This window comes from Embleya sp. NPDC001921, assembly GCF_053594475.1.
This window is the reverse complement of record NZ_JBSFEO010000012.1, coordinates 115,343-172,330: the sequence shown is the minus strand read 5'-3', so window position 1 is coordinate 172,330 and position 56,988 is coordinate 115,343. Positions and strand designations below refer to the sequence as shown.

Genomic DNA, 56,988 nt, shown 5'->3' with positions numbered 1-56,988 from the left:
TGCGCACCGCGCCCACCTCCGGCCGCAGGAACGTCGCGACGAGGGCCTCCGCACCGGGTGTGCCCGGCCCCCCGCCGAAGGTCGCCTCGGCGTCCGACGACGCGGTGGTCGGCGGCCGAGTCGACTGGGGCAGGCTCGTCGCCGGGAGCGGAGTGCCGTCCGTCCCGACCGGGGACGGGCTCAGGGACGCCTCGCGCGAGTCGAGCGGCCCCGGCGACCCGTCGGCGGGATCGGATCCGTTCCGGAGCGGAGTGCGGTGCGCCGAGGCGGATGCGCCCGCGTTCGTGGCCATGCCCCGCGGGCCGGCCGAATCCGCCGGCGGGGGCAGCAGGGTGCCGCCGCCGATCACGGCGACGACAGCGGCGCCGGTCCCGACCGAGGCCAGCACGCGCCGGCGCCGACGCCGGATCCGGGCCGCCTCGCGAAAGACCTCGTCCACCCCGGCAGCCCCGGGGAGGCTCGGTGGGCCCAGGCCGCGGACCGCCTCCTCCAGCAGTCCCCTCATATCGCGCTCCCTCACAGCCGTGCCTCCTCCGGTAGCGCCGCGCGAATGCCGGTCGCGGGCAGTGCGTCGCCGAGGGCGACCCGCAACGTGCTCAGCCCGCGCGCGCTCTGACTCTTCACCGTGCCGGCACTGACCCCGAGGATCCGGGCGGTCTCGTCGACGCTCAGGTCCTCCCAGAAACGCAGCACCAGCACCGCGCGTTGGCGCGGGGACACCGCGGCCAGCGCGGCGCGCACCGCCAGTCCCAACTCCGTGTCGGGGCCGCCGACCGCGGCCTGATCGGGCAGCACGTCGTGCGGATGCTCGCGGCGCCAACGCCGGCGGCGCGAGGAGATGAACACGCTCATCAGCGTGCGCCGGGTGTACGCCTCGATGTTGTCGATCCGGTCCAGGCGTCGACCCGCGAGCACGACCTTCACCAGCGTCGACTGCACGAGGTCCTCGGCCTCGTGCGCGTCACCGCACAGCAGGTACGCGCTGCGCAGCAGCGGCCCGCGCCGCGCGGCGATGAACTCCCGGAGCGGTTCGTCCGCAGGTGCCAACTCCCACCCCTCTCACCCGCACGGCTCGCACCGAACGGCCCTCGTCTACGAAGAGACTCGGCACCGCTCGGGGGTTGCACGCCCGGGTGAGATTTCCGGAGGGCGCGCCACCGGGGGGCTGGGGCGGCGGGCGGTGTCGGCGGGCCTTACGCGTCCGCACCGGGGGGCGGCGTCGACGGGCGGCGTCGGCGGGCGGCGTCGACGGGCGGCGTCGACGGGCCTTACGCGTCCGCCGGTGAATCACCCAGGGTGATCGGGAGTTCACCGTAGCCGCGCAGCAGGAGGCGATCGTGCCGGGTCGCGCCCGGCGCCCGGGTCAGGGCCGGGAACCGGTCGAGCAGGCGCTCGAAGGCCACCTCGGCCTCCAGCCGGGCGAGCATCGCGCCGACGCAATAGTGGATGCCCGCCCCGAAGCTCAGCGGCCCGTTCTCGACCCGCCACGGATCGAACCGCTGCGGTTCGTGATAGCGCGCGGGATCGCGGTTGGCCGCGCCGATCAGCACGAGCACCTCGCCGTGGCGCGGCAGCGCCCGGCCGCCGACCGCCAGGCCGTCCGTGAGCGCGATCCGCGAGGTGAGCTGGATCGGCGAGTCGTGGCGCAGCACCTCCTCGACGAAGGAGGCCATCGGCAGCGCGCGTCGGGCCAGCGCGGTGCGTACCCCCGGGTGCGCGTCCAGCAGCGCGAGGCCGTTGCCGAGCAGGTTGGTGGTGGTCTCGAATCCGGCCACCAGCAACAGCACCAGGTTGGCGATCAGTTCGGCGTCGGTGATCGCCTGCTCCGGGTCCTCGTCGCGCAGCCGCACCAGCGCGCCGATCAGGTCCTCGCGCGGCACGGCCCGGCGCTCGGCGACCAGGTCCTCGAAGTATCCGGCGAGTTCGTGCGCGGCCCGGTCCGCCGCACTCAGGTCGAGTTCACCGGACATGAACTCCAGCGCCTCGGTGAGATCATGGGCCGGGCCCCGGAGGCGGAAGCGGTCCGCCTCCGGGACGCCGAGCAGTTCGCAGATCACCCCGACCGGCAGCGCGAAGGCGAACCGGTCCATGAAGTCGACGGGCGCGCCGTCCCGCCCCGCGTCGGCCATCCCGGCCAGGAGTCGGTCCACGGCGCTCTCGACGGCCGGTCGCAGCGCGGCGATTCGGCGCGCGGTGAACACGGCCGCGATCGGCTTGCGCAACCTGGTGTGCACGGGCGGGTTGCTCTGCAGGATCGAGCGGCCGAGCAGTCCCCAGGACGGCGGTTCCTCGGTCCCGCCGAACACGGCCGCGGTCAGTTCGCGGTCGAGTACGCCGAAGTCCCGGTCGCGCAGCACCCGATCGGCCTCGGCGTGGCCGGTCACCACGACGAACGTGTCGCTCACCCACAGCACGGGGCCGAGCCGGTGGGCCTGTTCGTACAGCGGGTAGGGGTCCGCCCGGGTGTCCGGTGCGGTGAGTTGAGCCACGATTGCGGATGCGTCCACGAGCAGGCCTCTCGTCCCCGTCGCCGGCCGGCCCCGAGTCCGGGGCCGGCCGCCTGTCATCGGGTCAACCGTGCGGAACGGGCCCGGAGTTCCCGTCCCGCACGGGCGAATCACGCGGCGTGCCGAGGGGCACTGCTCAGGCGGTCGATCGGTCCGCCTCCACGCCCAGGACGAACTCCCGTATCGCCGCGCCGATCTCGTGCGGCGAGTCCTCTTGGACGTAGTGGCTGCCGGCGACCGTGACCTCGCGCTGATGGGGCCAGCTTCGGGCGAACTCCAGGGCACGGCCGACCAGGATGGCCCCGGGTTCGGCGGAGATCAGCAACTTGGGGATCGGGCTGTGCGCGAGCCACCTCCCGTATTCCTCCACCGTGTTCGCGACATCGGCGGGGGTTCCGTCGATGGGCAGTTCGCGGGGGAAGACCAGGGTGGGCACGCGGGACTCGCGGGTGCGGAACGGCGCACGGTAGGCATCCATCTCGGCCTCGTCGAGCGTGCGCAGGATGCTCTTGGGCAAGACCGTCTCGATGAAGAAGTTCTGGTCCAGGACGAGTTGTTCGCCTTGGTCCGAACGCATCGCGCGGAACAGGGTGTCCCGCCCCGGCGGGAAGTCCGACCACAGCCGGGGCTGCACGATCGCCTCCATATAGGCGATGGCACGCACCCGGTCGGCGTGCCGGCGGGCCCAGTCGAAGCCGAGCGCGGAGCCCCAGTCGTGCAGCACGAGGGTGACCGGGCCGGCGGGCAGTACGGCGTCGAACCAGGCGTCGAGTCGGCGGCCGTGGTCGGCGTATCGATAGGCGCCGTCGGGTGCGGCGTCCGAGGCGCCCATGCCGATCAGGTCGGGTGCCAGGCAGCGTCGTCGGTCGGCGAGGTGCGGGATCACATTGCGCCAGAGGTAGGACGAGGTCGGGTTGCCGTGCAGGAAGACCACGGGGCCGGGGCCGGTGTTCGGGTCGTCGTCGGCCTTGCCGGTGTCGGCGCTCGGGCCGGTGTCGACGTAGGACATGTAGGCGTCGAGTACCCGGATCCGGCGGCGCGGGTGCGGGTCGCGCGCGGCGATCGCGGGGAGGGTGGTCGACTCGACGTGGGAATGGGACATGGCTGACTCCGATTCCGCTCGGTGGGGCCGAGCGCGCCATGGGTGGGTGGTGGGTAGTGGTGGGTGATGTGGGCCGGGTCCGGACGGGGGCGGGGCCGGGCCGTCGGGCGCGGCGTACCCGTCAGCCCGCGGCGGGGGCGGAGGCGAGCACGGTGGCGAATGTGACGGCCTTGAAGCGCTCCAACGGCGCGGGGTCGCGCTCGACCTTCATCCGCAACATCGCGCCGTGCCAGGACGCGAGCAGGTAGTCGGCCAGGTCGAGCGGCGGCAGCCCGGTACGGATCTCGCCGGCCGCTTCGGCCTCGGCGAGGCACCGCGCGAACGGCTCGCGCCATTCGGCGAAGATTGCCACCAGGCGCTCGCGGATCACCTCGCTGTGCTCGGTCGAATCCACGCTGGTGTTCCCGATCAGGCACCCGTCCCGCCACTCGCGGCCGGCCAACCTCTCGGTGACGACGTCGAAGTACGCGCGCAACCGCTCGATCGGCGGCCGACTCCCGTCCTCCAGCGTCGCCGCCACGATCGTCCGCACGTCCGCGAAGTAGCGATCCAGCACGGCCAGGCCGAACGCCTCCTTGGAGGCGAAGTGGTTGGAGAACGACCCCAGCGGCACGCCCGCACCACCGGTGATGTCCCGCACACTCGCCCCGACCAGCCCCAACCGACGCACGGTCTCGGTCCCCGCGTCCAGAATCTGTTCCTTCTTCGATGCCCTCGCCATGACTCCAATATGGACGACCATATTGCTCCTGTCAACGCCTTCCGACCCACACGCCCCACAACACTCGCCGCGGCCGGGGTGGGCGGCACGGGCGGCCCCGGTGGGCTGGGCGAAATGGGCGGCCCGCGCGGGTAGACGGCACGGACGGCAGGGGCGGTGCCGGTGGGGTGGGCGGAATGGGCCGTGCGGGCGGGGTGGGCGGCGGCAGTTGGCGGAGCGGGGCAGCAGGTGGGCGTGCGGTGCAAGCCACGCAGACGGTCGGGGTGGGCAGGCGGGGTCGGCGGTGAGCACTGCGGAGCAGCACGGGGCGGGGCGGGCGACACGGGCGGTGCCCAATCGGTGGGCGGGTGGCACCGCCGACACAAACGGGCGGTACGGACGGCCGGCACCGTTGCCTGGGCGACTTGGGTGGTCGGCGCGCGGCGTGACGGCACATGGCGCGGGTGGTCGGCGCATCGGCGGGCGCGGGCGAGCGGCGGGCGCACGCGAGCGGCGGGCGCAGGCAGCGTGCCGGGCGGGAGCGGACACGCACCGAGCGGCGAGCGGCAGGCTCGACGTGGGCGGTCGGCACAGACGCACGGGCAACGCGGACAGTTGACCCGGCCACACGGGCAGCGTGCCCGGTCGGTGCCGTGGCACGGGCGGCGCGGGCGGGCGGCGCGGGGGAGCTGGAGACGCTCGGGGTGGTAGGGATTGGCGCGCCCGGGTGGGTGGTCGGCGCGCGGCGCGGCGGCACATGGCGCGGGTGGTCGGCGCATCGACGGGCGCACGCGAGCGGCGGGCGCAGGCAGCGTGCCGGGCGGGAGCGGACACGCACCGAGCGGCGAGCGGCAGGCTCGACGTGGGCGGTCGGCACAGACGCACGGGCAACGCGGACAGTTGACCCGGCCACACGGGCAGCGTGCCCGGTCGGCGCACTGGGATGAGTGGTCGACGCGGCGACACAAGAGGTGTGGCGGACGGCGGGCTCGGTATCGGCGGTTGGCACGGGCGGCGTGGGCGGCACAGACGGCGTGGGCGGGCGGCGGGCTCGGTATCGGTTGGCACAGCGGCATGGGCGGCGCGGGCGGCGCGGGGGATGTGGACACCCTCGGGGTGGTGGCGGTTGGCGCACTCGGTGTCGGTGGTTGACGCGCGCGGCGCGACGACACTTGGCGCGGGTGGTCGGTGCATCGGCGGGCGGCGCGCTGGGGTCAGTGGTCGGCGCCGCGGCATGGGCGGCGTAGGCGAATGGCGGGCTCAGCGGCGCGGGCGGGTGGCGTGCTGGAGTGGGAGTGGACCCGCACCGAGCAGGGGTGGCAGGCTCGGCGTGGGCGGGCGGCGCGGTGGCACGCGACGCGGGTGGCACGCGGCGCGGGCCGGCGGCGGGCTTCGGGGCGGTTGGTGTGCGCGCTCGTGGGTAACTCGCACGTTCGCGGGTGATTCGGTCTCGGTCCGGGCGTGCCCGGGATCTCCAGCCGGTGGGTCGTGGCGCACAAGGCGGGGCTGCCGAGCGCGGAGGGCGCGGCTGACGCGGCGTTACCACTCGGGCGCCTCGGCGAAGGTGGTGTCGGTGGCGGGCCTGGTGGTGGGGATGCCGCGCCGCGCGGATCCGCGACGGTGGCGGGTCCGCGACGGTGGCGGGTCCGCGACGGTGGCGGATCCGCGGCGGTGGCCGCGGGCGGAGCAGCCGTGGTCGCGATGTGGTCAACTCGCGGTTCGTACCCGGGAGACCCGGGCTGCGGCGGCTGGGGCCACGTGTTCGGTGAAGAGTTTGGCGACCAGCTCGCCGCGGCTGGCGACGCCGACCTTGGCCAGGACGGACTTGATGTGGTCGCGCACCGTGTGCTTGGAGATGTGCAGTCGGCGGGCTATCTCGTCGGTGGCCAGGCCGCCCGCCACCAGGCGGGTGATCTCGGCCTCGCGCCCGGTCAGTTCGTACGCCTCGACGATGATCGCGGCCACTTCGGAGGCCGGGGCCGCCTCGATCATCACCACCGTGAAGGGGTCGTCGCCGCTCAGCCGGGACGCGTGGCACACCAGCCAGCGGCCGGCCCGGGTCCGCACCCGCACCCGACCGGTCCCGGCCGCCGCCAGCGTGGCGATCCACATCGGCATCGTGGTGTCCGGGGCCTCGCCGGCCACACTCGCGATTCGCTCGCGGGCCTGCTCGTTGGCCGAAATCAGGCGTCCGGCGCGGTCGAAGAGCAGTACGCCGGTCGCCTCGTCGGCGCCGGCCACTGCCTCGACGGTGACCTCACCCGGTCGCAGGAAGCCGCGCAGCCGCCCGGCGAGCGGCGCCGACAGGCCCGCGACCAATTCGGTGTCGGCGGCGGTGAAGGCCGGCCGATCCCGGTCCCGGAACAGGCTCACGCTGCCCCACGGCCGACCGGCCGTCCGCAGCACCGCACGCAGTTCGTCGCCGAACCGGCGCGGGCGCAGGTACGCGTCGTAGAGCGGACTGGCCTCGGGCCGATCACCCGTGCTCTCGCGCAGCGCCGCCGCCGGAACCCGGGCGTCCACGAGGGTACGGAACGCGTTGATCGTGTCCGGGTCGGCCTCGCTGGTCCAAAACGCCGCGCAGCCACCCGCGTCGATGTTCTCCACCCGGATCGGCGCGGCGATCAGCCCGGTGAGCGGATCGGTCGCGCGCCACACGGCGGCGTCGAACGGAACCAGGCGCCGCAGCCGCACCGACGCGGTCGCGAACAGCGTGAGCGCGTCGGGCGCCTCGGCGGCGCGGGCGAGCAGTTCGTCCCGCTTCCAGCCGTCGGTGTCGGGTCGGCGGGTCATCGGCGGTTCCGTTCACTGTCGGGTACATCGGGCGGAGGCGGCGAAGGCCCGGGGAGGGGTACGAAGGCCAACGCCGCCATCGGGTCGGTAGGTCGGTGCGCGCCTGTGCGCTGCGGGTCCGGCGGGTCGATGGGTCGGTAGGTCGGTGCGCGCCTGTGCGCTGCGGGTCCGGCGGGTCGGTAGGTCGGCACGCCGGCGGGGTCACCCCTTGGCGAAGGCGTCAACCCCGGGAATCAGCAGAAGCTTCCCCGTCGTTCGGCGGCTCTCCAGGTCCTCGTGCGCGCGGCGCGCCTGCGCCAACGGGTAGCGGCCGCCCACGTGCGGCCGCAGCGCGCCGGACAGCGTGCGCTCGAACACGTCGCGTGCCCGGGCGAGCAGTTCCGCGCGGTCGCGGAGGTAGTCGGCGATGCCGGGCCGGGTCAGGTACAACGAGCCCGCGCCGAGCAGGCGGCCGGTGTCGAAGTCCCGTACCGGCCCGCTGGCCCCGCCGAGCAGCACCATGGTGCCGCGGGTACGCAGGCTCGCCAGGCCGCCGTCGAAGGTCGCCGCGCCGACTCCGTCGTACACCACGTCCGCGCCCCGCCCGTCGGTGGCCTCGCGGACCCGCTCGGCGAACCCGTCGTAACCGAACACGAGATCGGCACCGGCCGCGCGCGCCCGGGCGTGCTTGGCCGGGTCGGACACCGTCGCGATCACCCGCGCGCCCCGGGCGACCGCGTACTGGGTGAGCAGTCCGCCCAGGCCGCCCGCCGCCGCGTGCACCACGACGGTCTCGCCCTGGCGCACCCGGTGGGTGTCGTGGGTGAGGTAGTGCGCGGTCATCCCGTGCATCAACACCGAGGCGGCCGATTCGGCGTCCAGCCCGTCCGGGATCGGCACCACACGATCCGCGGAGACGACGACGCGCTGCGCGTAGCCGCCGTACGCGGTGGTCACCGAGCCGTCCATGGCCCAGGCCACCCGGTCGCCGACGGCGACGCCGGTCACGTCGGGACCGAGTTCGGCGACCGTGCCGGCGCCCTCGACGCCGGGGACGAACGGCGTGGGTACGGCGAACACGCCGCGGCGCTGGCTGATGTCGATGAAGTTGACCCCGCTCGCGGCCACGTTCACCAGCACCTGCCCGGGGCCGGGACGCGGTTCGGGGTGGGTGTGGACGGCGGTCAGTACCTCGGGGCCACCGTATTCGGTGGCGATGACGGCTTGCATGGCGCGTACTCCTCGGCCGGGTCGATGCGGACGTCGTCGATCCTGCGCGTCCCGGCCGCGCGCGCCCATCCCCCAGGTGAGGGATGTGCGGTGGCTGGGCGCGGGCGGAGAGTGGCCCGGGTCGATGCCCGGGGCTCGATGGTCGAGTACACCCCGGCGGCAGCGCGGACGAGGAGCACGGTCGTGACGACGAAGCAGGCGACGCCGCACGGGAGTCCCGGGGACGCGGGGCCGGTGCCGGTGCCGGTGCCGGTCCGGACGGCAGCGGAGCCCGGTGCGATTCGCGGGGAGGGGATTCGGCTCGGACTGCTGGGCGGACCCTCGGTGTTCGGGGTCACCTCGGCCGGGGTCGCGCTGCCGGACGTGGGTCGCGCGCTGGACGCCGGGCCGACGACCGTCGGCTGGGTGCTCACCGCGCACGCGCTCGCGCTCGGCATGGGGACGGCCGTGTTCGGCCGGCTCGCGGACGCGCGCGGCGTGCGGTTCTCGCTGTCGGCGGGCGGCGCGCTGCTCGGGCTGGGCATGGCGGTGTGCCTGGGCGCGCCGAACCTCGGTGTCCTGGTCGCCGGTCGGGTCCTGGCGGCGGCCGGTTCGGGGGCGATGGTCTCCGCGGCGCTGGCGCTCGCGGTGGCCGCCGATCCGGCCCGGCGGGCCCGGATCCTGGGCGGCTTCGGCGGCACGATGGCGGTCTTCGGGGCCGGCGCCACCCTGATCGGTGGCGTGGTGACCGAGTGGATCGGCTGGCGGGCCACGCTCGTACTGCCCGCGCTGTCCCTGCCGGTGATCGCCCTGTGCCTGCCGCTGATCCGCCGCGCCGGAACCGGTTCGCGCCGTGCGGTGGACGCGGTGGGTGCCGGGCTGGTCGCGGTCACGGCCACCGCATCGCTGGTGCTGATCCAGTCCCCCACGCTGTCCCTGGGCACGCCGGCGGTGTCGGCCCTGGGCGCCGGCGCGGCGCTCGCCCTGGGCACGCTGACCTGGTGGACCCGGCGCCGACCGCACGGTTTCGTGCCGCGCGCGCTGATCGGCGACCGCACGATCGTGCTCACGGCGGTGATGGGGATCGGCGTGTTCGGCGCGCTGTTCTCGGTGATGTACGCGGCGCCGCAACTGCTGGTCCGGGAGTACGGGTGGAGCGTGCTCCAGGTCGGCGCGGCGCTGCTGCCCGGCGGCCTGATCGGCTTCGTGCTCGCCCGTCGGGCGGTGGGATCACACGGGCGCGGGTTGTTCGCGGCGACCACGGCGGCGGCCTCGGCGGGCCTGCTCGCGGTGGGCCTGAGCTCGGGCGCGGCGGTGATCGTGGTGGCCGCGTCGCTGTGCATCGTGGCCTTCGCGGTGAGCCAGGTCGTCACCACCGGGCGGGTCGCCACCCTGGTGGACCCCGCCGTGCGCGGCGGCGCGGTCGGACTGCTCAACCAGGTCTACTTCGTCGGCGGCGGGATGGGCGCGGCGGCGGTCGGCGCGCTGTCCGAGACGATGCACCCGGCGCGGGCCCTGGCCCTCGTCGCCCTGCTGCCACCACTCGCGGCGAGCGCGGCGCTGTGGCCGACGGGGAAGACCGGGCGCGCGGCCTCGGGAGGATGACGCATGCCCCGGCAACGACCAACCCGAAGGGGTTGTTTCGCCACAACCGGGATTCGGGCCACGACGAACACTCGGTCCACCGCGACGGATTCGGGCCCCGAGCCCAGCTCGGACCACCGATCGGCCTTGACCGGCCGACGGGCCGACGGGCCGACGGGCCGACGGGCGTACCGCCGTTGCCTCGCGTCAGCGGGCCGGTGCCACGTTGCGTGTGAAGGAACCCGTCACATTGCCCGGGGCCTGCCAGTTGACCACGATGTACGTCTCGTACCATTTCGAGCCGCGACCGGCGGAGCGGGCCGCGCCGATCCTGGTGCTGCCCTTCCAGACCAACTGGGTGAAGTTGCCCGTGGCGCCGCTGAATCGGCCCGCCTCGAAGTCGTACGCGGCGACCTCGTCGTACCAGGCCTGCGCCGCCGCTCGGGCCGAGACCGGGCCCGGCGCGGTGCCGCCGCCCCAATAGAGCGTCTCGCCCGTGTCGGGGTCCAGCCCGCGATGTTCCTCCGAGAGTCCCTCGAAGGCCGAGATCTGCGCCGCGCGCTGCTTCGCGTAGGCGTTCAGCTCCGGATCGAACCGCGCGGCCGGCGCGCCGTGCCGACTCCGGTAGGTGTTGATCGCGGTCAACATCTCGTTCAGGTAGGCACCGTCGGTGGCGTCCGGCAGCGCGGGCCGGGCGTGCGCGGGCACGGCCGCGGCCACCACCAACAACGCCGCCGCGACCATGACTCCGAAGCGTTTGCGCACGCGTGCCCCCTCGATCCCGACCGCCGATTGCGACCGCAGGCTCAGCATGGGGTCGGGCACGGGACGGCACGGGCGACTCGAAGTGGGTTCACCCGTCCGGAGCAGGGTGAACGTGCCGGTCGGCGTGGGATCGCAAGCGGATCGGAGGCAGGTCGAAGCGGGTCGGAAGCGGGTCGGAAGCGGGTCGGAAGCGGGCTTCGGTCGCCCCCCGAGGCCCGAGAGCACGCGCGGGCGACGTCAGGTCGTCGGGGTCGTGTCGACCAGCGGCGGGACGTCGGCCGCGTTGGCCAGGGTCGACTCCCGACTGATCCGGAGTGCTCCGCGGAGCGTCGCATCCGGGCCCAACACGCCTGTGACGATGGCGGGTTGCAGGCGTGGCGTGAGCGCGCGGCGGCCGGCCAGTGTGGCGTCGACGCCGGGGGTCAGCCAGGCCTGCCACGTCGCCAGGTAGCCGCCCAGGATCACCTCGCCCGGATCCACGAGTCCCGAGATCGCCAGCACCGCCGCGCCCACCGCGCGGCCCGCGACGGCGAGCGCGTCGACCGCCCGCGCGTCGCCGGCGTGCAGTCGGCGGTCGAGTTCGGCCAGGGCGGCGTCGATCCCGTCCCGTGCGGCGAGGTCGGCGAGCCCGGCGGCGGTGGTCAGCGGCTCGGGCCCGACGTACATCGCCAGGCACCCGCGCGCGCCGCACGGGCAGTCGGGGCCGTCGAACGCGAGCGGGATATGGCCCACTTCGCCGGCCGTGCCGTGCGTACCGGTGTGGATCCGGCCGTCCACCACCAAGCCGCCGCCGACACCGGTGTCGGCCTTGATGTACGCGACGGCGTACGGGAGTTCGCCGCCCTGTTCGGCCCGGGCGTGGTACTCGGCCAGGGCCGCGACGTTCGCGTCGTTGACCACGTCGAGCGGGCAGGCGAGGTCGGGCAGGTGCGCCAGCACCAACGCGCGCAGGTCGGTCCGGGACCAGCCGAAGTCGATCGCGGCGGCAACGGTGTGGCCGGGTCCGGTCACCGGCCCCGCCATCGCGATCACCACCCGGGCGAGATGCACGTCGGGCCGGGCGCGCACCACCGCCTCGGCCCGGCCGATCTCGCGCGCGAGCACGGCGGCCGGCGGTTCGGGATCGCCGAACGGCGCGTGATGCGGCACGGACGTGCGGTGCACCACGGTGCCGGCCAGGTCCGCGGCCATCACCTCGACCCGCTCCAGGGTCACCTGTACCGCGATCGCCACCACCCGCCCCGGCACCAGGCGCAACAACCGGCGCGGCCGACCCCGCCCCCCGGTGGACGCGGAGCCGACCTCGGCCACCAGCCCGCGCCCGATCAGGTCGGCGGCCAGGCCGGTGACCGAGGCGGGCACGAGGCCGGTGGCCGTCGCGACCTCGGTTCGCGCACAGGGGCCGTGCGCGGCGATCTCGCGCGACACGAGGGCGAGATTGTGACGCCGAACCGCGGCGGTGTCGGTGGGGGCGGGGGTGTTCACCCGACCGATTCTGCCCCAGTCGAATCCGGACGCTTCCGGTCGACATCGGGCCGGTCGACATCGGGCCGGTCGACATCGGCATCGGGCGGCACCGAGGCCAAGCGGCACCGAAGCCGGCCGGCACCGTGCCTCGGCGCCACCGCGGCTTCGAGGCCGCATGGACCGACACTAATTAATTCAAGTCTTGTAATATTTACAAGCCGGGGTCGATACTCAGCCATGGACCGCTCGGGACTCGCCCCCGCGTGGGCCGCTCGACCCCTCCGCGCAAAGGATGAACCCGTGTCCAACCAGCCGCTCGTCACCACCACCCTCGGCCCCGTCCGCGGTTCGTGGCAGGGCCGGTCCGCCCGCTTCCTGGGCATTCCGTACGCCAAGCCCCCCGTCGGCGACCTGCGCTTCGCCGCGCCCGAGGCCCCCGAAGCGTGGACCGAGCCGCTGGACGCCACCGCGTACGGCCCCACCGCCCAGCGCCGCAGCTTCGGCGACGGGCCGACGATCATTCCGGAGCCCTCGATCCCCGGTGACGACGTACTCAGCGTCAACGTGTTCACCCCAAACCCGAGCGCGAACCCGAACCCGAACCCGGGCACGGACCCGGGCACGGGCACGGGCACGGGCACGGACCCGAACCCGGGCACGGACACGGGCACGAACCCGGACCGGGACACGGACAGCGACGCGAACGCCGGGCTGCCGGTCCTGGTCTGGATCCACGGCGGTGGCTTCGTCGCCGGTTCCGCCGCCAGCCCCTGGTACGAGGGCAGCGCGTTCAACCGGGACGGCGTCGTCCTGGTCTCGCTCGGCTACCGGCTGGGCATCGAGGGATTCCTGCACCTGGAGGGCGCCCCCGACAACCGCGGCGTCCTGGACTGGATCGCCGCGCTGCGCTGGGTCCGGGACAACATCGCGGCCTTCGGCGGCGACCCGGCCAAGGTCACCATCGCCGGTCAGTCGGCGGGCGGCGGCGCGGTACAGACGCTGATGGTCACCCCGTCCGCGCACGACCTCTTCCGAGCCGCGATCTCGGTCTCCGGCGCCGTGATGGAGCCGCAGAGCCGCGCGGCCGGCCTCGCCGTGTCCGAACTCTTCACCGCCCGCACCGGTCTGCCCGCGACCGCCGCCGCGCTGCGCGAAGTCTCGCACGACGAGATGCAGCGGCTCCAAGACCTGGTCACCGCGCCCGAGGAGGGTTCCCCGGCGCTGCCCGGACTGCTCCTGGCGCCGTTCACCGACGGCGCGTTGGTCCCCGAGGACGTACACGCGGCCTTCCGCGACGGTTCGGCCACACCCGCGCCGCTGATGCTCGGCGCGACCCACCACGAGTTCAACGCCGCCGCCGAGTTCGGCATGCCGGACGCCCCGATCGAGGCCGCCATGGGCATCCTCGGCTCGGTCGGCCTGCCGCCCGAGGGCATCGAGGCCTATCTCGCCCTGCACGAGGGCGCGACCCCCGCCCAGGTGATCGGCCAGGCGCTCACCGACACGCTGTTCCGGGGCGCCGCCGTCTCGATCGCCGAGGCCCGCGCGGGTCAGGAGCGGCCGACCTGGCTGTACACGTTCGAATGGCTGTCCACCGCGCCGATGTTCGGCGGCAAGGCGTTCCACTGCCTCGACCTGCCGTTCGCCTTCGACCTGCTCGCCGCCGAGGGCGCGGAGAACGCGACCGGCCCCGACGCCCCGCAGAAGCTGGCCGACGCGATGCACGGGGCCTGGGTCGCCTTCATCCGCGACCTCGACCCGGGTGCCCAGTGGCCGCGCTACACCCACGAGCACCGCGACACGATGGTGTGGGACACCATCCCGCGCGTCGTCCGCGACCCCCAGGGCGCCGAACGCGAGATCTGGAACACCCGCCGGGCACCCGCCGCCTGAGCCGAGCGACCCGACGGCCGAGCACCGCAGACCCGACGACCCGACGACCCGGGCACCCCTGCCCGACCGGCGGGTCGTCGGCGACCCACCCACTCGATACGTCGAACCCCAGGCCCCGCGCGTCCCGCGCCGGGCCCGGGCCCACGCCCGTTCCCACACCCGCCCGAGAGCGGGCTCACGCCCGGGCGTCGAGCCAGTCCGCGTAGGTCGGGCCGGCGAGCCGGGCGTGCGGGCCGGGCAGCAGGCCGCCGTTCTCGAACAGGTCGCGGTCCGGGTTGGCCGGGTCGCTCACCTCTTCGATCCGTACGTCCCGACCGCGCCGCGCCAACACCAGCTTCGCCATCTCGGCGAGGTTCTCCTCGCGCGGACCGGCGATCTCCGGGAACGGCGCCCCGGCCCGCGCCGCCGTCGGCTCGGGGTCGGTGGCCAGGTCCACCAGGCTCTCCGCGACGGCGCGCGCGGCCACCAGTTGGGTGCGCATCCTCGGCACGAAGCACACGTCGCCCTGGAGCCCCCAGTTCGCCAACTCCTCCACGAATTCGTGGAACTGGGCCGCGCGCAGGATCCGCACCGGGACCGGACCGTCCTGCACCGCCTGCTCGTGGGCCAGCTTGGCCGCGTTGTAGCCCGCGACCGACGCGTCGATGCCGATGATCGAGGCCACCACCATCCGGCGCACGCCCGCCTTGGCACCCGCCTCCTGCAGGTTGCGGGCCGAGGTGGTGAAGAACTCGGTGGCCTCGCGCTGCTCCGGCGACGGCGTGCTGGACACGTCGATGACGCACTCGACACCGGCCAACGCCGCTTCCAGACCGTCACCGCTGATCACGTCCACGCCGACCGACCGGGAGATCGGGACGACCTCGCGGCCCCGCTCGCGAAGGACCTCGACGACGTGCCGCCCGGCCCGCCCGGTCGCTCCGACGACGGCGATCCTCGAACGAGTCTCCATGGTTGTCTCCCTCTGTGAAGTCCGGCTTCCGGCTGCCCCGGTGTGCTCGACACAGCCTTGACGGACCCCGCCGGGAAAGTGTGACGGCCCTTCGGCACACGAATCGGGAAACGCGGATCGGGAAACACGGATCGAGGGCGCCCCGGGGCGATCCCGACGGGTCGGCAAAGGCCCGAGCGTGTCGGGTGATTCGGGTACGGCGGCGGGCTCGCGACCCTCGAAGGCGCACTCTCGGCTCGAAGGCGCACTCTCGGCTCGGCACCGCCGGGTCGGGGTGCGCCGGTCGGGGCAGAGCCCACGACCCCCGGCGCGAGGGGTCAGGCCGCGATCCGTCTCCCGAACAGCCCCTCGGTCTCGGTCAGTACCAACAGCCGTGCCACCACCGGGGTAACGCCGTACAGGACCAGGGTCGTACCGACCCCTCGCGCGCGCAGCCGAGCCCGCAGCAGGGCGTTCAAGCCGGCGCAGTCGCAGAACCGCACCGCGCTCAGGTCCAGCCGAAGAGCACCGGGCCGCTGGTCGAGGCATCGATCGAGGGCGAATGCGAGTTCGGGTACGGCGTCCACGTCGATCTCGCCGATCACGGTGACCACGGCCGACGAGTCGGTCAGGACGGTGGTGACGGTGAAACTCGGGCACGAGTACATCGGAGCCCTTCCTGACACTGCGAGGGCATGCGGACTTGCGGGCGCCGAGGCCCCAAGGCCCCAAGGGCGCGGCCGTGGACGACTGCGCACGGTTGTACACGCGGGCGACGTGGCCCGACGCGCAGGCGTGACCCGCGACCGCCAACCAGCGGAACGCCGTTCGGGGGAACGGGGGTTCCGCTTCCATTCACCTCTCTTGCCGGCGCCCTGTCAACGCCCGCACCCGACGAGTCGACCCAACGGCGGCCCGCTCCCCCGGCCCACGAACCGAGGCGTGGGGGGAACCGGCCATCGGTTGACCACCCGCTCCATTTGGTTGTACAACAGTAATGGTTGTACTGCTATAACGATTGGGGTGGTCCATGTCCTCCGCCGAAAGCACGGCCGGATCCCGGGACGGCGGCGGCGACGGGTCGGCCGGTCGGCGCGGGAAGGTGGTCGTCCTGGTGACCTGTTGCCTGAGCCTGTTCATCGTCGGGCTCGACAACACCATCCTGAACATCGCCCTGCCGGCGATCCGCAGCGACCTGGACGCCTCGGTGTCCCAACTGCAATGGACCATCGACGCCTACACGCTCGTGCTGGCCGCACTGCTCATGCTCGCCGGCTCGACCGCCGATCGCATCGGCCGGCGCCGGGTCTTCCAAACCGGACTCGTGCTGTTCGCCGTGGGCTCGCTCCTGTGCGGCCTGGCCCCCGGTCTCGAGTGGCTGATCGTATTCCGGGTGGTGCAGGCCGTCGGCGGGTCCATGCTCACCCCCGTCGCGATGTCGATCGTCACCAACACCTTCACCGAGCCCCGCGAACGCGCCCGCGCGATCGGCGTGTGGGGCGCGGTGGTCGGAGTGGCGATGGCACTCGGGCCGATCGTGGGCGGCGCCCTGGTCGACTCGGCCGGCTGGCGCTCGGTGTTCTGGATCAACCTGCCCGTCGCACTCGCCGCGATCGTGCTCACCGCGCTGTTCGTCCCCGAGTCCAAGGCGGCGCGCCCCAGGCGCGCCGACCCGGTCAGCCAGGCACTGGTGTTCGCGTTCCTGCTGTCCCTGACCTACGCCATCATCGAAGGTCCCGAGGCGGGCTGGTCCTCACCCCCGATCATCGCGCTGTTCACCCTCGCCGCCGGCTGCGTGGCGGGCCTGCTCCGCTGGGCACCCCGGCGCCCGGAGCCCCTGATCGACCTGCGCTTCTTCCGCAGCGTGCCGTTCGCCGGCGCGACCTTGATCGCGGTGTGCGCGTTCGCGTCGATGTCCGGATTCCTCTTCCTGAACACGCTCTACCTCCAGGACGCGCGCGGCTTCTCGCCCACCGAGGCCGGTCTGCACACGCTGCCGATGGCGTTGGCGACCGTCGTGTGCTCGCCGATCTCCGGGCGGCTGCTCACCCTGGTGGGCCCGCGCCTGCCGCTGATCGCCGCCGGCCTCACGATGGCGGCCGGTGCCGGATTGCTGGTCGGACTCGGCGAGGACACCTCCACCGCTCGATTGCTCACCGCCTACGCCCTATTCGGCAGTGGATTCGGACTGGTGAACGCGCCGATCACGAACACCGCGGTGTCCGGGATGCCGCGCGCCCAGGCAGGCGTCGCCGCCGCGATCGCCTCCACCAGTCGCCAGGTCGGCCAAGCCTTCGGAGTCGCGGTGGTCGGCGCCACGATGGCCTCCGTCCTGGGCGCCCCCGGCGCCCCCGGCCTGGCCGCCGCGACGCACACCGGGTGGTGGATCGTGGTGGGCTGCGGCGTCGCCGTGGCGGGCCTCGGTATGCTCACCACGGGCCGCTGGGCCCGGCGCACGGCCGAGCGCACGGGCGCGGAACTGATGCCCGCGGCCCCGCCCGCCGAGGCACGGGATACGACGGACGTGAGCCGATGAACGCTTCCCCCGCGCGCGACACCGCGAGCGATACCCCCGCCGACACCGCGGCACGGGTCTGGATCGGGATGCGCGCCCTGGTCGTGGAACGCCACGACCGCCGCCGCGAGGTCACCGAGGCCACCGGGCTGAGCTTCGTCCGCGTCAAGGCGCTGCGCCGGGTCGCCGCCGGTCCGCTGTCCATGCGTGAACTGGCCGCGCGGCTGTCCACCGACAAGCCCTACACGACGCTGGTCGTCGACGATCTCGAACGCCGCGGCCTGATCGAGCGCACCGTGCACCCCGACGACCGCCGGCAGCGCATGCTCACCGCGACCCCGGAGGGCCTGCGCCTGGCCCGCATCGCGCGCGGCATTCTGGACGAGCCCCCCAAGTCCCTGCGCGACCTCGCGCCCGCCGACCTGGCCACCCTGGACCGGGTGATCAGCGCTCTCGTCGACACGGACCCCACGCCACCGCACCCCCCATCCGGCGCCGGGCCCGACGGGGCGGGCTCGGCCCCGAACGAGTAGTCCCGCCCCGCCACCCGGCACCGGTCGCCCGGCTGGGGCCTTCCCGCGAACCCGGTGACGCACAGTCCCACCGCGTCGGGGTCGCGTCGCGGGTGCTGCCGGCGGACGCGGGACAGGGCGCGGCCCGCGCCGCATGCGCGACCGATGTCCCGGGGCGGGTCACCCCGACCACCCGGCCGCAGCGCCGCATCGGTCGACAACCCCCGTCGGTTCGGCCGAGCCGGCCACCGGGCAGGATGGGGTGCCATGACGCAGAAGACGGAACCCGTGTCGGCCCTGATCGTCGTCGACGTCCAGAAGGCGTTCGTCACCGGTGCCGGCGCGGTACCGGCGGCGGAGCGGGTGGTGGACCGGGCCGCCGCGCTGGTCGACCGGGCCCGGGCGAGCGGCGCACTGGTGGTGCACCTGCAAAACGACGGGCCGGTCGGGGCGGACGACGAAGTCGGCACACCCGGGTGGGAGTTGAGCCTGCCGGTACGGCCCGGTCCGCGCGAGTTCGTGGTGCGCAAGACCGAGGACGACGGCTTCGACGGCACACCGCTGGAGGACCTGCTGACCCGGGCCGGCGTCACGGACCTGGCCGTATGCGGAGTGATGTCGGAGATGTGCGTCGGCGCCACCGCACGCGCGGCACTGGAACGCGATCACCGGGTGGTGCTGCCCCACGACGCCCACGCCACGTACGACATCCCCGCCGCGCCCGGAATCAGCGAGGCGGTCCCGGCCCACATGGTCTCCCGGGTGGCCGAATGGGCCCTGGGCGACGAGGTCGAAATCATCGCCCACGCCGCCGACGTGACCTTCACCGCCGCGAAGGACGCGACGCACACCGAGAGCCCCGCCCATCCGGCGTAGGGCCGGCCGGAAAGACCCGGTGGTGCCGAACCGGAAACCCGGTGGTGCCGGACCGGCCGGACCCGGTGGTGCCGTACGGAGCACGCACCGCCGGCACCACCGCACACATCGAGGCCACTCGCCTACTCGACCGCGCGAATCACCGTGTCGGCGTTCGGCAGCGGCACGACCCGGGCGGCGGCGGCCCGTCGAGCCAGTTCGCGGTCGAACGCGGCCGACAGGAGGTCGAGTCGAAGGCGTTCGCGGGCCTGGTCGAAAGGCGGTGCCCCGGCCGACGGCGAGGCGGCGGCGAGCAGTTCGGCGTACCGGTCGCGCAGCCGGGACTCGGACAGGTCCACCCCGTCGGCGAGCGACTCCCGTAGCGCAGCGGAGAGTTCGGCCGCCTCGTTGCGCGCGAAGCCGTCCTCGTCATAGCTCGGCACACCCGGCATCGGGCGCCCTTGGGCCCGGGCCGCCGCACGGCGGGCGTTCTCGGCGTCCAGGCGGCTCCGGAAGCCCGCCTCGGACGGGTCGGTCGACACACCGGCCTGCCGGGCCCAGCGGCGCAGCACCGCTTCCACGACGGCCGCGCGCAAGGACCGCTCCAGCAACGCCTCGTGCGGTGTGCGACCCGCGACCGGGGTACGCCAATAGTCGGCACGCGCACCGGCGATCGGGAGCTCCGCCACCACCTCGGCCCGCAATCGCGCTGCGGCCCGACGCAACTCGGCAGCGGTGAGCGGTACTTCGTCCACCGTCGCGACCACCGCGGCCCGATCCACGACGGCGGACGGCGAGGCCGAGCCGCGGGTGGGAACGGAGTTGTGGTCGGGTGTCGCCCGTCCGGACACCGGGGACGGGCCGAGCAGGGCCACCAGGACGCCCACGCCGACGACCGCGATCGACGCGGCGAGTACGGCGGGCCGGCCGAGCACGCGTCGCCGACGACGACCTACGTCGTCCGCCCGCGACCCGGTCCCGCGCGGTGGCCGCACGGCCCGTCCCCGGCTGGACATCAGACGACCTTCAGGTCGAACACGTGCAGTCCGGGTCCCGCGATCGGGCTGCCCGCCGGCAGCGTCACCGACGCCACGGTCCGCGCGGGGTCGATGGCGAGCGACGCGACGCGTACCGTGACGTCCTCCTCGGAGCGCGCCGTGGCCGGATTGCGGTAGTCGGTCTGCGGCTTGTGGTGATAGGCGGCCCGGACCGCGACCTGATCGGAGGCGCCCGCCGCGGTGCTCCACCAGTCGCCCAGGGCGAGCGTCGCCGTCGTCGACGTGCCGTCGGTGTAGGCGACGGTGACCGTGCCGCTCTGCGCGCCGTAGGCACCCGCGCCCAGCACCACCAGGCGGCTGCCGCTGCCGGTGAGCGCGATCCGCTGGCCGGCGACCTTGACGTTGTCCGGCAGACCGTAGGCGCGCGGGTGCCACGTGAACGCGGCGCCGCCCGCGCTGACCGTACCGCCCCGGACGTATCCGGCCGCCGCCAGCGCGGGTCCGGAGTAGCTGCGCCCGGAGAGTCCGAGGCCACCGGTGTTCGGGTTGGCGTCGTCGCCGACTCCGACGTTGTTGTACGCGGCGGCGATCGACGGATACAGCGGCGCGCTCACCGCCGGGCCGTTGTACGCACCCCGGTTGACGCCCGCCCCGCCGGCCGCGACGGGGTTGCCGAAGTAGTCGCGCGAGCCGATGCCGGGTATCGCGACTCCGGTGCCCAGCGCGGGAGATCCGGCGAGCAGCCGGTAACCGCCCGCGTCCTCGCGGCCGGTCGCGGTGCCGGGAGCGGCCAGGCCGGGATCGGCGGTCACCGCCGAGGTGTCACCGGTCGGCGCGGTGAAGCCGCCGTGGTAGACGTTGGCCTGGTAGGTGACGCCCGCCCCGGTGGGCAGCGCGCCCTGACCGGCCACGAACACGTTGTTGGCGACGAGCGTGTTCGCCGAGGGCCCGTTGGGCAGTTCGACGTCCAGCTTCTTGCTCGGGCAGAAGAACGTGTTGTTGTACATCCGCAGCGGGCTGGTGTTGTCGCCCGACGCGTTGGCCCGGATCCGGCAGTCGTCCTGGGCGATGTTGAAGCGCAGGATCTGGGTGGCGTGGAAGTTGCCGAACGCGGTGCAGTTCTGGCAACCGAGGTAGAAGCCACCGCCGTTGTCGTGCGAGTAGTTGTACTGGTAGGTGCACGAGCCGGTGATCGCCCCGTCGCAGTCCCACGCGGTGGAGTCGAAGATGGACGGCCGCTGCCGGGTGACCTCGTTGTACTGGAACACCGGGTCGCGCGAGTTGATCGGCCACATCCCGGCGAAGTTGCCGTTGACGTAGGGGTACTTGCCGCCTCCGCCGTCGTCGAAGAGGTTGTACTCGACCAGCGGCGCGTCCGAACCGTGCACCACGATCCCGTCGCCGCCCACGCTGCGGATGGTGTTCGCCCGGATCAGGACGTCGCGGTGGAAGTCGGCGGGCTTGACCGAGATCTTGATGCCGCCGCCACCGGTGTCGTGCACCTGGTTGTCGGCGATGGTGAGGCCCTCGATCGGTCCGGCGGTCGCCCGGCCGAGCACCACGATGCCGGCCGAGGCGGAGAACCAGCCCGCGTTGGCGCCGGTCTTGTCGCTCCAGCCGGCGACGTCGGAGACCTCCAGGTCGCGCAGCACGATCCCGTACTTGCGGTCGGGGGTGGTGGTGTCGATCTGGACTCCGGTACGGAGGGCCTGGGTCGGCGCCGGGTTGGTCACGTGCAGGCCCTGTACGGTCCACCAGCTCTGGTCGACCAGGCGCACGGTGGAGGGGCCGCCGGTGCCTTGGACCACGGGACGCGGGCCTTCGCCGTAGGCGCCGATGGTGATGGGGTTGCCCGGGGCGCCCGAGCCTTTCGGGGTGAGGGTTCCGGTGCACAGGGTGCCGGCGCGCAGGAGGATGCGGTCGCCGGGTTGGTGGGTGCGGGTGTTGACCAGGGTCAGGTCGCCGAGGGGGTCCTCGGGCGAGGTCCCGGTGGCGTTCGGTCGGCCGGCGCCGCAATCCACGTACGTGGTGGTGGGCGCGGTCGTGGCCGTGGGCGCGGTCGTGGCCGTGGCCGTGGCCGTGGCCGTGGCTGTGGCTGTGGCGCTCGCGGTTTGGGCCGAGACGAGGCCGACCGTGGTGGCCAGGAGGGTCGCCGAGAGGGCGAGGGTCAGGGGTCTGGTGCCGTGCATGTGACCTCCGGTCTGGGGGGTCGTGCATGTGCCTCCGGCTGGGGCCGGAAGTTGTCTGGGCGAGGTCCCCGACGCCCTTCGTTTCGGCCGACGTTCGGCATCGGTCGGGCCGCGTCGGCCTCAAACGCCGGCCGGGCTGAATCTCTTTCGGCGGACCTCGCGGATCGGTTGCCTCAGGTGGCCTCAAACGCCGGCCGGGCTGGATAGGCGTGACCTTCCGAATTGGTTGCTTCGGGTGGTCGCGGCGCCGGCCGGGTCGGGATTGGCCGGACCTTGCGAAGGAGTGGTCCTGGGTGACTCCGAACGTCGGCCGGGTGGGGTGCAGCCGGACCTTGCGAAGGAGTGGTCCTGGGCGACTCCGAACGCCGGCCCGGTGGGGTTCAGCCGGACCGTGCGGGGGGTCCTGGGCGACTCCGAACGCCGGCCGGGTCGGGTTTGGACTCGGCCGGCGTTCGTGGGCCTGTTAGGCCGAGTGGGTGAGGCTGGCTGGTTCCACCGCGTGGGCGAAGGGGAGGCCCCTGGTGTAGCGGTCGAGTTCGTCGAGGGCCAGGGCGACCATGCGGCGGAGTTCGCCGCCCAGGGAGCCGGCGATGTGGGGGGTCAGGAGCACGTTCGGCAGGTCGTACAGCGGGGAGGCGGCGGGGAGGACGTCCGGCTCGGTGACGTCGATGACCGCGTCGAGGCGGCCGGCCACCAGTTCCTCGGTGAGCGCGGCCTGGTCCACGAGCGAGCCCCGCGCGGTGTTGATCAGCGTCGCGCCGTCCCGCATCAGCGCCAGTCGGCGACGGTCCAGGAGGTGCCGGGTGGACTCCAGTTCGGGCGCGTGCACGCTGACCACATCCGAGCGCTCGACCAGTTCGTCCAGGTCCACCCGACGCGCGCCCAGTACCTGGGCCTGCTCGGCGCTCACGTACGGGTCGTGCAGCAGCAGTTCGAAGTCGAACGGGCGGAGCAGTTCGAGCACCCGGCGGCCGATCCGCGAGGCGCCGACGATGCCGATGGTGCGCCGGTAGTTGCCGAACCCCGGGAAGCGCGCGTCCCAGTCGACCAGACGCCGCTCCGCGCGGTACGCGTCCCGGATCCGCAGCACCTTCTTGTTGGCGAACAACACCGCGGCGACCGTGTACTCGGCCACCGGCAGCGCGTTGGCCGAGGCTCCCGAGGAGACGGTCAGGCCGCGCTCCCAGGCGGCGTCGGTGAGGTGGTGCTTGACCGAACCGGCCGCGTGCACCACCGCGCGCAGGCGCGGGGCCCGGGCCAGTACCGCCGCGTCCAGGGGCGCGCTGCCCCAGCAGGTGAACAGTACTTCCGCCTCGGCCAGCGCGGCGGCGACGGCCGGCGTGTCGAAGTCGGCGGCGATCAGGTCGGGATCGACGTCGGCCAGCGTGCTCAGCCGGGCCCGCGCCTCGGTGTCGAGGATGCGCGCGGCCACGGAGGGGTCCATCGCGAGCAGCAGTCGCGGCCGGTGCCGGCGCGGCGCGCCCGTACCGCCGGCGGACTCGAATCGGGTGGTGCCGTTGCTCACTTGACGCTCCCCGCGGAGAGCCCCGAGCGCCAGTGGCGCTGGAGCGAGACGAACGCGACGACCAGCGGAACCACGGCCATCAGCGATCCGGTGATCACCAGCGGATAGAACTCGGGGAAGGCGTGCGCGTTGGTGTTCCACGAGTACAGGCCCAGGCTGACCGGGTAGAGCTTCTGGTCGGAGAGCATCACCAGGGGCAGGAAGAAGTTGTTCCAGATCGCGGTGAACTGGAACAGGAAGATGGTCACGAAGCCCGGCATCATCATCGGCAGCGCGACGCCGAAGAAGGTCCGGATCTCGCCGGCGCCGTCCATCCGGGCGGCTTCGAGCACCTCGCCGGGAACGTACCCGGCGCTGAACACCCGGGCCAGGTAGACCCCGAACGGGTTGACGATGACCGGGATGAACACCGCCCAGAAGGTGTTGACCAGGCCCACCTTGGACGCGAGCAGGTACAGCGGCAGCGCGACGGCGGTGGTGGGCACGAGCACGCCCAGTAGCACGCCGCCGAACAACTTCTCCTTGCCGGGGAAGTCGAACTTGTCGAACGCGTAGCCGGCGAGCACGCTGACGAACGAGCCGAGCGCCGCGCCGACGCCGGCGTAGAGCAGGCTGTTGAGATACCAGCGCCAGTAGATGCCGTCGCTCTCGGTGCTGACGGCCTTGACGTTCTCGGTGAAGTGGAACCCCTCGAACGCGAAGCCGTCGCCGCCGAACAGGCCGCCCATGTCCTTGGTCGCCGCGATCAGCAGCCAGGCCAGCGGCAACATCATGTAGAGCGTGACCAGTACCAGGGCGCCGTTGACGGCGACCTTGCCCATCAGCGCCTCGGTGGCGCGGCCCTTGGCGCGCGGGCGGCGGGCGGGCTTGGCCGCGGGTGCGCGGGTCGGCGCGGGCGCGGGGGCCGCGGCCCCGTCCGGTTGTTGCACGGTGGTGCTCATGCGGTCCTCCGTCCGGACGACAGGCGGGTGACGCCGAACGACAGTGCCGCGGCGAAGACGGCGAGCAGCACCGATGCCGCCGCCGCGAGGCCGAAGTCGTTGGCGCGGAAGGCGGCCGAGTAGGCGTACATGTTGGGTGTCCACGAGCTGCCCACGGCGGGGTTGGCGTCGCTGAGGATGGACGGCTCGGTGAACAGTTGCAGCGAGCCGATGATGGTGAACAACATCGTCATCGCGACGGCGGCGCGGATCATCGGGATCTTCACCGAGACCGCGATGCGCACCGGCCCGGCACCGTCCACCGTGGCCGCCTCGACCACCTCGCGCGGGATCGCCTGGAGCGCGGCGTAGAAGATGATCATGTTGTAGCCGATCCACTCCCACGTGGCGATGTTGACGATCGAGAACAGTGCGGTGTCCGAGGCCAGGAAGTCCCAGTGGATGCCGCCGGATTCGAGCAGTTCGACAACCGGGCTCAGGCCCGGGGTGTAGAGGTAGACCCAGATCAGCGCCGCGATGATGCCCGGGACCGCGTGCGGCAGGAACAGCGCGAGTTGGAAGAACCGGCGGGCCCGGGCCAGCGCCGAGTCCAGCAGCAGGGCCAGCACGAGCGCGGTACCGACCATCACCGGGATGTAGAGGAGGCAGTACAGCCCGATCGCGACGAAGCCGTCGCGGAACTTCTCGTCGCCGAGCGCGTCGGCGTAGTTGCCGAAGCCGCTGAACACACGTCTGGTGCCGCCGAAGCCCAGGCCCGAGGTCTTCTCGGTGAAAAGGCTGAGCCAGATCGCGTAGCCGATCGGCACGACCATGGTGGCGATGAACAGCGCGTAGAACGGGGTCAGGAACAGCGCGGCGGTGGTCTTCCGGCGCCGGCGTCCGGCGCGCAGGGATGTGTTCATGGAACTGCTTCCTCGTGGCGGTCCCCCGGTACGCGGTGGCGCGGAGCGCACCGGGGGCCTGCGGATCACGGGTCGGGCCGAAGGGCGGCCTCGCGGGGCGAGCGGTCCGCTCTCGCCCCTTCGCGGGCGTTCGGCTCTCGCCCCTTCGCGGGCGAGCGGTCAGCTCTTGACCGAGATGCCGCGCTTCTTCAGGTCCTCGACGGTGGTCTTCTGGGCCTCTTCCAGGGCGCCCACGATGCTGCCGCCGCTGGAGAGCTTGCCGAACTGGTCCTTGAGGATCGTGTTGGTCTGCGTCATCGACGGGCCCCAGGTCCAGCCGGTGCCGATCTTCCCGGTGGCCTCGGTGAACAGCGGGTAGATGTCCTGCTTGCCGAAGTAACCGGTGTCGAAGGACTGCGCGGCGGTGGGCACCAGCTCGGTGGCGGCGGGGTACGCGCTGGAGGTGCCGCTGGCGATCCGCGCGGTGATGCCCTCCTTGGTGGTGGTCATCCACTCGATGAAGGTGAGCGCGGCCTTGGTCTTCTTGCTGTCCTTGCTCACCGCGAAGGTCGAGCCGCCGAGCATGCCGTTGGACGGGGTGCCCCAGTCCGGCAGCGGCGCGACCGCCCACTTGCCGGCCAGGTCGGGCTGGCTGCTCTTGAGCACGCCCGCGCTCCACGAGGCGCCGACGATGCCGACCGTGCCGCCGCTCTTGAGGTCGGCGTTCCACTGCTGGCTGAACGAGGGCTGCACGCGCACCAGGTCGTCGGAGACGAGCTTGTTCCAGTACTCGCCGACCTTGCGCGAGTTCGGGTCGGTCAGCGAGACCTTCCAGGCGTCGCCCTCGGTGCCGAACCACGAGCCGCCGGCCTGCCAGGTCAGCCCGGCCATGGTGCTGGGGTCGTCCGGGTAGAAGGTGCCGATCCGCGCGTTCGGGTCGGCCTTCTTGACCTGCTCGGCGGCGGCCCGGTACTCGTCCCAGGTCTTGGGCACCGGGATGTTGTGGTCGGTGAAGAAGTCCTTGCGGTAGTACAGCGCCATCGGCGCCGCGTCCAGCGGCACGGCCCAGGTCTTGCCGCCGAGCTCGGTCAGCTTGTTGACCGACGCGGGGAACTTCGACTTGAGGCCGGATACCTTCGACGAGAGGTCCTGCACGGCCCCCTGGCTGACGAAGTCGGGGAGCTGCGGGTACTCGATGGTGAGCACGTCGGGGGCGTTGCCCGCCTTGACCGCGTTGGCCATCTTCGCGTAGCCGCCGGCGTTGCCGGAGGGGATCTGCTCGTACTTGACCTGGATGTCGGGGTGCGACTTGTTGAACGCGTCCACGACCTCCTGGGTGCCCTTGGTCCAGGACCAGAAGGTGAGCTCCTGCTTCTGGCCCGGGCCGCCGCCCGCGGTGGGGGCGGCGCCGGCGTCCTTCTTCTTGTCGTCGCCGCCGCCACAACCGGTGACGAGGCTCAGGGCGGTGACTATGCCGACCAGAGCCGTGCCGACTCTGATGGATGTGCGCTGCATGGATGCTCCTGGGTCGAACCTGCATCGAAGGCGATAGCGAGCATCATTCGGTCAGGAGCGAACAGCGTCAAGAGCAAATGAACAATCGATGAAAAACGAAACTCGCTATGATCGTTCGATCACAGAATGGCTCGTTCGCTTTCGCTCGCTCGGATCGGGTCGGTCTGGTCGGTCTGGTCGGTCTGGTCGGTCTGGTCGGTCTGGTCGGTCTGGTCCATCTGATCGCTCTCGTCGGTCGGCACCGGGCCGGTCGACTTCGGGTCGCTCGGCTCTGCGGCACCCGGCTCCGTGGTGGCGCGCGGCCGCAGCCTGGGCACCAGCGAGATGTGTCGGGGCGCGCGCCCGTCGTCGCCGTCGGCCAACCGCGCGGCGAGCAACTCGACCGCGATCCGGCCGACCTCGTGCTTGGCCGGCGCGATCGCGCTCAGCGGCGGATCGGCCAGCGCGGCCACCTCGTCGTCGTAGGCGATCAGCGCCAGGTCACCGGGCACCTCCAACCCCGCCGCGCGCAGCCGGGACACCAGCAGCAGCGCGTCCTGGTCGTTGTGCACCAGCGCGGCGGTGGCGGCCCCCGTGCGGGCCGCCTCGATCACCCGGGTGACCGCCCGGTCGAAGCCGTCCGCGTCCTCGCCCGGATGCGGCGTCCGCACCCCGGCCGGATCCGGCGGGGTCAACGACAGCGCGGCCATCGCGGCGGTGTAGCCGGCGTGCACGGCCGGGGTGGTGGGACTGCCGACCCGGGCCACCAGCAGGATGCGCTCGTGGCCGAGCCCGCCCAGTCGGCGGACCGCCTGCGCCGCGCCCAGCGCGTGGTCGGAGGCCACCCGGTCCAGGTGTTCGAGCCCGGAACCGATCTCGGCGCGCCGCTCCACCAGCACCACGGGCACCGGCAGTCGCCCCATCCAGGCGTCCTCCCCGCCCGGCCCCGGCGCGCGCGAGGGGGTCAGCAGCAGCCCGTCCACGCCGCCGCGCAACAACTGGTCCACCTGGTCCCGGTCCTCGCTGGGCAGGTAGCGCGAGATGCCCAGCACCAGCCGGCCACCGATCGCCTCGACCGCGTCCCGGGCGCCGCGCACGACCTCCGGGAAGTAGTAGGTGGCGGAGGGTACGAGCATGCCCACCGTCGGGCCGTCGTGGCCGTTCGCGGGCGGCCGGGCCGGCTCCGGCGCGGACGGGCGGGCATGCGGAAGGGTGGCGCCGCCGTGCACCCGGGCCAACAGGCCGCTCGCCACCAGGGCGGTGACATCGCGCCGCACGGTGACCAGGGACACGCCCAGTTCCTCGGCGATCTCCACCACCTTGACGCTGCCCTGTTCGCGGGCCGTCCTGAGAATGAGTTCCTGCCGCTGTTCCGCCAACACCGTGGACGTCGTCCTTCCGTTCAGCGCACGGCCCGGACCGGGCCGCACCCCCCTGCGTCCGGCTGCTGTCCGGCCGCCGCCTCAGCCTAGGGCATCGCCATTCGATTTTGATTGAAAAGGATCGTTCGATCAAACCGACTCTTGACCTGATCGATCGACCCCGCCTAGCGTGTCGACGGCCGCGCGCGTCAGCGTGTCGACGGCCGCGCGCGTCCAGTCGAGGAGATCCGTGAACACACCGCACCCCTTCGTGCTTCCCCCGGAGGATCGCGCGCTGAGCCCGTACACCGGCTGGACCCGCGCGCACTGGGAGGCGGTGGCCGACGGCCTGCTCGCCGCGGTGCGCCCGTACCGCTCCCCCGGCGGCGCGCTGATCACCCTTCCCGGGCGCACGAGTTGGTCCGGCGAGCGCTCGGACGGACTGGAGGGCTACGCCCGCACGTTCCTGCTCGCGGCACTGCGCGCGGCCGGCACCGCCGCCTCCGGCCGAACGGTCCCGGCGGGCCTCCTGGAGCCGTACGCCGACGGCCTGCGCACGGGAACGGCCGCACCGGGCACGGCGGATCCCGAGTCCTGGCCGGCCGTGGTCGACCGCGGTCAGGCGATGGTCGAGGCCGCGTCGGTGGCCCTGGCCCTGCACCTGACGAAGGATCAACTGTGGGACGGGCTCGACGAGTCCACCCGCGAGCGGGCGGCCGACTGGCTCGCGGGCGCATTGCGGCACGAGCCGGTGGACAACAACTGGTGGCTCTTCCCGGTCGCGGTGGGCACCTTCCTGGAGGCGGCCGACAGGCATCGCGACGAGGCCCGAGCCGCGATCGACCGGGGTCTGGCGAGGATCGAGAAGTGGTACGTCGGCGACGGCTGGTACAGCGACGGGGCCGGACGCTACTTCGACCACTACAACGGCTGGGCGATGCACCTGTACCCGCTGCTGTGCGCGGCGGTCGCGGGCACACCGGCCGATCCGGTCCGGCGCGAGCGGCTGCGCGAGTTCCTGACCGGCTACGGCCGGCTCTTCGACCGCACCGGCGCGCCGCTGCACCAGGGGCGTTCGCTGACCTACCGGTTCGCGGCGGCGGCCCCGCTGTGGCTGGGCGCGCTGGTGGACGCCACGCCGTACCCGCCGGGCACCACCCGGCGGCTGGCGAGCGGTGTGCTGCGGCACTTCCTGGACCGCGGCGCGGCCCGCGACGGCCTGCTCTCACTGGGCTGGTACGGCCCGGACCCGGCGACCGTGCAGGCGTACTCGGGCTCGGCGTCGCCGTACTGGGCGGCCAAGGGCTTCGTCGGCCTGCTGCTGCCCGAGCGGCACGAGGTGTGGACCGCCAGGGAGTGCGCCGGGCCGGCCGAGGACACGGACGTCGACCCCGCACTCGGCCTGCCCGGCCCCGGCCTGCTCGTGCACTCCGGGCACGGCGTGGGACGGCTGGTCAACCACGGCGCCGACCATCAGCCGGTCGCGGCGACCACGCCGACCGCCGGGATCGACCCGGACGATCCGCTGTACGCCCGGCTGGCCTACTCGACGCTGACCGGCCCGACCCGGGAGGGCGATCCGGCGGACAACCACATCGGGCTCGTCCTGGCCGGCGGGACGACCGGACGCGGCCGGATCGAGCCGCTGGGCGCCGGCCCCGGGTGGGCGGCCTCGGCACACCTGCCCACGCTCGCCGGGCAGCCGGTGCCGGACACCCGGATCGTGTCGATCAGCGTGGCGCGCGGTCCGTACGAGGTACGCGTGCACCACGTCCGGGCGCCCGAGGGCACCGCCGTGCGCGAGAGCGGGTGGGCGCCGGCGACCTCCTCCCGCGACGCGTTGCGGTCCACGGCCGACGGCCTCGGCGCGCGGGTGGCCGCCGCGTCGGTACACAGCACGCTGACCGGCGCGCACGGCTGGGACCGGGCCCGCGTCGACTCGGCGCCGCACGGGACCGCGTTCGGCGAGGTCGCCGCACTCGCCGTGTTGGAGGGCACGGTGGCCGCCGGCCCGCTGGTCACGGTGCTGTCACTGACCTGGGCGGACGCCGCGCCCGTCGCGGCGCCGCGAGTGCTGGCGACGGCGTCGGGCGTGGATGTGACGTGGGCCGACGGGAGCACGAGCCGGATCCGCCGGGACGGGGCGGACCACTGCTCGGTGACCCACGGGCACCCCTGAACCGAAGCGACGCCACCACCACCGCGTCCGCTCCGACCGGGCGAACCACTGCTCGATGCTTCGCGAGCACGCCCGATCCGAAGCGACGCCGCCACCGCCGCGCCCGCCGCGACCGCTCGGACCGGGTCGCCCGGCGGGCCGGCGGCCCGGCCGCGCCCGGGCGACCGGCTCAGCCCGCCAGTCGGCGCACCATCAAGGTGTTGTCCGTGCGGGTGGTGGGCCGGCCCTCGGGGTCGTTCTGGATCCGCTCGTGCTCCTCGCTGCGGAGCACCTCCCACTGCCCGTCCGGGAGTTCGAGCGCGGCCAGCACCTCGTCGGGGGTGGGGAACCGCACGTCCGGGTGCGGGTTCGTCTCCCAGGCCGGGAACCCGCAGTGACCCACGACCAGCAGCACGCCGCCGGGCGCGACGTTCGCGGCGGCGGTGCGCAGGATCGCGTCGCGGTCCAACTCGCCGTGCGAGTGCAGGAAGTGCGCCGAGATCAGGTCGAAGGTGCCGGCCGGGAAGGTCGCGCCCAGGTCGTGCCACTGCCAGTCGATCAGGTCGGTGACCCCCTCCTCCTTCGCGTGCTCCGCGGCCCGCTCCAGCGCGATCCGGGAGACGTCGGTGGCGGTCACCCGCCAGCCGCGCCTGGCCAGCCAGATCGCGTCGGCCCCCTCGCCGCAGCCCAGGTCCAGCGCGCGGCCGGGCGGCAGGTCGGAGGTCTCCCGGACCAGGGCGGCGTTCGGGTTGCCGCTCCAGATCCGATGGCTCTCCGCGTATCGGGCGTCCCAGAGTTCCGCCGCCGAGGGCTGGTCGGCGTGCTCCGCGAGCTGGTCGTCGGTCATCGTGGGAATCCTTTGTGGCGGTGGCGGATGCGCCCGGCCGTACCCGGCCGAGGCGGGCGGCACGTGGTCCGCCGCCCTGTCGAAAATGGTCCGCCCGGCGCCCGGTGATTGACAAACCTTGTTGCCGAGTCGGCAAATGGTGCCATGAAAGATGGCGAGCTCACCTCGGTCCTCACCGCCGTCGGCCCGCGCCTGCGAGCGCTGCGCCAGGAGCGGGGCACCACGTTGGCCGACCTGAGCGAGAGCACCGGGATCTCGCCCAGCACGTTGTCCAGACTGGAGTCCGGGCTGCGCAAACCCACGCTGGAACTGCTGCTCCCGCTGGCGAAGGCGTACGGCGTGCAGTTGGACGAGTTGGTGGACGCGCCGGAGACCGGGGATCCGCGGGTGCACGCGCGCCCGATCCAGCGCCACGGGATGACCATCATCCCGCTGACCCGGTACAGCGGCGGGCTGCACGCGTTCAAGCAGATCCTGCCGCCCGGACTCGGCGGCCGCGCACCCGAGTTGCAGACGCACGAGGGCTACGAGTGGATGTACATCCTGTCCGGCCGGCTGCGGCTGTACCTGGGCGAGCACGAACTCGTGCTGGTGGCGGGCGAGGCCGCGGAGTTCGACACCCGCACCCCGCACGCCTTCACCTGCGTCGGGCCGGAGCCGGTGGAGTTCCTCAGCCTGTACGGCACCCAGGGCGAGCGCATGCACGTACGGGCCCGGCCCGGTGGCGGCGGGTGAGGCGCCCGCGCGTGCCGGTGGGCCGGAGGGTCGTCGCGGTGCGGCGACCCTCCGGCCCGTTCGTACCGGCATGGGACGTGCCGGAGTGGGATCAGAAGGTGACGTCGGTGCACTGGTAGAACGCGTTACCGGTGTCCGCGATGTCCCAGACCGCGAAGATCACCGCCTTGCCGCTGCGGCCGGCCGGGAGCGTGCCGGTGTGCGAGACGGTCGCGCCGGGCTGCACCCCGCCGTAGGGGACGCTCAGGAACGGGGTGCTCTCCAACTGCGCCCGGGTGATCGGCTGGCTGGGGTTCCAGCTCGACTTGGTGACGAAGTAGCGGAACGTCGTGGTGGCGTGCCGCGCGGTCAGCTTCCAGGTGAACGTCTTGCTCGATCCGGAACTCACCGGAGTGCTCGGCCACGCGCCGCCACGCGGGTCGTCGAGTTGGGCGAAGCGGCTGTTGCCGCCCGCGCAGAGTCGGCCGTCGGCCGGTCCGCGCGCCGGGAAGCCCTTCGGGCCCTCCACGCTCTGCGGTTCCCACTGGATCTCACCGCAGTTGGTGACGGTGCCCTGGGCGCAGTAGGCGGAACGGCTGGGCGGGCTGGTGACCCAGCCGTGCGCGCCCGCGGTGCCGGCCATCATCAGGGGGAACGAGACGGCGGGGATGGTCAGCGCCGTCAGGATGGTCCTTTTACGCATGGAACTCTCCTTGGGGACGAGTGAATGCGAAGGACGTTCGAACGGTCCGGGTCCGCGTCGTACGCCTTTTTCACCGGATGCCCACATCCGTAGTGCGTTCCTCAAGTTAAGAGGTCCAGACCACTCGGTCAATGGTCTGGACCACAGCAACAGAGACGAAGTCCCTTTCCGGACACGGAGGTTGATGATCTTGCCGGTTTTTGCCGGCAGCTCCGAGCGGGGCCGATCGCTTCAGACGCGATCGGCTTCGGCGTCCGATTGCGGCGCCAGTACGTCCAGTTCCGCCATCGCGCCGAGGGTGATCGCGCGGGTCAGTCGCTCCGCGCCGGCCGCGTCGCCCTCGCGGACCGCCTCGGCGACCCGGACGTGCAGCGAGACCGCGGCCGGGTCCGGGTCCGGGAACATCACGTGGTGGTGGGTGCGGCCGGTCAGCACCTCGGCGACCACGTCGCCGAGCCGGGCGAACATCTCGTTGCCGGACGCGGCCAGGATCACCCGGTGGAAGGCGATGTCGTGCACGAGGTAGGCCTGCAACTGCCGGCCGCGCGAGGTGGAGACCATGCCGAGCGCGTGCTCGGTCAGCGCGGCGCATTGGGCAGGCGTCGCGGACACGGCGGCCAGCGCCGCCGCCGCGGGTTCGATCGCCGAGCGCAGTCCGGTCAGCGACCGGAGCTGGCGCGGGCGGTCGGCGCCGGCCAGCCGCCAGCGGATCACGTACGGGTCGAAGACGTTCCACTGCTCGGCCGGACGGACGGTGACCCCGACCCGGCGCCGCGACTCGACCAACTGCATCGACTCCAGCACCCGAATCGCCTCGCGGACCACGGTGCGCGAGACCTCGAAGCGGTGCTCCAGCTCGTCGGTGCGCAGAACCGTGCCGGCGGGGTAGGCGCCGGCCGTGATGGCCGGCCCGAGGGACTCCAGCACCTTCATATGCAAGCCCCGGCCCTCGTTCTCCATGGCGGCAGCCTACTGGGCGGGGTGCGTCGAGCCGATCAGATTACGTATGACTTAATTGCTCCGAAGTCTTGATTAAGTACTACCTATACGTTTGGGTATGGACGGCGCCCGAGCACGAGCCGGGCAAGGACAGCGAGGTATCGATGAACGCCCCCCACGTCGTGGTGGTCATGGGTGTGTCCGGGACGGGGAAGTCCACGGTCGGTCGGCTACTGGCCGCCGAACTGCGGGTGCCCTACGCGGACGCGGACGACTTCCACCCACCCGCCAACATCGCCAAGATGTCGGCCGGGATCCCGTTGGACGACGTGGACCGCGCGCCGTGGCTGGACGCCGTCGGCGGCTGGCTCGCCGCGCACGCGCGGTCCGGCGGCGTGGTCGGCTGCTCCGCGCTCAAGCGCGGCTACCGCGACCGGCTGCGGCTGGCGGCGCCCGAGTTGATCACCGTGCACCTGGTCGGCGACCGCGCCCTGATCGCCGAGCGCCTGCGCCGGCGCACCGGCCACTTCATGCCGGAGACCCTGCTCGCCTCGCAGTTCGCCGATCTGCAACCGCTGGAGCCGGACGAGGCGGGCCTCGTGCTCGACATCTCGCCCGGACCCGACGCCGTCACCGCGCAGGCCGTCGCCGCGCTGCGCCGCCTCGAACCGAATCAGGAAACTTCGTGACCGCCATAGCTGTGCCGATGGTGGCGGCGGGGGCGCCGACCGCGCCGATCACCTCGGCCGGACACGCCCAACTCGGCCTCGCGGTGCTCGTCGGCATCGGCGTGATCGTGCTGCTCATCGGCCGCTTCAAGCTGCACGCCTTCCTGGCGTTGACGATCGGCTCGCTGGTGCTCGGCGCGGTCGCCGCGGCCCCCTTGGACAAGGCGATCGCCAGTTTCACCTCGGGCCTGGGTTCCACCGTCGCGGGCGTCGGCGTACTGATCGCGCTCGGCGCGATCCTGGGCAAGCTGCTGGCCGACTCCGGCGGCGCCGACCAGATCGTGGACACCATCCTGGCCAAGGCGAGCGATCGCAGCATGCCCTGGGCGATGGCGCTGATCGCGGGCATCATCGGCCTGCCGCTGTTCTTCGAGGTCGGCGTGGTGCTGCTGATCCCGGTCGTGCTCCTGGTGGCCAAGCGCGGCAACCACTCGCTGATGCGGGTGGGCATCCCGGCGCTGGCCGGCCTGTCCGTGATGCACGGGCTGGTCCCGCCGCACCCCGGCCCGCTCGCGGCCATCGACGCGATCGACGCCGACCTGGGCGTGGTGCTCGCGCTCGGCGTGCTGGTCGCGATCCCGACGCTGGCCATCGCGGGCCCGCTGTTCGGCCGGTACGCCTCGCGCTGGGTGGACATCGCGCCGCCGGAGAACCTGGTCCCCGAGCGTTCCTCGGCCGACCTGGAGCGACGGCCCGGCTTCGCCGTCACCGTGGGCACCGTGTTGCTCCCGGTGGTGCTGATGCTCGGCAAGGCGCTGGTGGACATCGTCGTCGACGACCCCGCGGACCGGGTCCAGCGGGTCGCGGACGTGGTCGGCTCGCCGCTGATCGCGCTGCTGTCGGCGGTGATCGTGGCGATGTTCACGCTCGGCCGGGCCGCCGGATTCACCCGGGACCGGCTGTCCGGCACGGTGGAGAAGGGGCTGCTGCCGATCGCGGGCATCCTGCTGATCGTCGGCGCGGGCGGCGGCTTCAAGCAGACCCTGATCGACGTGGGCGTCGGCCGGATGGTCCTGGACATCTCCGAGGACTGGGCGATATCCCCGCTGCTGCTCGCGTGGCTGATCGCGGTGGCGATCCGGCTGGCCACCGGTTCCGCGACGGTGGCGACCATCTCGGCGGCGGGCCTGGTGGCACCGCTGGCCGCGGACATGAGCAGCACGCACGCCGCGCTGCTGGTGCTGGCCGTGGGCGCGGGGTCGCTGTTCTTCAGCCACCTCAACGACGCGGGATTCTGGCTGGTCAAGGAGTACTTCGGGATGAGCGTGGGCCAGACGGTGAAGACCTGGTCGCTGATGGAAACGATCATCTCGGTGGTCGCGGGCGGGTTCGTGCTGCTGTTGTCACTGGTGTTGTAGCGCACGCTCCCGGGCCCGGAGAGCGGTACGCGGCGGGGCGGGCGAGGCGGGGCGCGGCGGACCCGGCGCCGTGGTGGCCCACGCGCCACGGTGCGCCGCCACGATCCCACCCCGCCGGCGCGGTCCGGCGCGGCGTGGAGACGGTGTCGGGTCCACCACGATCGGCCGGGCAGGCCCTAAGCTGCCGGCATGTCGGGTCCCCAGGATGCTGCTCGTGACGAGGATCGGGTCCGCGCAGCCGCGTTCCGCCTCGTATCGGCCCGGGGCGGCTCGCCGGTCACCCCCGACGAACTCGCCGCCACCCTCGATCCGCCGCCTGCCGAACTCGGCCTGACCGACCCCGACGACGTGCTGCTCGCCGCCGTGCACTGGTCCCATCGCCTGATCGCCCGGCGCTTCTTCGACCTCACCGCCGGCCGCTTCGGCCTCGCCGCGCTGCGAGCGGGCCTGCGCGACCTGCTCCCGTTGGACGAGGACCGCCTTCGGGAGACGGTGCTCGAGGTGGCCATGTGGCACCGCGGCCTGGTCTCCCCCAAGGTCGCCGCGAACAACCGCCGTGAACGCGAGGACCTGAGCGTGATCGTCCGCGGTGTTTTGCGCGACGCCCGCGACGACGGCGAACTGATCGACGGCGTGGACGTGGACCGGGTCGCGGCCGAACTGCTGGCCCTGATCGACGGCCTGAGCGTGCACGCGCTGCTCTACCCCGAGCGCATGTCCGGCACCGCCGCCGCCCGCGCGCTCGACGCCGAACTCGACCGGATCGCCCGCTCCGGCAGGGACCACGAGGCCCGCTGACCCACCCCGTACACCACCCGTCTCGCCCGTCCCGCCGCCGCACGCGCGGAAAATGACATGAGTCCGCACCCCCGGGTCGGCTAGCTTCCCCGCATGGCCACTCCGGAGAAGCTGCTCATCGAGCGGCTGGCACCGGCGTTCGCACGGGTCGCGGGCACCCCCGCCGATCCGACGATCCGCCCGAGCCGGCACGCGGACTTCCAGTGCGACGGGGCCCTGGCCCTGGGCCGACGCCTGGGCCGCGACGCGCGCGAGATCGCGGCCGAGGTGCTCCGGTACGCCGCGCTGGACGACCTGTGTTCGGCGGTGGAGATCAGCGGGCCCGGCTTCGTGAACCTCACCCTCGCGCCGACCACGCTCGGCCGGTTGCTCGCCGGGATCGCCGCCGACGAACGGCTCGGCGTGCCGCGTACCGACCGGCCCGAGACGATCGTCGTCGACTACTCGGGGCCGAATACCGCCAAGGAGATGCACGTCGGCCACCTGCGCTCGACGATCATCGGCGACGCCGCCGTACGGGTACTGGAGTGGCAGGGCCACACCGTGCTGCGCCGCAACCATCTCGGCGACTGGGGCACCCCGTTCGGGATGCTGATCGAGCACCTCCTGGACATCGGCGAGACCGAGGCCGCGCACGAGTTGTCGGTCGGCGACCTGACCGGCTTCTACCAGGCCGCACGGCGTGCCTTCGACGCCGACGAGGCGTTCCGGGTCCGGTCCCGGGAACGGGTGGTCGCGTTGCAGGCGGGCGATCCGACCACGTTGCGGTTGTGGCGGGTGCTGGTGACCGAGTCCAAGAAGTACTTCATGGCGGTCTACGCCCGACTCGGTGTCCGGCTGACTGCGGACGACTTCTTCGGGGAGAGCGGCTACAACGATGAACTGGCGCCGCTGGTACAGGAGTTGGCCGAGCTGGGATTGCTCCGGGAGAGCGCCGGCGCGCAGTGTGTCTTCCCCGCGGGCTTCGTCAATCGCGACGGCGAGCCGCTGCCGCTGATCGTGCGCAAGAGCGACGGCGGATTCGGCTATGCCGCCACCGATCTGGCCACCCTGCGACACCGGTTGCGGGACCTGGCGGCGGACCGGCTGTTGTACGTGGTCGGCACGCCGCAGAGCGGACACCTGGAGATGGTGTTCACGACCGGGCGCGACGCGGGATGGCACGATACGTCCGCGCGCGACGCGGGCCGGCCCGGTGCGCCCGCGCGGATCGAACACGTCGACTTCGGCTACGTGTTGGGCTCCGACGGAAAGATCCTGCGGACCCGGGCCGGGGCCTCGGTCAAGCTGGTCGACCTGCTCGACGAGGCGGTGGCCCGGGCCGCCGCCACGATCGCCGAGAAGAACCCGGACCTGGACGCGGACGCGCGGGCGGCGGTGGCCCGGGCGGTCGGCATCGGCGCGGTGAAGTACGCCGACCTGTCCGGGGATCGGCGCAAGGACTACCGCTTCGACTACGACCGCATGCTCTCCTTCGACGGCAACACCGCGCCCTACCTCCAGTACGCGCACGCCCGGACCCGCTCGATCCTGCGCCGGGCCGGCGTCGAGGCACCGCGGGCGACCGGGCCGCTGGTGATCCGGGAGCCGGCCGAACGGGCCCTGGCCCTGGGGCTCCTGGCCTTCCCGGACGTGATCGCGGAGGTCGGCGAATCGCTGGACTTCCATCGCCTCGCCCTCCACCTGTTCGAACTGGCGACCACGGTCACCGGTTTCTACGAGAACTGCCCGGTGTTGCGCTCGACGGGCGAGATCCGGCACTCGCGACTGATCCTGTGCGACCTGACCGCGCGCACCCTGGCGCGCGGCTTGGACCTGCTGGGCATCGAGGCGCCGGAGCGGATGTAGCCGAGCGGTTGACGCCGAGCGGGTTGACGCCGACCGGCCGGCACACGGCCCGTTTGCCGCCGACCGGTTCGCGGCCGACCGCGCCGACGCCCGCGCCCGCGTGCTCGGCGGGCGTGGGCGTGGGCGTGGGCGGTCGTGGAAGAACCTTCCCGGGCGGGGTCGACGTGGGGAGGAGCGTCGACCCCGCCCGGCCGGAAGGTCCCGGCGGCCCCGATCGGGGCCGCCGGGCATCGGGGTCAGCCGCGGCGGCGCCGGACCCTGACCAGCACGCCGCCCGCGCCGGCGACGCCGAGCAGACCGGCCGCGGCGATCGCGGTCGGGCCGACGCCGAACGGGTCGTCGTCGGTGCGCGCCGTACCGGTGTCGGTCGGCCCGAAGCCGCCCGCGAGGCCCTTGGCGTCGTAGCCGGAGCCGGGCAGCTTGTCCGCGTAGGCCCGGTGCACCCGGTCCCGGTACGCCGCGACGGTGGCCCCGCCGGCGCCGATCGCACGCTTCGCGTCGGCGTTCAGCGGCAGCACCCGGTCGCCGCCCTGCACGTACCAGGCGTTGATCTGCGGCTCGCGGAAGACGACGCCGCCCGCGAGCAGACGCGCGCCGGCCGCGGTGTAGCGCGCCTCGTCGTCGCCGTCCGCGATGTTGACCACCTGTCGGCCCTGCGGCCCGTCCACGGTCCACACCGACGCCTTGCGGCCGTCGGCGGCCACCACGGTGGCGGCGAGGAACTCCTGCCGGGCGATCGGCACCGGCCGCGCGCCCGGGCGGGCCGCGACGAACTCCGGGGCCAGCGTGTACACGGCGACCACGTCGCCGTCGATCCGGGGCGCCGCGTCCGCCGCCGCGAGCGCGCCGTCCCGGGCGAAGAACCTGGACAACGTGTCGAGCGTGCCGGGCGCGGCGATCACGTCGCGCGCGGCGCCCACGCTGACCGCGTCCGGCGCCGGCGGCGCGGGCACGGACGCGGCGTGCGCGGCCTGGGGGGTGAGCGTCAGGGTCAGCGCCGCCGCGAGGGTACCCGCCGCGAACAGGCGCTTGATGCCGCCTCCGGTCATGGCGTCACGCTCCGATCCGGTAGAGCGAGTGGGTCCAGGAGAACTCGTTGTTGTTCACGTACCAGTTGTGCGCGGCCCAGTTGTAGCGGTGGTTGTCCGGCCACGGGTCGCCCCAGTAGACCCAGTTCTGCGCGGTGTCGAAGCCGTAGATCAGGTGCATGTGGCCGCCGCCCGAGGACCACTGGATCCGGGTCTCGATCGGCCGGTTCGCGTTGATCTCGGTCTGTACGGTGCTGTACTGGAGCCAACCGTTCACGTAGGAGCCGGAGTTGATCCCGGCCCAGCGCAGTGCCGTCTGCACGTTGCCGAGCGTGGCCTGCGAGTTGGGGCATTCGGTGCTCTGCGATCGCCCGAACGCCGCGTTGCAGAACTGGTTCTGGCTGTAGTTGCGGCCGTACCAGGTCGCGATCGTGTTGCCGGCGCCCGCCCAGCACCAGTTGCTCTTCTGCTGGGCCTGCATGGTGATGTTCAGCTTCTTCGTGGCGAGCACGAGCGGTTGGGCCTGTTCCGGGGTCGCCGGGGTTGCCGGGGTTGTGCTCCGCGCCTGGGCGGCCGGCGCGGAGAAGCCGGCGGCGGAGGCGGACGCCGCCGAGGGAACCGCGAACAGCGCGGACAGCAGCGCGAACACGGTGAGGGTCAGCGCACCGGTGCGGCGGCCGGACACGGGGTTCGTGCGTGGGGACGTTCGAGTCATGGCGTTCCTTCCGTAACGGAGGGACGGGGTGGGGCGTGGCGCGCGTCCGGACGCTGCAAGGTGGAGCATCGGGTGTTGTCGTGGTGTGTTTCAAGACGCTTCAATGCGGGGTGAAGCGGTGGTGTGAACGCCTGGTCCGGGCTGTGAACGGCTCGTGACCGGTCGACTGGAACACCCCGGTCGGGAGCGGCGGTTCCGACCGGTCCGCCGTGAACGTTCACAAGGGAGGCGAGCGATGCCACGGATCGACACCCGGGGCGACCCGGCCGAGGCGGAGTTGGCGCGGGTCCTGCGCGCCGGACCCTTCCATCTGGCGCTGCGCGCGGCGCTGGCGGCCCGCGGCCTGGCCCTGCACCGGGTGCAGCACCGGTTGGCCCAGCGCGGCGTGCAGGTGGGGGTGACCAGTCTCAGCTATTGGCAGCAGGGCGCCCGGCGGCCGCAGCGCGCCGAGTCGCTGCGCGCGGTGCGGGCGCTGGAGGAGGTACTGGAGTTGCCGCCGGAGGCGCTGACCAGGCTGCTGGAGCCGGCGGTCGCCGAGCGTACGGCGTCGCGATCCTATCGCGCGGTGGTGGAGGCGTCCGGCTCGCTCGGCCCGTTGTTGACCGACTTGGAATCACCCGCCGACGGCGGCCTGCACACGGTGTGCCAGCTCGAACAGGTCCGGGTCGGGCCCCGGCGCGAACTCCTGGACCGCGCCTCGCAACACGTGGTGCGCGCGCATCGCGACGGGGTGGACCGCTATCTCGCCATCCACATCGGCGACCGGGGCTGCGCACCCGAGCGGGTCCGCGTCCGGGCGATGGAGAACTGCCGGGTGGGGCGCGTGCGTTGGAGCCGGGACGCGGCCGTACTCGTGGCGGAGCTGTTGTTCGACGCGCGGCTGCGCTCCGGGGACACCTACGTCTTCGGCTACGGCTTCGAGGACGGCACCGGCGGACCCAGCGACGAGTACGTGCGCGGTTTCACCTTCCCGTGCGGCCAGTACGTCCTCCAGGTCCGCTTCGATCCCACCGCCCTGCCGGTGCACTGCCGCCGCTTCGCCCGGACCACGGCAGGCGCCCCACGTACCGGACGGCGCGATCTGACCCTCAACGGCAGCCACTGTGTGGTCCACCTCGCCGAACAGGACGTCGCCCCGGGCATCCTGGGCATCGGCTGGGACTGGACCTGATCGCCGCGGTGTCCCAGCGCCCGGCACCCGCCCGCGCGGCCCCGCTCACCCGAAGGGCGCACCACCGGGGGCGATCGCGCACCGGATGACGTTGGATGGGCGGGAAATCGCCGGCGCCCACCGGGCCCGTCCCGCCCGTCGACCATCGGACGGCGGCCGGGATGCGACGACCGCGGCGCGCGATCCGCGCACCCGAGGGAAGGAACGACACGCGTGAGCGAAACGACGGAGCGGCCGGTCCTGCGGGCCGCGGGCTCGCATCTGTACCCCGGCGCGCTGGTGCGCCTGCACACGCCCGGGACCACGGACCCGCACCGGGCCGGCAGGGCACCGGGCGACCTGCTGTTCGCCGACGGTTCGCGAACGACCGCACAGGTGCTGATCGACCCGGACGAACGGGCGACCCTGTGGGTGGCCGAGTACACCACCGCCCGCGGCACCACCATCTCCGAACGCGTCTGGTCGACCCACCCCTCCCCCGACGGCTCCGGGGACATACTCCTCCACATCGGCACCCGCCTGCCGTAGACCATCCCGCCACCGATCCCGCTGCAGCTCCCCACGCCCCGCCCGCGCGCGCCCGCCGGGCTTCGTGCGTCGTCGGGGTCGTGGTTTCGGGGGGTTGGGGGGCGGGGCTTAGCATGTGGCCGGAATGCCGACTCGAGTGCGGCGATTCGATGACACAAGGAGCGGTTCGTGCGAGAGATCGCCGTGTTCAGCGGTAGCGCACACCCCGAACTGGCCGCCCAGGTCTGCGCGCACCTGGGTGTGCCGCTCAGCCCGACCCGGGTGAACAGGTTCGCGAACGACTGTCTGGAGGTGCAGCTTCAGGCCAACTGTCGCGAACACGACGTCTTCCTGATTCAGCCGCTGGTCGCTCCCGTGCAGGAGAACCTGGTCGAGTTGTTGCTGATGTGCGACGCCGCGCGCGGTGCGTCGGCGGGCCGGATCACCGTGGTGATGCCGCACTACGCCTACGCGCGGTCGGACAAGAAGGACGCGCCGCGCATCTCCATCGGCGGCCGGTTGGTCGCCGACCTCATGGTCGCCTCCGGTGCGAGCCGGGTGCTGGCGATGACGTTGCACTCGCCGCAGGTGCACGGGTTCTTCTCGGTCCCGGTCGACCACCTGCACGCGCTGCGCGAACTGGCCGAGCACTTCCGGCGCTACGACCTGTCCAACACCACCGTGGTCTCGCCGGACCTGGGCAACGCCAAGGAGGCCGCCGCGTTCGCCCGGATGCTCGGCGCCCAGGTCGCGGCAGGCGCCAAGCAGCGTTTCGCCGACGACCGGGTGGCGATCAGCGCGGTGATCGGCGAGGTCGCCGGCCGGGACGTGATCGTCCTGGACGACGAGATCGCCAAGGGCAGTACGGTGCTCGAACTCCTGGATCGCCTCCGCGAGTTGGGCGCCCGATCGATTCGCGTCGCGTGTACTCACGGCCTGTTCGCCGCCGGCGCCCTCAAGCGCCTGTCGGATCAGCCCGACGTGCTGGAGATCGTCTGCACCAACACGGTCCCGATCCCCCGTGAGGAACACACCGGCAAGCTCCACGTGTTGTCGATCGCCCCGGCCCTCGCCGAGGCGGTCCGCCGCATCCACAACGGAGAGAGCGTCAGCGCGCTGTTCGACACCCCGTGACACGCGTCCGGGGCGGCGGCGGGTCCGGGTCGCTCAGCTCAGGTTCAGGTCGGTGGTGATCTTGTCCGTGAGGACGAGGGCCTGCTCGGCGCGTACCTCGGTCATGAAGACGAACGGCGGGATGATCGGCGGGAGTGGCAGCCCGTCGGCGGCGAAATCGAGGCAGATCAGGCCCTCGATGCAGCCGTGCAGGCGGGTGAGGTAGATCCGTACGTTGCCGTCCAGGTCCAGCCGGGTCGTGTCGATCCGCATCCTCGGGCCGTCGCCGTCGCGGGTGGCGAGCCGGTAGTCGCGCAGGTGCGCGGCCCGCATGGTCAGCACCAGCACCCGCAACGGCCCGCGCGCGGTGTCCACGGTGGTCACGCCGGCGAGGGCGAAGCCGATCGGGGCGAAGAAGCTCGCCGTGATGGTCGGGGGTGTGGCGCCGACGACGACCCCGGCCGTCGTCGGCGCCGACGCGGCGACCGCCCTGGTGCCGCCGCACGCCTCGGCCGTGTCCCGCGCGGTACACGGCTTCGAGGCGGTATCGGCCGCCCGGGCCCGGTTCCCGTCCAGGCCCGGTACGGACGCGACGATCAGCAACGGCAGCGCGACCGCCAGGGCCGAGGGTGCGCCGCCGGCGCGGCGCCGATGGAACCGCCGCCGCGCCTTCGCGGGGGCGGGACGATCCGCCCCCTCGTCGGGCTCGTCATCCGACTCCTCGTCCGTGCGCGCGGCCGGAAGCACCGGGCCGGGTCCCGGCCTGGGCCCGCGCCCTGGCCCGGGCCCGCCGAGCACCGTGATCGAGGTGATGGACCCGACCGGCGCGGGCGGTGCGCTCGGCCGCGAACGGGGCTGCTCCCGACCGGACCCGATCGCCCCGACCGCCCGCACCGGCCGCCACGCGAAGCCCATCGCGCCGCCGAGCACCCCGAGCAGCATGCCCAGCAGGAAGCCACCGAGATTGGCCGCCACGAACGACGCGATCGAGGCGACCAGCGCGATGATGCCCACGAAGTGCCGGTGTTGCGCCGCGAACCACATGAACAGGCCCGCGACGATCAGGATCACGCCGATGGCCAGACTCGCGATCCCGGCGATGCCCAGGCTGACCATCACCGGCAACGGGGACAACGGCACGGCCAGGATCTCCAGGCCGCCCGCGATCAGGTAGACGCCGCTCCAGAACGGCCTGGTCCGCCGCCAACGACGAATCACCCGGCGCTCGGCCCGGAAGGGCAGATACCGGTCCAACCACGATCTCGGCTCCATGTCGGTTCCGTTCTCCGGAGGTGGCGTGGGATCGGAGGAAGAGTGCACAAGAGCGGTGACGTGGGATCAGAAGCAGCCCGGGCCGTCGAGGCTCACCCCGACCCGCAGACCCTTGAGGTTGAACGTGCCGCCGGTGGCGGACCACGCGTGCGAGCGCACGCCGGCCACCGTGACGTCGCCGGCCTGGAGTCCGAACGTGCCGCGTTCACCCTGCGCACCGGGCACCTTGTCCAGCGTGGAGGCGTCCCGGCCGATCTCGACCGTGCCGAACCGGGCGTCCCCGACCAGGTCTTCGGCACCGATGATGAGGTTCTTCGCGGTCACCTCACCCGCGTCACCGCCGGCCGTGAGCTTGAAGGTGATGTCCCCCAGCGGGGTCTTGACCTTGGCCGACTGGCAGATGTCGCTGAGCGTGGCATCGCCGATGGCGAGCATCGAGACCGGGTGGCCCTTTCCGTCGAGCGAGGTGTTGGTGCTCACGTACGACGACAGTCCGGCGCTGGTCAGCTTGCCCGAGCTGACCTGGAAGCTCGCCCCGGAGACCGCGAACGAGGCGGCCAACGCGCCCTGGGCCATGGCCAGGGTGAGGAAGCCGACCGCGCCGAGGCCGACGATTCCGAGCGCCCCCGCGCGCCGCCAACTGGTGCCGCCCTCGTCGGCCTCCGCCGACGGGCCGACCGTGTCGAGGTGGGATTGTGCGGCCGAGCCGTTTCGTGCGGACACTGTGTTCCCCTCTCGTGGGACCTGGCCGTTCACGGGTCGCCGAAGGCGACGCGCACACACGCGCGCGGGCGGGACGGTGGACGCCGAAGGGCAGCGCGGCGGAGCGGTGGAGTGCGCCGAACTCGAGTGCGATGGGACGGCGGAGCGGAGCTGCCTTCGACGCTGTGCGTATACCGTGCCGGGCCCGAGAGTAGGCTTCGATTTGAATAAAAGTCAACGAACTCTCCGGAACTTTGCGCCATTTCGTACCTCCTCGCGGATCGGTGCGGCGCTCTCGACGGCGGGCGGCCGGCGCAGGGCGAGGGTGACGAGCAGGGCACCGACCTTCCCGCCGCGGTCGGCAGCACCACCACGAGCCCCGCCGCTCCGCCGCCGTCCCCGCCTCGGGTCTCCGATCGGAGCAATCGCCGTGTTCTTCGCCGGGCTTGCGGGTACTGGGACCGACCCTCGATCCGACGGCGAGAGAAGCGCGCGATGGAGATCGGCACGAAGGTCAGGACGATTCGGCTGCTCGACGGCGGCCTGCGGCAGGTGGTGCCCGCGAACGCCGAGGGCTACGTGGTGGCCAAGCTGTTCGGCGGTGAGGTCGAGGTCGCCTTCACCCTGCGGGGTCTGCTCGGCGGCACCCGTACGGTCAACGTCCCGGTCGCCCCGACGCACCTGGCGATCGAGCCCTAGGGCGTGGACGCGCTTCGGAACCGCGCCGCCGGTCTCGCATGGCGGCGACCGGGCGCACGACCTCCCGGCACAGCGGGCCCGCCTCGGCCGGTCGTCGGTCGGTGTACGGCGACGGCCTGACGCGGATCGTGCCGGAGCCGGCAGGTCGCGCGGGTCGGTCGGCGTCCGGTTCTCGCCGAGCACCGGGATCAGGCGCGGGGCGGGCGAGGGCACCCTTTCCCCGGGGGCGAGACGGGCCTACGCGGCGTACACGATCCGGCCGTCGAAGATGGTCAGCGCGACCGGGAGATCGGCGATCTCGCGCGGGCCGGTGGTGGTCAGGTCGCCGTCGAGGACGCAGATGTCGGCGACCTTGCCCGGCTCGAGGGAGCCCTTCCAGTCCTCGGCGAAGTCCTGGCGCGCGGCGTTGATCGTGTACGCGCGCACCGCCGTGGCCAGGTCCACGCACTGCTCGGGACCGCTGGCCCGACCGGTCGCCCTCGATTCGCGCAGCATCATCGCGGACACGCCACGGCGCCAGTCGGGGTGGGTGATCGGCGCGTCCGAACTCGCGGTGACCGCGATGCCCGCGTCGACGGCGCCGCGTACCGGCCACTGGTAGGCGGAGCGCTCGGGGCCGACCACGTCGTCCATCAGGTCGGCGATCGTCCATTTGATCGCCGGGTTCATGTTCACCCCCCAGCCGTGCTCGGCGAGCGTGCGCAGGCTGCGCGGCGTGCAGAAGTCGCCGTGGATGACGTAGTGCCGCTCGTCCCGACGCGGGTGTGCGCGGGCGGCCTCCTCGAACGCCTCGACCAGCGCCTCGATGGCCCGATCACCGGTGACGTGTACCCCGATCTGGTGTCCGGCGGCGTGCGCGTGCCCGACGATGGCGCGCAGTTCGTCGACCCGCAGGGTGTCCGAGTCGCCGTGCATGCACAGGCAGCCGTTGCCGCCGCCGACATACTCCTCGCGCATCCACGCGGTGCGGCTCGGCGGTATCCCGTCGGCGAAGACCTTGACGCCCAGGATGCGCAGCAGTCGGGGGTCGAGGTCGGCGATCTTGTCCGGGAGCGGCTCGGCCAGGCGCTCGGGCAGTACGTCGGCCGCCTCGCCCATCGCCAGCGGGAGCAGCAACACACTGACCCTGGCGTCGAGTTCGCCGGTGCGGGCCAGGTCCGCGTAGACCGAGAGGGTCTCCGCGCCGGCCGCACCGAGGAACAACGAGCCACCGCCGGGGCCCAGGCCCGGTTCGGTGAAGCTGGTGATGCCCTCGGCGTGGCAGATCGCGACGGCCGCGCGGACGGCCCGTTCGCGTTCGGCCCGGGTCATCGGCGGTACGGCCGCGTTGACCAGGTTCTGGGCGCCCTCGCGGAGCAGCCCGGTGGGTTCGCCGGCGGCATCCACCTCGATGATGCCGCCGGGTGGGGCGATCGTGTTCCGGTCGATGCCCGCGACCCGGAGGGCGCGGGTGTTCAGCCACGCGGTGTGCCCGCTGAACTCGTAGAGCAGGACGGGTCGATCGGCGACCACGGCGTCCAGGTCCCGGCGGTGCGGGGATCGGGAGTCGGACGCGCTCGACGTCCGGCACTCCGCCAGGTAGCCGATGTCCCATCCGTTGCCGATCACCCACGCGTCCGGCGGCAGCGTCTCGGCGTGCCGGGCGACGGCGGCCGCGATGTCGGCGATCGAACGGACGGCGGGGTACGACACGTCGACCGCGAGCGGCGGGCGGGTGGCGCCGAACGCGCACGCGTGCAGGTGGGAGTCGTTGATCCCGGGCAGCGCGGTACGCCCGGCCAGGTCGATCACCTCGGTCCCGGGGCCGATCAGTGGCCGGATCTCGACGTTCGACCCGACCGCGACGATCCGGCCGGCGCGCACCGCGAGTGCCTCGGCGACGGTGAACTCGGCGTCCACGGTGAGGACGCGGCCGTTGGTCAGGACGAGATCGGCGCGGTCCGGCATCCGGGGCTCCTTGGGTAGCGGCGACACCGGGGAATCGACTCCCGATATAATTTGAGGCCAAACGATATGGACGACCCCGGCCCACCACAAGACCCGGGCGCGGATTCCTCGACTCCGAACGCGGATCCGGGCGGGCACGATCCGGCGAACGACGACCCGGCCTTGCGATCGGCACGCGACCCACCTATCGTTTGGGATCAAATAAGTCCCGAAGGGGTCGGGCGCCGAACGCCTCGAAACGACTCGGTTCGGCGCGCTTCGGTTTGATTCGGGTCGGATTCTTCAAACCGTTTTGATTCGGTTCGTTTGATTCGGTTCGTTCGATGTGTCGACGGAAGGTCGGGTCCCGGTGCGCGCCTTGATCATTCGCCACGACCACGTCTCGCATGCCGGGTACGTCGGTGCGCGCCTGGCCGAACGGGGATTCGCTCCGTACGAGGTGGCCGTCGTCCCCGAGCAACGCTTCCACTCCCCCGACGTGCGCGTCGCCTTCCCCCGCCCGACGGACTTCGACCTCGTCGTGTCGCTCGGCGCGCCGTGGTCGGTGTACGACACGAAGGCGATCGGCACCTGGATCGGCGACGAACTCGCGCTGCCGGCCGAGGCGGTCCGGGCGGACGTACCGGTCCTGGGTATCTGTTTCGGCGCCCAGGCGCCGGCCGCGGCGCTCGGCGGAACCGTCGAGCCGGCGCCGAGGTTCGAACTCGGATGGCATGCCGTCGCATCGCACGAGCCGAGCCTGATCTCCGCCGGCCCGTGGTACCAGTGGCACTTCGACCGCTTCACCGTCCCACCCGGTGGGCGCGAGCCGGCCCGCTCGCCGGCGGGACCGCAGGCGTACGTGCTGGGCCGCTCGCTCGGCGTGCAGTTCCACCCCGAGGTCACCCCGGACACCGTGGCCGCCTGGCTGGACGGCGGCGGCGAAGCCCTGGCCCGGGAACTGGGCGTGGACGTCGCGGGGTTGCGGCGGATCGAGGAGGACGGGCGGGAACGGGCCGACGCGCTGGTGGACGCGTTCCTGGCGGACGTGGCCAAGCTCTGAGCCGCGGCCGGCCCGACCGGCCGAGGGTCGGCGCGGGGCCGCCTCTCGGTGGGTGCCCGTGGTCGGGACACTCACCGAGGGGCCGATTCGGCCCGGTGCGTACGGCCGCTACCGCTACTGCCGCTTTCTCCTCCCGGCGCCGCCCCGGAACACCTCGGCCGCGCGCCCGCCGCGCCGACGGCAGGCCGGACCCGCGAACCCGCGCACGAGGAGCACGGCAGGCCCGATCGGCACCCTCGGCCGCCCAATCGTCGACCCGCCGACACCGGGGAAATCCGCCGCGTTCATCCAGGGTTGGTGGACGAACTACCTTGCCCGGAAAGGCCGATCGACACTTCGGGGCACGACCACCGTACCCCGTCGCGCAGACCCCACGCGTCGGTCACCGCGCGTCCGCGGACGGTTGCAAAAAGGATCAACGTGGGGGTTGACACTGAAAGTTGGTCTAGACCAACCTAGTGGAACGGGGATCGGAGAGGTGTGTGTTCCGGCATGGCCGCCCGCTGATCGAGCGGCCCGGGCCGGGACCGTACGTCCGCTGTGGGTGTGCGCGCCTGTGCGCGGCACCGAGTACAAGGAGGTAGGAATCCCGGCTCGGTCATCGCGGAGAACCACGACCTCCGCGGCGCGACCGGCCGGGCGCGGTGGTGCGCTCTCTTACCAAGTCTGCTTGCCGTAAAACCCGTTCAGCCCTTCGCGAGGTTCCACCACGGGTCGGGGCACCCGGGGATCGCCGAGGGGTCCACGCATCGCGATCCGTCGTTCGCCACCGTCTTCGGGCGACGACCCTCACCGCTGTACGGATGAGCTCTCACAGCACCCGGGCAGCCTCACTCGACGCTCGTTCCGCGACCGGCACAGCCGGCGACTCCCCGCGGCACGAGCGGCCCGACGAGGTTGCGACAGGTGCTGCCCTCGGTCGGACCGGAGCGAGTCGCCCGCCGGTCGGGATCGCGGCCCCCGGCCGCACCCGCCCGCAGCGAACTCCTGCGGCTGGACCGTGACTTCGCTGCGCTCACCGTACCCGGACCGGCGCGTCCGCCCGCTCGACGCTCGTGGTCGTGCCCGGACGACGACGGCGACCACGTCGAGGTCGTACTCGACACGGGCCGCGATGCCCCCTGCCCGAACCACCGCCGAGAGCGGTCGATTCGCTCAGCCACGGAAGAACTTCGAGCCTTGGAGTGGTCACATGCCGACGCCCGACCCATATCCGTATCGAGCAGCCTCGGATATCCCCTACTACAGCGCGGACGGTGAGACCTACCGGGCGCCGACACCGCTGCGTGATCTGAAGAAGTCCAGGCCACTGCGGGTGTTGTCCGAGGAGGACTTCGACTTCTGGCAGACCTACGGCTACGTCGTGGTCAAGGAGGCCATCCCGGCCGCCGCGGCGGCCCGCCTGTTGGAATTCGCGTGGGACTTCCAAGGGCTCGACCCGAACCGGCCCCAGGACTGGTACCGCGACGATCGGGAGTTCCGCTCCGACCTGGACCGCGAACTGCACATCTACGGCTTCGTCGAGGCCTACCACCACCAGCTCATCTGGGACAGCCGGCAGACCCGGCGCGTCTACGACGCGTTCGTGGACGTGTGGGACTGCGAGGAGTTGTGGGTGACGCTGGACCGGCTCAATCTGAACCCGCCCAACATCCGGGACCGCGACCGGGCCCACATCGCGCCCACGGACCAGGGATTCGACATCGAATTGCACTGGGACGTGGACACCACCCTGGAGACACCGCCACAGCGGGTGCAGGGCATCATCGCGCTCGACGACACCCGGCCCGACCACGGCGGATTCCAGTGCTCACCGGAGCTGTTCCGCCGATTCGGCGAGTGGAAGGCCGGACAGCCCGCGGATCGGGACCCGATCCGGCCCGCCGCCGACCGCACCGAGTTCCCGGTGATCCGACCGGAACTCGAAGCCGGCGACCTGCTGATCTGGAACGGACTGCTCGCCCACGGCGTGGCCCGCAACACCTCGGCGAACGGCGTGCGAGCGGTCCAATACCTGTCCATGATGCCCGCGTTGGAGTCCCACCACGAGCAGCGTCGATCCCGGGTCCAATCGTGGCGGCACCTGAGCACACCCGACTGGAACAAGACACTGGTCGGCGACGCGACGAGGCACGAATCGTTGCGCTACGGCACCGCCGTCCTCGACGACCTCGGCGAGAAGCTCCTGGGCCTCCGGTCCTGGAGCGGGCACGACAACGAACAGTGGACCGGAGAGCCGGTATGCACAGAATCTGCCTGACCCTGCCCACCAACCGGGCGTGCGCCGCCACGATATCCGCGATCGGCGAGGAAGCCGCCTACGCGGCGCGGCACTTCGACGTCGAGGTGCACCTGCTGATTCTCGACTCCGCCGACCCGCGGGCGCACGCGGCACACGCCAAGGTCGTCGACGAGGCGCCCGAGTCGCCGAATGTGATCGTGCACCATCTCGACGAGGCCCGGCAGCGCGACTTCCTGCGCACGGTGATCGACCGCGCCGGCGTCGGCAAGCCGGACCTGATGCTGGACCTGATGCTGCCCGACACCGTGTCGTACGGCGCCTGCACCAACCGCGCCTTCCTGATCGCCGCCGCGCTCGGGTGCGCGTCCATCCACCGCCGGGACTCGGACAGCACCTACCAGACCCACCGGGGCGAACCGGTCTTCCCCATCCACCACGAGCTGACATCGCTCGGCAAGCGCGCCGGCGACGCGGTCTCCGGCGTGAGCGAGAACGCGCTGGATCCGGCCTACGAGGACAGGTCCGTGGTCCTGGCGGGCGCTTCGTTCGTCGGGGAACTCTCCGTCGACATCGGGGAGATCCGGCGCATCGACCCCGAGATCTACCACGACATCGTCGGCCTGTGGGCCCCGCCCGAGTGGTCGGAGCAGCAAAAGCGCGCCCTGGTCGCGGAGTCCTTCACCGGATCCGGCACCGACCCGTTCGTCCGGGATCACTCGACGCTGACCATCGTCGACCCGATGCGGATCGACATGTGCAACATCGGTTTCCACCACCAGGTGTACGAGCGGGTACCACTGCCACCGGCGACCGACACCATCGGCAGCGACTACTTCCTCATGCACCTGGTGCACGACGCCGCGCTGCCCGGCGTCCTGCACAACCGCCACATCGTGAACTTCTACACGCCGGAACGGCGTACCGACTCGGGGTTCGTCGCCTATCAGCTCCGGTTGACGAAGTTCTTCCTGTCGATGCTCCACTTCAACTTCATCTACGCCCGGATGGCGACGGCGGGCGACGCGCTCCTCGACGCCGACGGGCACATCCGTCCCCACTCGATCGCCGAACTCGCCCGTGAGAGCGCCCGGTTGGACCACATCGAGAATGTGCGACGGCTGCACAGTCTGGACCGGTCCTACCGGAGGCTGGGCGGCCGATACGCCGCGTTCGCCGACACGCTGGCCGATCGTGGCCCGCGGCTGCTCGACGAGGCCCAGGCGGACATCGAAGACTTCGCGCTGCTGATCGAGGCATGGGCGGCGCTGATCCACGCGAGCAAGGCCACGAGCGTCCACGAACCGCACCGATAGTGGGACCCGGACCGACATCATGCACGTAAACGCACACATGCGCGCCGCCCTGGCGGCCTCCACCGACGACCGCATCGTCTTCGACCTCGCCGGCATCCAAGAGCGATACGACTCCCTGCTGGGCGAGTTGCCCGACATCTCGGTGCGATTCGCGATGAAGGCCTGCCCCGTGGACGAGGTGCTGGCCTGTCTGGCCGACAAGGGCGCCGGCTTCGACGCGGCGAGCCCGCGGGAGATCGAGCAGGCGATCGCCACCGGTGTACCGATCGATCGCATCCACTACGGCAACACCATCAAGTCCGACCGGAACATCGCCGACGCATATCGCCTCGGCGTCCGGGACTTCGCCACCGACAGCCTCGAGGACGTGCGCGCCGTCGCCGTCCACGCGCCCGGCGCCCGGGTGTTCTGCCGACTGGCCACCAGCGGCGAGGGAGCCCTGTGGGGCCTCAGCCGCAAATTCGGCTGCTCCGGAACCGACGCGGTGCTCGTCATGGAGGAGGCCCACGCGCTGGGCCTGATCCCCTCCGGCCTGTCGGTGCACGTCGGTTCCCAGCAGATGACCACCGAAGCCTGGCAGGACGCCTTCGACCGCATCGCGGACGTGCTCGCGAACCTGAATCGGCGCGGGATATTCCCGGACCACGTCAATCTCGGCGGCGGGTTGCCGGCCCTGGGCTACCTCGACCGGCACGGCCGGCCGTTGCACCCCCCGATGGACAAGATGTTCGCGGTCATTCGCGAGGGCATCGCGCGCCTGCGCGAGGTGTCCGCGACACCGCTGGACTTCCTGATGGAGCCCGGACGCTACTTCGTCGCCGACAACGGCGCCATCCGGGCCCGGGTGTCCCGGCTGTCCGCGCGCGAACAACTCGACGGACAGCGCCAGTACTGGCTGTACCTGAGCTGCGGGAAGTTCAACGGCCTCTACGAGATGGACGAGTTGCAGTATCGACTGGTCTTTCCCACGCACGACGACCCGGAGTTCGTGCCGGCCGTTGTCGCGGGCCCCACCTGCGACAGCGACGACGCCTACTCGCACCGGGACAACCTCACCCGGGTGCCCAAGTCGGTCGCCTCGGGGGATCCGGTCTGGATCGTCTCCTGCGGCGCGTACGTCACCAGTTACACCACCCTGGGGTTCAACGGTTTCGGTCCGCTCCCCTACACGTGGACCGGCGGCGATCCCGGTGACCTTGATGATCCTGATGCTCGGGACGATCCCGACGACGCTCGGCGCCGGTGTCCGACCCGGCGTGCCGACCTGGTCCTGGACGGACTGCGGTGATGGGCCGGCACGCGCGGATACGACACATCACCCAGGACGACTGGGACCACATCGTCGCGCTGGAGGCCGCCACGTATGCCGACGGCGCGCTGTCCGAGGAGCGGCACGCGTTGGAGTCGCGCGCCCGCTCGTCGCCGGCCACGTGCTTCGTGCTGGACCTCGAACGACGGCCGGCGGGCTACGTACTGGCCCTGCCGTACCCGATGTTCCGGTATCCGGACCTGACCCGCGCGGAGGACGTGGTCTTCCACTCGCGCAACCTGCACCTGCACGATCTCGTCGTCGCCGAGCGTCATCGCGGCAACGGTTTCGCGGGCGATCTCCTGGACCGCCTGATGACGACGGCGCGGGCCAAGAGGTACGAACGCGTCTCGCTGATCGCGGTCGGCGGCAGCGAGGCGTTCTGGGCGGCGAACGGCTTCGCCGCCGTTCCCGAGGTCCCGCTCTCCGCGAGTTACGGCGCGCACGCGGTGTACATGTCCACGGCGGTGCACGAGGGCCGCGCATCGAGAAGGCGACACCCGTCGATGGTCCGCTCCGCGGATCGTCCCCACACGACGAAGTAGGCGCATACCCATGTTTCGCGTTCGCGACGACTTCCGCCGAGCCCAGGTGGCGATCGCGGCCCTGTTCTGCTTCCTCGGGCTCCAGTACGCCACCTGGGCCTCGCGGCTGCCCGCGCTCAAGACGAAGCTCGACCTGAGCGAGGCCGAGGTCGGCCTGCTGCTGATGGCGTGCGGCGCGGGCGCGGCGGCCTCGTTCCCGCTCGTGGCGATCCTGACCAAGCGCCTGGGCTCCCGACTCCTCGCGCTGTTGTCCGCCTCGGTGCTCGGCCTGCTCCTGCTCGCGTTGGCCGCGGCACCGAACTATCCGGTGGCGTTGGTGATCATCTGCTGCGACGGGGTGGCCGTGGGGTGCCTCAACGTCGCCATGAACGCGCAGGGGGCCGCGCTCGAAGTCGCCCACCAGCGCACCGCGATGTCCCAACTGCACGCGACGTTCAGCGCCGGATCGTTGTGCGCCGCGCTGCTGGCGTCCGGGATGAACGCGGTGACGTCGAACCTGACCGCGCACTTCGCGGTGGCCTGCGTACTGCTGTCGCTGCTCCTGGGCTTCGCCCGGTCGGGCCTGTTGACCGAGGATCGGCCCGCGGAGCAGTCCGCCGCACCGGAGGAGTCGCCGGAGCGGAGCGGGCGCGGCTTGACCCTGCCGTCGCGGATCACCCTCTGGATGGGCTGCGCGATGGCGTTCGGCACGGTGACCGAGGGGGCGATGAACGACTGGTCCGCGCTCTACATGAAGGATGTCGCGCACGCGGCCTCGGAGGTGGCGCCGCTGGGCATCGCGGTGGTCTCGGTGATGATGGTGCTGGCCCGCGTGTTCGCCGACGGCTGGCGCAGCAGGTGGGGCGACGGCCGGATCGTCCGGGTCGGCAGCGCGCTGGCCGGGGCGGGGCTGGCGGTCGCACTGCTGGTCGGTGGCGTGGTGCCGGCGCTGATCGGCTTCGCCTGCGTCGGCCTGGGCATCGCGGCGGTGACCCCGTGCGTGTACGTCGCGGCGGCCCGGGCGGGCTCGGACGCGCTGGCCCTGGTCGCCGCCATGGGTACCACCGGCCTGCTGGCCGGACCGGCGCTGATCGGCTTCATCGCGAGCGGCAGCAGCCTGGTGTGGGGCATGGGCGCGGTGGCCGCCTCGGCGCTGCTGGTCTCGGTGTGCGCCACGCGGATCCGCTGGACCGGGCCGGGCGAGGGGGACCCGGTCGCGAAGGCCGTCGCGGCGGCCGAACCGGTCGCCGACGTCGAGCCGTTGACGGACGCCGGAGCCTGACGTGGACGCGGGTCAACCGACCAGCGCCCGGCGGTACTTCGTGGCCAACGCGACCGCCCTGCCGCCCAGCGCCACCACCCCGACCAGCGCGTCGTCCCGGTGGTAGCCGACCGCGCAGTCCCCGTCCCAGTCACCCTCCAGCAGGCGCACGTCCGCGCCCGCCACTCCTGGGGCACCGTGCGACTGGAGGCGCTCGTCGTACTGGTCCGACCAGAACGTCGGCAACGGCGCGAACGGCGTCGGATCGCAGGCCGTGCCGGCCAGGTGTGCGGCGAGCGTGCGGGCCGCACGTTTGGCGCTGTCGGTGGGCATGCTCCAGTGCTCGACCCGGCGCGGTACGTCGTCGTAGCGCGGATTGACGAACCGGGCCACGTCGCCCACGGCGACCACCTCGGGGCGGGACTCGACGCGCAGGAGCGGGTCACAGCGCACCCCGTCGTCGAGATCGAGGCCGTTCCCGGCCAGCCATTCGGTGTTCGGGATCGAGCCGACGGCCTCGACCACGACGTCGGCGGGCAGTTCCCGGCCGTCGTCCAGCAGCACGCCGGTGACGTACCGCTCCCCGGTCGACTCCCGGACGGTGCGGCCGAGTTCGAACCGCACGCCGCGGGCGGTATGCCGCCTGCGCAGCGCCGCGCCCAACTCGGCGCCGAGCGGGCGGTGCATCGGCTCCGCCTCGGGTCCCACCACCGTCACCCCGGCGCCGAGCGAGCGCGCGGTCGCGGCCACCTCGCAGCCGATGAAGCCCGCGCCCACGACCACCACCCGGCGGCCCGGGCCCAGTGCGGCGCGCAGGCGTCGCGCGTCGTCGAGGGTGCGCACGACGTGCCGTCCGAGCCGGGGCCCCGGGCAGGTCAACCGGCGTGGACGCAGGCCGGTGGCCACCACGAGGCCCGCGTACGACAACCACTCGCCGTCCGCGAGCCGGATCCTTCGGGCCGTCAGGTCGGCCGCGACGGCGGCCCGGCCGAGCCGCCAGTCCACGTCGGCGCAACTCGCCCGCGGGCGGAAGGCGAGCGAGGCGTGCGAGACCCCGCCCGCGAGCGCGTCCTTGGACAGCGGCGGCCGGTTGTACGGCATGTGCGGCTCGTCGCCGACGACGGTGATCCCGCCGGTCCAGCCGGCCGCGCGCAGTTGTTCGGCGGCACGCAGACCGCCCATGGAGGCGCCCACCACGACGACCCGGGCAGCGGTCACGGTTCAGTCCTCGATCGTGATGGCCTGGAGCGGGCACACGTCGGCGGCCTCTTCGACCGCTTCGCGCAGCGCCTCGTCCGGTTCGCCGACGAACTCCAGTCGCCCGGCGGCGTTGATCCGGAATACCTCGGGCGCGGAGAACACGCACTGCCCGTGGTCCTGGCAGCGGTCCATGTCGACGACGACCTTCACGGTGTGGTCCCTTCTTCCGATCGATGGGGAGGTGGGTGGCGGGAAGCGGATCGGCGCGCGGGCGGGTCGCGGGGCGGGTCGCGGAGGGCGCGCGGGCACGATCCCGGTCAGCGCCGGGGCGCCCGGATGCCGCGGAACTCCCAGTCGCCGCCCAGCGCGGTGGAGAGCACCTCTTCGGACTCCGTGGGCTGGGCACCGCAGTCGGTACGGATCGGGGTGGGGCCGGTGACGATGTGATTGGTGAGTCGGCCCAGGCCTTCCGCCTCGACCTCGACCACGTCCCCCGGCCGCACCGGACGCGAGCCGGCCGGCGTACCCGACAGCAGCACGTCGCCGGGGTTCAGCGTGATCGTGCGGGCGATATCGGCGACGAGGTAGTGCATGTCCCACTCCATCTCGTCGGTCGAACCCTCCTGCACCACCTCGCCGTTGACGTAGG

The 56,988-nt window shown here is 72.6% G+C and carries 50 protein-coding genes (2 of these 50 only partly in view); 21 read left to right on the top strand and 29 right to left on the bottom strand.

Going from position 1 to position 56,988, the window contains the following annotated elements; all coding sequences use genetic code 11:
• The 7 genes from ACWCPW_RS16995 to ACWCPW_RS16965 all read right to left on the bottom strand — a co-directional run.
• Positions 1-505, bottom strand: the 5' portion of a protein-coding gene (locus ACWCPW_RS16995; protein ID WP_449762330.1) for a hypothetical protein. Its footprint begins 464 nt before the window's first position; the window shows 505 of its 969 coding nt (coding positions 1-505); its start codon is at positions 503-505; the stop codon falls past the left edge of the window.
• Positions 506-516: 11 nt separating this feature from the next.
• A complete protein-coding gene (locus ACWCPW_RS16990) occupies positions 517-1,047 on the bottom strand; it encodes a SigE family RNA polymerase sigma factor (RefSeq protein WP_449762329.1) in 531 nt (176 codons plus the stop codon).
• Positions 1,048-1,268: 221 nt separating this feature from the next.
• Positions 1,269-2,507 carry a cytochrome P450 gene (locus tag ACWCPW_RS16985; protein ID WP_449762328.1) on the bottom strand — a complete coding sequence of 413 codons (1,239 nt, stop codon included), beginning with the start codon at positions 2,505-2,507 and terminating at the stop codon, positions 1,269-1,271.
• 136 nt (positions 2,508-2,643) lie between these two features.
• Positions 2,644-3,609: a haloalkane dehalogenase gene (locus tag ACWCPW_RS16980; protein WP_449762327.1), complete on the bottom strand. Its 966-nt coding sequence runs from the start codon at positions 3,607-3,609 to the stop codon at positions 2,644-2,646.
• Positions 3,610-3,730: 121 nt separating this feature from the next.
• Positions 3,731-4,330: a TetR family transcriptional regulator C-terminal domain-containing protein gene (locus tag ACWCPW_RS16975; RefSeq protein WP_449762326.1), complete on the bottom strand. Its 600-nt coding sequence runs from the start codon at positions 4,328-4,330 to the stop codon at positions 3,731-3,733.
• A gap of 1,686 nt (positions 4,331-6,016) precedes the next feature.
• Positions 6,017-7,102, bottom strand: a complete 1,086-nt coding sequence (locus ACWCPW_RS16970; RefSeq protein ID WP_449762325.1) for a LuxR C-terminal-related transcriptional regulator — start codon at positions 7,100-7,102, stop codon at positions 6,017-6,019.
• A 201-nt stretch (positions 7,103-7,303) separates the two neighbouring features.
• The gene (locus ACWCPW_RS16965; RefSeq protein WP_449762324.1) at positions 7,304-8,311 is read right to left on the bottom strand and encodes a quinone oxidoreductase family protein; all 1,008 of its coding nucleotides are present in this window, start codon (positions 8,309-8,311) and stop codon (positions 7,304-7,306) included.
• A 183-nt stretch (positions 8,312-8,494) separates the two neighbouring features.
• On the opposite strand from ACWCPW_RS16965, the gene ACWCPW_RS16960 reads away from it, so the two are divergent.
• Positions 8,495-9,895, top strand: a complete 1,401-nt coding sequence (locus ACWCPW_RS16960; RefSeq protein ID WP_449762323.1) for an MFS transporter — start codon at positions 8,495-8,497, stop codon at positions 9,893-9,895.
• A 186-nt stretch (positions 9,896-10,081) separates the two neighbouring features.
• Here the strand turns inward: ACWCPW_RS16960 and ACWCPW_RS16955 are convergent, their stop codons facing one another.
• Together ACWCPW_RS16955 and ACWCPW_RS16950 are read right to left on the bottom strand one after the other, a co-directional pair.
• Entirely contained in the window at positions 10,082-10,639 is a 558-nt protein-coding gene (locus ACWCPW_RS16955; RefSeq protein ID WP_449762322.1) for a CAP family protein, read from the bottom strand.
• 237 nt (positions 10,640-10,876) lie between these two features.
• Entirely contained in the window at positions 10,877-12,124 is a 1,248-nt protein-coding gene (locus ACWCPW_RS16950) for an ROK family protein (RefSeq protein WP_449762321.1), read from the bottom strand.
• A gap of 282 nt (positions 12,125-12,406) precedes the next feature.
• On the opposite strand from ACWCPW_RS16950, the gene ACWCPW_RS16945 reads away from it, so the two are divergent.
• On the top strand, positions 12,407-13,999 hold the full coding sequence (locus ACWCPW_RS16945) for a carboxylesterase/lipase family protein (RefSeq protein WP_449762320.1): 1,593 nt from the start codon (positions 12,407-12,409) through the stop codon (positions 13,997-13,999).
• A 175-nt stretch (positions 14,000-14,174) separates the two neighbouring features.
• Here ACWCPW_RS16945 and ACWCPW_RS16940 read toward each other — a convergent pair whose 3' ends face one another.
• The gene (locus ACWCPW_RS16940; RefSeq protein WP_449762319.1) at positions 14,175-14,951 is read right to left on the bottom strand and encodes an SDR family oxidoreductase; all 777 of its coding nucleotides are present in this window, start codon (positions 14,949-14,951) and stop codon (positions 14,175-14,177) included.
• Positions 14,952-15,268: 317 nt separating this feature from the next.
• A complete protein-coding gene (locus ACWCPW_RS16935) occupies positions 15,269-15,598 on the bottom strand; it encodes an STAS domain-containing protein (protein ID WP_449762318.1) in 330 nt (109 codons plus the stop codon).
• A gap of 362 nt (positions 15,599-15,960) precedes the next feature.
• On the opposite strand from ACWCPW_RS16935, the gene ACWCPW_RS16930 reads away from it, so the two are divergent.
• The 3 genes from ACWCPW_RS16930 to ACWCPW_RS16920 all read left to right on the top strand — a co-directional run bounded on the left by ACWCPW_RS16930 (position 15,961) and on the right by ACWCPW_RS16920 (position 18,833).
• Positions 15,961-17,466 (top strand): MFS transporter, encoded by a 1,506-nt coding sequence (locus tag ACWCPW_RS16930; RefSeq protein WP_449762317.1) that lies wholly within the window; start codon positions 15,961-15,963, stop codon positions 17,464-17,466.
• Positions 17,463-17,978 (top strand): MarR family winged helix-turn-helix transcriptional regulator, encoded by a 516-nt coding sequence (locus tag ACWCPW_RS16925; protein WP_449762316.1) that lies wholly within the window; start codon positions 17,463-17,465, stop codon positions 17,976-17,978. Before ACWCPW_RS16930 ends, ACWCPW_RS16925 begins: the two co-directional genes overlap by 4 nt.
• A gap of 246 nt (positions 17,979-18,224) precedes the next feature.
• The gene (locus ACWCPW_RS16920) at positions 18,225-18,833 is read left to right on the top strand and encodes an isochorismatase family protein (RefSeq protein ID WP_449762315.1); all 609 of its coding nucleotides are present in this window, start codon (positions 18,225-18,227) and stop codon (positions 18,831-18,833) included.
• 122 nt (positions 18,834-18,955) lie between these two features.
• On the opposite strand, the gene ACWCPW_RS16915 is transcribed toward ACWCPW_RS16920, so the two are convergent.
• From ACWCPW_RS16915 to ACWCPW_RS16885, 7 genes are all read right to left on the bottom strand, one after another.
• Positions 18,956-19,828, bottom strand: coding sequence for a hypothetical protein (locus ACWCPW_RS16915; protein WP_449762314.1), 873 nt, complete (start codon positions 19,826-19,828; stop codon positions 18,956-18,958).
• Positions 19,828-21,999, bottom strand: coding sequence for a right-handed parallel beta-helix repeat-containing protein (locus ACWCPW_RS16910; protein WP_449762313.1), 2,172 nt, complete (start codon positions 21,997-21,999; stop codon positions 19,828-19,830). Before ACWCPW_RS16910 ends, ACWCPW_RS16915 begins: the two co-directional genes overlap by 1 nt.
• A gap of 463 nt (positions 22,000-22,462) precedes the next feature.
• On the bottom strand, positions 22,463-23,443 hold the full coding sequence (locus tag ACWCPW_RS16905; RefSeq protein WP_449762373.1) for a hydroxyacid dehydrogenase: 981 nt from the start codon (positions 23,441-23,443) through the stop codon (positions 22,463-22,465).
• A 77-nt stretch (positions 23,444-23,520) separates the two neighbouring features.
• Positions 23,521-24,465 carry a carbohydrate ABC transporter permease gene (locus ACWCPW_RS16900; protein ID WP_449762312.1) on the bottom strand — a complete coding sequence of 315 codons (945 nt, stop codon included), beginning with the start codon at positions 24,463-24,465 and terminating at the stop codon, positions 23,521-23,523.
• Positions 24,462-25,367 (bottom strand): carbohydrate ABC transporter permease, encoded by a 906-nt coding sequence (locus tag ACWCPW_RS16895; protein ID WP_449762311.1) that lies wholly within the window; start codon positions 25,365-25,367, stop codon positions 24,462-24,464. Before ACWCPW_RS16895 ends, ACWCPW_RS16900 begins: the two co-directional genes overlap by 4 nt.
• Positions 25,368-25,526: 159 nt before the next feature.
• On the bottom strand, positions 25,527-26,861 hold the full coding sequence (locus ACWCPW_RS16890; RefSeq protein ID WP_449762310.1) for an ABC transporter substrate-binding protein: 1,335 nt from the start codon (positions 26,859-26,861) through the stop codon (positions 25,527-25,529).
• 119 nt (positions 26,862-26,980) lie between these two features.
• The gene (locus ACWCPW_RS16885) at positions 26,981-28,222 is read right to left on the bottom strand and encodes a substrate-binding domain-containing protein (protein ID WP_449762309.1); all 1,242 of its coding nucleotides are present in this window, start codon (positions 28,220-28,222) and stop codon (positions 26,981-26,983) included.
• A 229-nt stretch (positions 28,223-28,451) separates the two neighbouring features.
• Here ACWCPW_RS16885 and ACWCPW_RS16880 point away from each other — a divergent pair, with 229 nt between their 5' ends.
• Entirely contained in the window at positions 28,452-30,380 is a 1,929-nt protein-coding gene (locus tag ACWCPW_RS16880) for a DUF2264 domain-containing protein (protein ID WP_449762308.1), read from the top strand.
• Between the two features lie 169 nt (positions 30,381-30,549).
• Here the strand turns inward: ACWCPW_RS16880 and ACWCPW_RS16875 are convergent, their stop codons facing one another.
• Positions 30,550-31,206, bottom strand: a complete 657-nt coding sequence (locus tag ACWCPW_RS16875; RefSeq protein WP_449762307.1) for a class I SAM-dependent methyltransferase — start codon at positions 31,204-31,206, stop codon at positions 30,550-30,552.
• A gap of 144 nt (positions 31,207-31,350) precedes the next feature.
• Here ACWCPW_RS16875 and ACWCPW_RS16870 point away from each other — a divergent pair, with 144 nt between their 5' ends.
• Entirely contained in the window at positions 31,351-31,941 is a 591-nt protein-coding gene (locus ACWCPW_RS16870) for a helix-turn-helix domain-containing protein (protein WP_449762306.1), read from the top strand.
• A 91-nt stretch (positions 31,942-32,032) separates the two neighbouring features.
• Here the strand turns inward: ACWCPW_RS16870 and ACWCPW_RS16865 are convergent, their stop codons facing one another.
• Complete coding sequence (locus tag ACWCPW_RS16865; protein WP_449762305.1) at positions 32,033-32,623, bottom strand: lytic polysaccharide monooxygenase auxiliary activity family 9 protein; 591 nt, start codon at positions 32,621-32,623, stop codon at positions 32,033-32,035.
• Positions 32,624-32,854: 231 nt separating this feature from the next.
• The gene (locus tag ACWCPW_RS16860; protein ID WP_449762304.1) at positions 32,855-33,583 is read right to left on the bottom strand and encodes a FadR/GntR family transcriptional regulator; all 729 of its coding nucleotides are present in this window, start codon (positions 33,581-33,583) and stop codon (positions 32,855-32,857) included.
• Positions 33,584-33,726: 143 nt separating this feature from the next.
• Here ACWCPW_RS16860 and ACWCPW_RS16855 point away from each other — a divergent pair, with 143 nt between their 5' ends.
• The 4 genes from ACWCPW_RS16855 to argS all read left to right on the top strand — a co-directional run bounded on the left by ACWCPW_RS16855 (position 33,727) and on the right by argS (position 38,294).
• Positions 33,727-34,251 (top strand): gluconokinase, encoded by a 525-nt coding sequence (locus ACWCPW_RS16855; protein ID WP_449762303.1) that lies wholly within the window; start codon positions 33,727-33,729, stop codon positions 34,249-34,251.
• 17 nt (positions 34,252-34,268) lie between these two features.
• Positions 34,269-35,648: a GntT/GntP/DsdX family permease gene (locus ACWCPW_RS16850; RefSeq protein WP_449762372.1), complete on the top strand. Its 1,380-nt coding sequence runs from the start codon at positions 34,269-34,271 to the stop codon at positions 35,646-35,648.
• A 189-nt stretch (positions 35,649-35,837) separates the two neighbouring features.
• Positions 35,838-36,446, top strand: a complete 609-nt coding sequence (locus ACWCPW_RS16845) for a TetR family transcriptional regulator C-terminal domain-containing protein (RefSeq protein ID WP_449762302.1) — start codon at positions 35,838-35,840, stop codon at positions 36,444-36,446.
• A 93-nt stretch (positions 36,447-36,539) separates the two neighbouring features.
• Positions 36,540-38,294 carry an arginine--tRNA ligase gene (gene argS, locus ACWCPW_RS16840; protein ID WP_449762301.1) on the top strand — a complete coding sequence of 585 codons (1,755 nt, stop codon included), beginning with the start codon at positions 36,540-36,542 and terminating at the stop codon, positions 38,292-38,294.
• Positions 38,295-38,530: 236 nt separating this feature from the next.
• Here argS and ACWCPW_RS16835 read toward each other — a convergent pair whose 3' ends face one another.
• Both ACWCPW_RS16835 and ACWCPW_RS16830 read right to left on the bottom strand, forming a co-directional pair.
• A complete protein-coding gene (locus tag ACWCPW_RS16835) occupies positions 38,531-39,343 on the bottom strand; it encodes a hypothetical protein (RefSeq protein ID WP_449762300.1) in 813 nt (270 codons plus the stop codon).
• Between the two features lie 4 nt (positions 39,344-39,347).
• Positions 39,348-40,037, bottom strand: a complete 690-nt coding sequence (locus ACWCPW_RS16830; RefSeq protein ID WP_449762299.1) for a papain-like cysteine protease family protein — start codon at positions 40,035-40,037, stop codon at positions 39,348-39,350.
• 235 nt (positions 40,038-40,272) lie between these two features.
• On the opposite strand from ACWCPW_RS16830, the gene ACWCPW_RS16825 reads away from it, so the two are divergent.
• The 3 genes from ACWCPW_RS16825 to ACWCPW_RS16815 all read left to right on the top strand — a co-directional run bounded on the left by ACWCPW_RS16825 (position 40,273) and on the right by ACWCPW_RS16815 (position 42,849).
• A complete protein-coding gene (locus ACWCPW_RS16825) occupies positions 40,273-41,208 on the top strand; it encodes a hypothetical protein (protein WP_449762298.1) in 936 nt (311 codons plus the stop codon).
• A 213-nt stretch (positions 41,209-41,421) separates the two neighbouring features.
• Positions 41,422-41,736, top strand: a complete 315-nt coding sequence (locus tag ACWCPW_RS16820) for a hypothetical protein (protein ID WP_449762297.1) — start codon at positions 41,422-41,424, stop codon at positions 41,734-41,736.
• A gap of 168 nt (positions 41,737-41,904) precedes the next feature.
• Positions 41,905-42,849: a ribose-phosphate diphosphokinase gene (locus tag ACWCPW_RS16815; protein WP_449762296.1), complete on the top strand. Its 945-nt coding sequence runs from the start codon at positions 41,905-41,907 to the stop codon at positions 42,847-42,849.
• 33 nt (positions 42,850-42,882) lie between these two features.
• Here ACWCPW_RS16815 and ACWCPW_RS16810 read toward each other — a convergent pair whose 3' ends face one another.
• Complete coding sequence (locus ACWCPW_RS16810) at positions 42,883-44,100, bottom strand: DUF6114 domain-containing protein (protein WP_449762295.1); 1,218 nt, start codon at positions 44,098-44,100, stop codon at positions 42,883-42,885.
• 66 nt (positions 44,101-44,166) lie between these two features.
• Entirely contained in the window at positions 44,167-44,823 is a 657-nt protein-coding gene (locus ACWCPW_RS16805; RefSeq protein WP_449762294.1) for a DUF6230 family protein, read from the bottom strand.
• 474 nt (positions 44,824-45,297) lie between these two features.
• On the opposite strand from ACWCPW_RS16805, the gene ACWCPW_RS16800 reads away from it, so the two are divergent.
• Complete coding sequence (locus tag ACWCPW_RS16800; RefSeq protein ID WP_449762293.1) at positions 45,298-45,501, top strand: hypothetical protein; 204 nt, start codon at positions 45,298-45,300, stop codon at positions 45,499-45,501.
• A gap of 237 nt (positions 45,502-45,738) precedes the next feature.
• On the opposite strand, the gene ACWCPW_RS16795 is transcribed toward ACWCPW_RS16800, so the two are convergent.
• On the bottom strand, positions 45,739-47,448 hold the full coding sequence (locus ACWCPW_RS16795; protein ID WP_449762292.1) for an amidohydrolase: 1,710 nt from the start codon (positions 47,446-47,448) through the stop codon (positions 45,739-45,741).
• Between the two features lie 349 nt (positions 47,449-47,797).
• On the opposite strand from ACWCPW_RS16795, the gene ACWCPW_RS16790 reads away from it, so the two are divergent.
• From ACWCPW_RS16790 to ACWCPW_RS16765, 6 genes are all read left to right on the top strand, one after another.
• Entirely contained in the window at positions 47,798-48,490 is a 693-nt protein-coding gene (locus tag ACWCPW_RS16790; RefSeq protein ID WP_449762291.1) for a type 1 glutamine amidotransferase, read from the top strand.
• 1,192 nt (positions 48,491-49,682) lie between these two features.
• Positions 49,683-50,750, top strand: a complete 1,068-nt coding sequence (locus ACWCPW_RS16785) for a phytanoyl-CoA dioxygenase family protein (RefSeq protein ID WP_449762290.1) — start codon at positions 49,683-49,685, stop codon at positions 50,748-50,750.
• Entirely contained in the window at positions 50,732-52,045 is a 1,314-nt protein-coding gene (locus tag ACWCPW_RS16780) for a DUF6271 family protein (RefSeq protein ID WP_449762289.1), read from the top strand. The genes ACWCPW_RS16785 and ACWCPW_RS16780 overlap by 19 nt, the downstream gene beginning before the upstream one ends.
• Positions 52,046-52,064: 19 nt before the next feature.
• Complete coding sequence (locus ACWCPW_RS16775; RefSeq protein WP_449762288.1) at positions 52,065-53,333, top strand: type III PLP-dependent enzyme; 1,269 nt, start codon at positions 52,065-52,067, stop codon at positions 53,331-53,333.
• Entirely contained in the window at positions 53,333-53,899 is a 567-nt protein-coding gene (locus tag ACWCPW_RS16770) for a GNAT family N-acetyltransferase (RefSeq protein ID WP_449762287.1), read from the top strand. Before ACWCPW_RS16775 ends, ACWCPW_RS16770 begins: the two co-directional genes overlap by 1 nt.
• 10 nt (positions 53,900-53,909) lie before the next feature.
• Positions 53,910-55,160, top strand: coding sequence for an MFS transporter (locus ACWCPW_RS16765; protein ID WP_449762286.1), 1,251 nt, complete (start codon positions 53,910-53,912; stop codon positions 55,158-55,160).
• Positions 55,161-55,172: 12 nt separating this feature from the next.
• Here ACWCPW_RS16765 and ACWCPW_RS16760 read toward each other — a convergent pair whose 3' ends face one another.
• The 3 genes from ACWCPW_RS16760 to ACWCPW_RS16750 all read right to left on the bottom strand — a co-directional run.
• On the bottom strand, positions 55,173-56,357 hold the full coding sequence (locus ACWCPW_RS16760; RefSeq protein WP_449762285.1) for an NAD(P)/FAD-dependent oxidoreductase: 1,185 nt from the start codon (positions 56,355-56,357) through the stop codon (positions 55,173-55,175).
• Between the two features lie 3 nt (positions 56,358-56,360).
• Positions 56,361-56,549: a ferredoxin gene (locus ACWCPW_RS16755; RefSeq protein WP_449762284.1), complete on the bottom strand. Its 189-nt coding sequence runs from the start codon at positions 56,547-56,549 to the stop codon at positions 56,361-56,363.
• Between the two features lie 107 nt (positions 56,550-56,656).
• On the bottom strand, positions 56,657-56,988 hold the 3' portion of the coding sequence (locus ACWCPW_RS16750; RefSeq protein ID WP_449762283.1) for a fumarylacetoacetate hydrolase family protein. Its footprint extends 523 nt past the window's final position; only the last 332 of its 855 coding nucleotides appear in the window; its start codon lies beyond the right edge, outside the window; it ends in the stop codon at positions 56,657-56,659.

What these genes read in the sequence shown, in the direction of transcription:
- ACWCPW_RS16795 (WP_449762292.1), bottom strand. Translation starts at nt 47,448, where the DNA reads ATGCCGGACCGCGCCGATCTCGTCCTGACCAACGGCCGCGTCCTCACC.
- ACWCPW_RS16890 (WP_449762310.1), bottom strand. Translation starts at nt 26,861, where the DNA reads ATGCAGCGCACATCCATCAGAGTCGGCACGGCTCTGGTCGGCATAGTC.
- ACWCPW_RS16905 (WP_449762373.1), bottom strand. Translation starts at nt 23,443, where the DNA reads ATGGACCCCTCCGTGGCCGCGCGCATCCTCGACACCGAGGCGCGGGCC.
- ACWCPW_RS16875 (WP_449762307.1), bottom strand. Translation starts at nt 31,206, where the DNA reads ATGACCGACGACCAGCTCGCGGAGCACGCCGACCAGCCCTCGGCGGCG.
- ACWCPW_RS16915 (WP_449762314.1), bottom strand. Translation starts at nt 19,828, where the DNA reads ATGTCCAGCCGGGGACGGGCCGTGCGGCCACCGCGCGGGACCGGGTCG.
- ACWCPW_RS16855 (WP_449762303.1), top strand. Translation starts at nt 33,727, where the DNA reads ATGAACGCCCCCCACGTCGTGGTGGTCATGGGTGTGTCCGGGACGGGG.
- ACWCPW_RS16920 (WP_449762315.1), top strand. Translation starts at nt 18,225, where the DNA reads ATGACGCAGAAGACGGAACCCGTGTCGGCCCTGATCGTCGTCGACGTC.
- argS (WP_449762301.1), top strand. Translation starts at nt 36,540, where the DNA reads ATGGCCACTCCGGAGAAGCTGCTCATCGAGCGGCTGGCACCGGCGTTC.
- ACWCPW_RS16865 (WP_449762305.1), bottom strand. Translation starts at nt 32,623, where the DNA reads ATGCGTAAAAGGACCATCCTGACGGCGCTGACCATCCCCGCCGTCTCG.
- ACWCPW_RS16810 (WP_449762295.1), bottom strand. Translation starts at nt 44,100, where the DNA reads ATGGAGCCGAGATCGTGGTTGGACCGGTATCTGCCCTTCCGGGCCGAG.
- ACWCPW_RS16765 (WP_449762286.1), top strand. Translation starts at nt 53,910, where the DNA reads ATGTTTCGCGTTCGCGACGACTTCCGCCGAGCCCAGGTGGCGATCGCG.
- ACWCPW_RS16825 (WP_449762298.1), top strand. Translation starts at nt 40,273, where the DNA reads ATGCCACGGATCGACACCCGGGGCGACCCGGCCGAGGCGGAGTTGGCG.
- ACWCPW_RS16830 (WP_449762299.1), bottom strand. Translation starts at nt 40,037, where the DNA reads ATGACTCGAACGTCCCCACGCACGAACCCCGTGTCCGGCCGCCGCACC.
- ACWCPW_RS16930 (WP_449762317.1), top strand. Translation starts at nt 15,961, where the DNA reads ATGTCCTCCGCCGAAAGCACGGCCGGATCCCGGGACGGCGGCGGCGAC.
- ACWCPW_RS16860 (WP_449762304.1), bottom strand. Translation starts at nt 33,583, where the DNA reads ATGGAGAACGAGGGCCGGGGCTTGCATATGAAGGTGCTGGAGTCCCTC.
- ACWCPW_RS16780 (WP_449762289.1), top strand. Translation starts at nt 50,732, where the DNA reads ATGCACAGAATCTGCCTGACCCTGCCCACCAACCGGGCGTGCGCCGCC.
- ACWCPW_RS16925 (WP_449762316.1), top strand. Translation starts at nt 17,463, where the DNA reads ATGAACGCTTCCCCCGCGCGCGACACCGCGAGCGATACCCCCGCCGAC.
- ACWCPW_RS16970 (WP_449762325.1), bottom strand. Translation starts at nt 7,102, where the DNA reads ATGACCCGCCGACCCGACACCGACGGCTGGAAGCGGGACGAACTGCTC.
- ACWCPW_RS16870 (WP_449762306.1), top strand. Translation starts at nt 31,351, where the DNA reads ATGAAAGATGGCGAGCTCACCTCGGTCCTCACCGCCGTCGGCCCGCGC.
- ACWCPW_RS16775 (WP_449762288.1), top strand. Translation starts at nt 52,065, where the DNA reads ATGCACGTAAACGCACACATGCGCGCCGCCCTGGCGGCCTCCACCGAC.
- ACWCPW_RS16980 (WP_449762327.1), bottom strand. Translation starts at nt 3,609, where the DNA reads ATGTCCCATTCCCACGTCGAGTCGACCACCCTCCCCGCGATCGCCGCG.
- ACWCPW_RS16895 (WP_449762311.1), bottom strand. Translation starts at nt 25,367, where the DNA reads ATGAACACATCCCTGCGCGCCGGACGCCGGCGCCGGAAGACCACCGCC.
- ACWCPW_RS16940 (WP_449762319.1), bottom strand. Translation starts at nt 14,951, where the DNA reads ATGGAGACTCGTTCGAGGATCGCCGTCGTCGGAGCGACCGGGCGGGCC.
- ACWCPW_RS16845 (WP_449762302.1), top strand. Translation starts at nt 35,838, where the DNA reads ATGTCGGGTCCCCAGGATGCTGCTCGTGACGAGGATCGGGTCCGCGCA.
- ACWCPW_RS16910 (WP_449762313.1), bottom strand. Translation starts at nt 21,999, where the DNA reads ATGCACGGCACCAGACCCCTGACCCTCGCCCTCTCGGCGACCCTCCTG.
- ACWCPW_RS16800 (WP_449762293.1), top strand. Translation starts at nt 45,298, where the DNA reads ATGGAGATCGGCACGAAGGTCAGGACGATTCGGCTGCTCGACGGCGGC.
- ACWCPW_RS16835 (WP_449762300.1), bottom strand. Translation starts at nt 39,343, where the DNA reads ATGACCGGAGGCGGCATCAAGCGCCTGTTCGCGGCGGGTACCCTCGCG.
- ACWCPW_RS16975 (WP_449762326.1), bottom strand. Translation starts at nt 4,330, where the DNA reads ATGGCGAGGGCATCGAAGAAGGAACAGATTCTGGACGCGGGGACCGAG.
- ACWCPW_RS16900 (WP_449762312.1), bottom strand. Translation starts at nt 24,465, where the DNA reads ATGAGCACCACCGTGCAACAACCGGACGGGGCCGCGGCCCCCGCGCCC.
- ACWCPW_RS16935 (WP_449762318.1), bottom strand. Translation starts at nt 15,598, where the DNA reads ATGTACTCGTGCCCGAGTTTCACCGTCACCACCGTCCTGACCGACTCG.
- ACWCPW_RS16785 (WP_449762290.1), top strand. Translation starts at nt 49,683, where the DNA reads ATGCCGACGCCCGACCCATATCCGTATCGAGCAGCCTCGGATATCCCC.
- ACWCPW_RS16850 (WP_449762372.1), top strand. Translation starts at nt 34,269, where the DNA reads ATGGTGGCGGCGGGGGCGCCGACCGCGCCGATCACCTCGGCCGGACAC.
- ACWCPW_RS16770 (WP_449762287.1), top strand. Translation starts at nt 53,333, where the DNA reads ATGGGCCGGCACGCGCGGATACGACACATCACCCAGGACGACTGGGAC.
- ACWCPW_RS16965 (WP_449762324.1), bottom strand. Translation starts at nt 8,311, where the DNA reads ATGCAAGCCGTCATCGCCACCGAATACGGTGGCCCCGAGGTACTGACC.